Raw genomic sequence first — 56,364 nt, 5'->3', positions numbered from 1 at the left:
GCGGCCGGCGTCTCACTTCTTCTGCCGGCGGCTCCCGCCGTGCCAGTCCTCCTGCTTGCCGGTTTCACCGGCGCTGACGCCGAACGCCGGCAGCTGCGGCCGCTCGCGCAGGCTGCGCTTGAGCTCGGCGAAACCCGGGAACCGCGACAGCGCCACGACGTGGTCCCACAGCTCGACCGCCTCGTCGTCGGAGGGCAGCCGGCTGATCACCGGGCCGAACAGCGCGGTGCCGCGCGGCGGCTCGAAGTGCAGGATCGGCGTGCCGACGTCCTTGCCCGTCAGCGTCAGGGCGACGTCGGTCTCCGCCTGGATCACGGCGTCCCAGGTGTCGTCCTCGAGCGCGTCGGCGTAGTCGTGCGGGAGCCCGCACGCGTCGAGCGCCGTGGTCGCGAGGTCGCGCACGCCGCGGTGCACGGCCGCGGCCGTGCCCCCGGGGACGGCGTCCTGCTCGAACGTCTCCTGCCCCAGCTTCTCGTAGAACGCGCCGATCGGCCCGGGCCCGTGCTCGCGGCGGATCCGCGCGGCCACGCGCAGCAGCTTCAGGCCCGAGGTGTGCGATTCCTCGTACTCCGGCGGGAAATGCGCCTCGTAGTCGATGTGCGAGTTGAGCAGGCGCAACGAGATGAACCGCCATTCGACGTCGTACTGCTTCAGCCGCGCGACGGTGCGTACCCACTTGCTCGTCATCCAGGCGAAGGGGCAGACGGGGTCGAAGTAGAAGTGCAGGTCAGGGTCGCTCATGAAGTGAGCGTACCCAACGACCCTTGTTTATACCGATCGGTACAAGCATAATCCCCTACCAGGAGAAGTGCTCAGACCGATCGGTCCAAGGATCGTGCTCGGCAAAGGAGGTTGGGCGACGATGCTCGACAGGTCAGCCACGCGGACGCCCGGCGAAGACGGGTTGGTGCACCGGCCGGTTTGCGCGCGGGTCACGATCGCGGAGCTCTACGAACGGGCCTACCGCCAGTTCGGCTCGCGCGTCGCCGTGCGCGACGGCGGCACCGCGCTCACCTACCGCGAGCTCGGCGACCGGGTGCACCGCATCGTGGGCGGGCTCGCCGCGCTCGGTCTGCGCCGAGGTGACCGCGGCGTGCTGTTGGTGGGAAACGGACTCGAGTTCTTCGAATCCGAACACGCCCTGTTCGCCGGCGGACTCGTGCGCACCGCGCTCAGCACGCGTCTGCACGTGCGTGAAGTCGTCCACATCCTCAACGACTGCGCGGCGTCCGTGGTGTTCGCCGATGCCGCGTGGGCCGGGCAGCTGGCCGGGATGCGCGCCGAGCTCCCCCACCTCCGGGTCGTCGTCACGGTCGCCGGCGGCCCGGGCGACACGACGCTGGACGAACTGCGCGCGGCCGAACCCGCGCGACCGGTGAAGCCCGACGCCGGCGATCCCGCGGCGATCCTCTACACGAGCGGCACGACCGGCCTGCCCAAGGGCGCCACGCTCAGCCACGCCGCCTGGGCGGCCATGGTGCGCAACGAACTCCTCGAACTGCCCCCGGCGGCCGACGACGACCTCGTGCTGCACGTCGCGCCGCTGAGCCACCTGAGCGGCTACGTGGCGCCCGCGTACTTCGTGCGCGGCGCCACGCACCTCACGTGCGCCAAGTTCGATCCCGCGGTGGTGTTGGACCTGATCGAATCCCACCACGTGACCGTGCTCCCGATGGTGCCGACGATGCTGAACCTGCTCGTCCTCGCCGCCGAGCAGCGGCCCGGCGACTACACCTCGCTGCACTCCGTGGTGTACGCGGGTTCGCCGATCGCCCCGGACCGGCTCGCCCGCGCCCGCGCGGTGTTCGGTGACGTGTTCGTGCAGTTCTACGGCCTGAGTGAGCTGCCGATCCCGATCGCGTGCCTCTCCGCCCGTGACCACGCGTTCGACCCGGCCGGCGGGATCCCGGCGCGGCTGGCGTCGGCGGGCCGGGTCAGCCCGTTCGTGGAGGTCAAGCTCGTCGACGACACCGGCGCCGAGGTGGGCCACGGCGAGATCGGCGAGATCACCGTGCGCGGCGACCAGGCGATGATGGGCTACTGGCACCGGCCCGACGCGACGGCCGCGATGCTCGGCCCGGACGGCTGGGCCGGCACCGGCGACCTCGGCCGCTTCGACGACGAGGGCTACCTGTACCTGGTGGACCGCAAGAAGGACATGGTGGTCACCGGCGGGTTCAACGTCTACCCGACGGAGATCGAGAACGTCGTGTCGACCGTGGCGGGCGTCTCGGAAGTCGCCGTGGTCGGCGTGCCGGACGAGACATGGGGCGAGGCGTTGAAAGCGATCGTGGTGGCTCGCGCCGGGTTCACGGTGACGGCCGACGACGTGATCGCCGCGTGCGCGCAACACCTGGCCGGCTACAAGAAACCTCGTTCGGTCGAGTTCGTCGACGAGCTGCCCAAGACCGGTTCGGGCAAGATCATGCGGCGCCGGCTTCGAGACCGCTACTGGGCGGACAGCGACCGCAAGGTCGGCGGCTGACCACAGTGGACGGAGTGCCGCGGCACACGCCGTCCACAAGGGATCGTCCACAGCGGAAGGCCGGTACCCGCGTCGGGGTACCGGCCTTCCGCGGACGGTGGGCTCAGGCGTTCTGCCAGGCCTTGCGCAGCCCTTCCCGGTCGACGCGAACGCCTTCGAGGTACACGTCGGCGATCCGCCGGGTCGCCGTGATGTCCCGCAGCGGATCCTCGTCCAGGACGACGAAGTCCGCCCGCTTGCCCACCGCGAGCGAACCGCGGTCGGCCAGCCCCAGCAGCTCGGCCGACACCTCCGTGGCCAGCCGCAGCGCCGCCAGCGGCGGCAACCCGGCCGCCACCAGGGCCTCCAGCTCCCGGTGCTCGGCGAAGCCGATGATCTGCGCGAGCAGGCCCGTGTCGGCGGAGAACACCAGCCGCACGCCCGCGTCGGCCAGGGCGACGAGCGTCTTCTCCATGCCGCGGTAGGCCGCTGCGGTGTCGAACAGCGGTTCCGGCGCCTTCTCGCGGATCGTCGCGCGCAGGGCCTCCACCGCGTCGCGCGGGAGGATGTCCGCGAACGCGGGCTCGTCCAGCCAGCCCTCACCCGGCGGGCGCTGGATGGCCATCGAGGTGAACACCGCGACGTTGTGGTCCTTCAGCAGCGCGATGAGCTCGTCGTCGGTCCCCGTGCGCGGCAGGTGCGCGATGATGTCCGCGCCCGCGCGGATGACGGCCTTCGCCTCGTCGAGCGTGTAGATGTGCGCGGCGACCGTGATGCCGTGGGCATGCGCCTCGTCGATCACGGCCTCGTAGATCTCCGGCCCGAGCTTCTCCTTGGTGCCGTGGCGGCTGTCGAGCCAGAACTTCACGGCGTCGACCCGCTTCGCGGCGAGCCCGCGCACGAACGCGCGCACCTCGTCGGGGCCGGTCGCCTCGTGCACGGCGTCGGCGGCGAAGAACGGCCCGCCGTTGGTGTCGCCCGGCGTCGGCGCGACGATCCCGGCGCCCGCGGTGAACAGCTGCGCGACGTCGCGCTCGCCGAGCGTGCCCGCGCGCTGCTCGTCACGGACGGCGAGTTCGGTGTCGTCGCGGTCGGTGCCGAGCGACTGGAACGTGCTGACGCCGTAGTACGCGAGCCGGTGCAGGTGGTCGACGACGTTGGCACGCGAGTAGAAGCCCGCGTCCGACGTGGTGCCGCGCATGTACCCGATGTGGCCGTGCGGGTTCACGATCGCCGGGATCACCGTCTTCCCCCGCAAGGAAACCACGGTGCCCTCAGCGGTGAGGTCGGTGCCGACCTGCCGGATCACCCCGTCGCGAACGACCAGCACCGCGTCGTCGAGCACCTGCTCGCCGGTGATCAGGCGCGCTCCCGTGTAGACAGTCGCGTCGCTCACGCCCGCGTCTCCTGTCCGCTCGCGTACCGTGCACTGCGCTGTTCGTACTCGTCGTAGCCCATGGCGGCTTCGAACGCGTGCTGCTCGGTGACGAGGTGCTTCACCGCGGCGACGTCCTCACCTTCCCGCAGCGCGTCGAGCACCGCCGTGACGTTCTTCGACGCGGCCCCGATCACCGTGTACCACAGCAGAACCACGTCGGCGCCGGCCTCGCCGTACTGCGCGATCGTGCTGGACGGCTCGTCCGAACCCGGCACGTCGAGCAGATCTCCGGGCACCATGACCGGCACCGGAATCCGGTCCCGCACGCGCTCGAGGTCGGTCGCCGGGATCGCCGGCGCGAACACCAGGTCCGCGCCGGCCGCGGCGTAGGCTTCGAGCCGGCGGACGCAGCCTTCGAGGTCGTGCTCGACCCACGCCGCGTCGGAGCGCGCGATCACGAGGAAGTCGGGGTCGGTGCGGGCGTCGACCGCCGCGCGCACCTTGTTCGCCATCTGCTCCACCGAAAGCAGCCCGGCGGGCATCGACGTGTGCTTGCCGCCCAGGTTGTCCTCGATGTGCACGCCGGCCACACCGGCGTCTTCGAAGACTTTCACGGCGCGCCAGACGTTCGGGGCGTCGTAGAAGCCGTTCTCCGCGTCGGCGAGCACGGGGATGCCGACGGCGTCGACGACGCGGCGCGCCTGCTCGGCGATCTCGTTCAGCGTCAGGAGCCCGACGTCCGGCAGCCCGAACGCCGAGGCGGCGGCGGCGAAACTGCCCAGGTAGGTCGCGGGGTACCCGGCCTTTTCGACGAGGCGGGCACTGAACGCGTCGTACGCTCCGGGCAGCACCAGCGGCCCGGTTCCGGTGAGGAGGGCTTTGAACGCCTTCCTGCGCTCGTGCGGTGTGTTCGGCATCGAACTTCCTTCTCCTCAGACGAGGAAATCGCGGTAGCGGCGCAACCGCTTGCGGGCGGTTTTCATGTTGTGGCGCTTGAGCTCTTCGGCCCCGCCGGCGTCACCGCGCACGAGGGCTTCGATGATGGCGCGGTGCTCGGCGAGGCTCTCCTCCATCCGGCCCGGGGTCATCAGGATCCGGCGGCGCAGCAGGTGCGCCTGGTCCTGGATGCCGGCGAGGGTTTCGGCGAGGAAATCCTGGCCCGCCAAGCGGATCACGGTGTCGCGGTAGGAGTCGATGGCCGCGAGGAACGTCTCGAGGTCACCACTGGCGGCGGCGTCGTCGAGCCGGCTCGGTGCGAAGAGCTCCTGAAGCGCCGTCCAGTCCTGCGGTTCGGCGTGCTGCGCCGCGAGCCGGGCGGCGAGACCTTCCAGCACCTCGAGGACGTCGTAGATCTCCTCCAGGCGATCGAAGTCGACCTTCGCCACGACGGTGCCGACGTTGGGGATCCGCTCCACCAGCTTGCGCGACTCGAGCGCCAGCAGGGCCGACCGGACGGCGTTGCGGGTGGTGCCGAGCTCGGCGGCCAGCTTCACCTCCGGCAGCCGGCTGCCCGGTGTGAAATCCCCGCGCAACAGCCGCTCCCGCAGGTGCAGCTCGACCTCTTCGCTCTTCATGGCCGTCCCTTCGTGCTGCCCTCCACTGTACGAACGTGTCGCCTGGATTGTCAACAATGTAAGCGACACTATCGTCGCGTGGCTCTGGTCACGCTCGTTAGGGTGGAGTCGTGACGATCTTGGTGCGCAAGTCCGGACCCGCCGACCGCCCGGCGATCCTCGCGCTGCTCGACGGCGCCCGCGGCCTCGACCTGAGCCCTGAGGAACGCGCCGCGCAGGGCTTCGTGCAGGGCAGCTTCGACGCCGGCAAACTCGTCCCGTTCGAGACCACCAGCGGCGTCTTCCTCGCGGAGGACGTCGGCGAACCGGCCGGCGTCGCGCTGACGTCACCGGCCGAGTCCGCCGGCGGCGGCCCGCCCGGCCGCACGGTCGAGGTCGCGCGCGCCGCAGGCCTGACCGAGGGCGTGTTCCTTTACGGCCCTGTCACGGTCGCGCCGGCCCACCGCGGCCAGGGCGTGGTGCGGCTGCTGCTCGCCTCCGTGGCCGAGCACCTCGCCGGCTACCGCGCGGGCGTGCTGTTCGTGGAGCGCGCCAACGAGAAGTCGCTGGCCGTGCACACGCACCTCGGCATGAAGCACGTCGGCGACTTCACGCACGCGGACCGGGAGTACGCCGTCTTCTCGTTCACTCCGGCGCAGTTTCGCGCCTGACCCGCAGCCACTGCTCGAACCCGGCGGCGACGATGCGCTCGTCGTGCACCCCGGCCGCCTCGGGCGAGGCCAGCCACACGATGGGCGGCGCCATCACCTCCGGCTCGAGGAACCGGTGACCGGCGGGCGCGTCCGGCAGCATGCCCGTGACGGTCGCGCCGCCGGGCAGCAGCAGGTTCACCGTGACGCCGGTGCCGCGCAGGTCCGCCGCCATCACGCGGGACAGCGATTCGCTGCCCGCGCGCGACGGCCCGTAGGGCACGAACCCGGCCCGGCTCATGGTCGCCTCGCTCACCGCGATGTTCACGATCCGCCCGCCACCCGCGGCCAGCATCCGCGGCGTCGCCTCGCGGGCCACCAGGAAGTAGCCCGTCAGGTTCGTCTCCACCACCTCGCGGAAACCCTTGACCGGGACTCGCCAGAACCCGCGCGGCTCGGTCATGAACCGCGGGTTGACCGTGCGCATGCCGAGCCCGGCGTTGTTGACCAGCAGGTCGATCCCGCCGAGCCGCTCCCACACCTCCGCGACGGCTCGCGCCACCGACGCGTCGTCACGCACGTCCAGCTCGACCCCGAACGCCCCCGGCAGCCCGGCGGCGACCTCGCGCGCCCGCTCCCCCGACCGTCCGCTCACCGCGACACCCGCCCCGGCTCCGGCGAGCGCGGTCGCCATCGCCAGCCCGAGGCCGCTGGTCGCACCTGTCACGAGCACCCTCGACTCCATCGCACCGACGCTAGGAGCTGGTGCGCGCTCCAGGTCAAGCGGGCCGGGGTATGGGAAGTCTTCAACGCGACGATTAGTCCGCAAAGGACAGACCTCAGCAGGCGCAGCGAATCGTGAACTCTTTCTCCTGCCCCGCCAGCGACATGACGTGTGCGTTGAGGTTCGCCCGCACACTCCCCCGGATCTCGTTGTCGACGCGGTACAGGTCGGTCACCAGCGTTTCCCAGTCCCGGTTGCCGTCGGCCGCCCAGCGGAACGGCAGCCGGCGCAGCGACCACGGCCCGGCCGGGTCCACGGCCGCACCCGTCTCCAGCGCGGCGCGGACGATGGCGCGTTGCTGCTCGACCTCGCGGGGCCGGCCACCGGGACAACCGAGCGGGAAATCGAGGAACGTCGCGCGCGGGGCTTTGACCGCCGAGGCCGCGCGGTGCAGCGTCGTGAGGCTGGTGGTCGGCAAGCCCCGACGTTCGATCGCGCGCGCCAGGACCCCGCCGGCGACGTGGCACTGCGGACAGAATGGCACGACCAGCACGAGGTCCACCCCCATCGCGGTGAACTCGTCCACGATCCTCGGCGCGGTCTCGGTGGCGAGCTCGTCGTACTGCGAGATCGAGCCGACCATCGACACGGCGCGGTCGGCGTAGCGGCCGATCACGCCCGCGCGCTCGAGGTCGAGCATCGTGTCGCGGGGGTAGGCGACGTTCGCGTCGGCCAGCGCGAACGCCCGGATCGGCGTCATGTGCGCGAACAGCACCTCGGACAGGTCACGCTCGCGCGGCAGCAGGCGGTAGGACAGGTCGCTGCGCTGCTCCAGCCGCTTCTGGTCCGGGTAGTAGGCGCCGCACGTGACGAGCAGCCCGACGGTCGCGTCGCCCAGTGGCTTGCGCAGCGGGGTGAGCTCGGGCGCGTCGAACGCCGGCACGCTCAGCGGCGGGATGCCGAGCACGGGGCCCGCCACGTTCGCGTCGAAGTCGTAGGTCCGGGAGTCAGCCTGGACGGTCATGGGTGATCCGTTCCTTCCTCGTGGTCGGTCAAGATCCAGGCTACGTCAGATATTCGAATATATATCCAATACTCGAATGATGACCCGAACGGACGAGCGCGGCGAAGCCGGCTCCAGGCTCGAACATTCGTAGAATGGACGGGTGCCCGACAAGGAGACCCGCAACGAGCGCGTGTACCTGAGCCTGCGCGAGGAGATCCTCTCCGGCGCGCGCGAACCGGGCTCGCCGCTGCGCACGGCGGAGCTGTGCAAACGCTTCGAGTGCAGCGTCGGCGTCGCGCGCGAGAGCCTGCTGCGCCTGGCCGAGCGCGACCTGGTGCAGGAGCGGCCGATGCAGGGCTTCCGCGTCGCGGCGCTGTCGGAGGCGGACCTGCGCGACCTCACCGAGGCCCGGCTGGAGATCGAGACGCTCGCGTTGAAACATTCGGTGCGCGAGGGCGACGCGGCGTGGGAGGCGCGCGTGGTCGGCGCCCACCACCTGCTGCTCGTCACGCCGCGCACGGACGACCCGCGGTCCTCGGTCGCGGCCGGCAAGGCCCACGGCGCGTTCCACACCGCGCTGCTCGAAGGCTGCCGCAACCAGCGCATCCTCGCGATGGCGTACCGGCTGCGCGACAAGGGTGAGCTCTACCGCCGCTGGTCCGTCGCGGAGCCGGACGGCGAACGTGACGTCGACGCCGAGCACCGCGGCCTGCTCGACGCCGTGCTCGCCCGCGATGCCGACCTGGCGGCCGGCCGCCTCGCCGCCCACCTCGAAGCGACCCACGAAACGCTCGTGAGGGGCCTCTGACGCGCGTCCACTGTGGCCGGTCCACGCACCGTCCACAGCCGACGACGCACCGTCACGGGGCGAACCGAGCAGGAATCGAGAAGCGCTCACGCGGCCGCCCCGGTTAGCGTCGAAGACACGCAGTCGAACCGACAAACACCGGGAGCCACAATGTCCACCACGCAAGGCATCAAGACCGTGCTGCACTCCGTCTCCGACCTGAGCAAGGCCAAGGAGGTCTACACCGCGCTGCTCGGGATCACGCCGCAGGCCGACAGCGAGTACTACGTCGGGTTCGACACCGCCGGCCAGCACATCGGCCTCGTGCCGAACGGCGGCCCGCAGGCCGCGCCCTCGCCCGTGGCCTACTGGCACGTCGACGACATCGAGGCGAAGCTGGCCGAGGTGACCGCGGCGGGCGCCGTGGTGCGGGAGGAGCCGAAGAACGTCGGCGGCGGGCGGCTCGTCGCCACCGTCACCGACCCGGACGGCAACGTGCTGGGCCTGCTCCAGGACCGCTGAACCGCCGCCCGCTCCGGGCGAGCGGGCGGCCGATCGGCCACGAGCATCCCGCCCGAGCTGGTTGAATCGACGCCAGCCGCTCCACCGACCCCGTCGACGCCGCACGCGCGGCCCGCGTCCCAGCAGAGGGAGACCCGATGACCACGGCGAAGGCCAAGCCCTCGTCCGCGCCGCAGGGCGCCGACAGCCACGACGTGATCCGCGTGCACGGCGCGCGCGTGAACAATCTGAAGGACGTCAGCGTCGAGCTGCCGAAACGCCGCCTGACCGTGTTCACCGGTGTGTCCGGCTCGGGCAAGAGCTCGCTGGTCTTCGGCACGATCGCGGCGGAGTCGCAGCGGCTGATCAACGAGACCTACAGCGCGTTCGTTCAGGGCTTCATGCCCACGCTCGCCCGGCCGGACGTCGACGTGCTCGAAGGCCTCACGACGGCGATCATCGTGGACCAGGAGCGCATGGGCGCCGACCCGCGGTCCACTGTGGGCACCGCGACCGACGCCAACGCGATGCTGCGGATCCTCTTCAGCCGGCTCGGCAAGCCGTACATCGGTTCGCCGCAGGCGTTTTCCTTCAACGTCGCGTCGATCAGCGGCGGTGGCGCGGTGACGTTCGAACGCGCCGGGCGGACGGTGAAGGAGCGCCGCACCTTCAGCATCACCGGCGGCATGTGCCCGCGGTGCGAGGGCCGCGGCAAGGTCAACGACATCGACCTCACCGCGCTCTACGACGAGAACAAGTCGCTCAACGAAGGCGCCATCACCATCCCCGGCTACAGCATGGAGGGCTGGTACGGCCGGATCTTCCGCGGCAGCGGCTTCTTCGACGCGGACAAGCCGATCAGGAAGTTCACGAAAAAAGAGCTGAACGACCTGGTGTACAAGGAACCGACGAAGATCAAGGTCGAGGGCATCAACCTCACCTACTCGGGACTCGTGCCCGCGATCCAGAAGTCGTTCCTGTCCAAGGACGTCGACGCGATGCAGCCGCACATCCGCGCGTTCGTGGAGCGGGCGGTCACGTTCACCGTCTGCCCGGAGTGCGAGGGCACGCGCCTGTCGGCGGAGGCGCGTTCGTCGAAGATCGGCAAGCTGTCCATCGCCGATGCGTGCGCGATGCAGATCAACGACCTGGCCGAGTGGGTGAGCGGGCTGAAGGAACCGTCGGTCGCTCCCCTGCTGGCGTCGCTGCGGCACACGCTCGACTCGTTCGTCGAGATCGGGCTCGGTTACCTCTCGCTCGACCGGCCGTCGGGCACGCTCTCGGGCGGCGAGGCGCAGCGCACCAAGATGATCCGTCACCTCGGCTCGTCGCTGACCGACGTGACCTACGTGTTCGACGAGCCGAGCATCGGCCTGCACCCGCACGACATCCAGCGCATGAACGGCCTGCTGCAGCAGCTGCGCGACAAGGGCAACACGGTGCTCGTGGTGGAGCACAAGCCGGAGACGATCGCGATCGGCGACCACGTCGTCGACCTCGGCCCCGACGCGGGCAGCGGCGGCGGCGAGGTCGTGTACGAGGGCAGTGTCGAGGGCCTGCGCAAGTCCGGCACCCGCACCGGCCGCCACCTGGACGACCGCGCGAAGCTGAAGCCGTCGGTGCGCACGCCGTCGGGCGCCCTCGAGGTGCGCGGCGCGAGCACGCACAACCTGCAGGACGTGGACGTCGACATCCCGCTCGGCGTACTCGTGGTCGTCACCGGCGTGGCCGGTTCGGGCAAGAGCTCCCTCATCCACGGCTCGGTGTCCGGCGGCCCCGACGTGGTGACCGTGGACCAGGGTGCGATCCGCGGGTCGCGGCGCAGCAACCCGGCCACCTACACCGGCCTGCTGGAGCCGATCCGCAAGGCCTTCGCGAAGGCCAACGGCGTGAAGCCGGCCCTGTTCAGCGCCAACTCCGAGGGCGCGTGCCCGAACTGCAACGGCGCGGGTGTCGTCTACACCGACCTCGCGATGATGGCCGGCGTCGCCACGCCGTGCGAGGTGTGCGAGGGCAAGCGGTTCCAGGCTTCGGTGCTCGAATACCGGTTCGGCGGCCGCGACATCAGCGAGGTCCTCACGATGCCGGTGGCCGAGGCCGTGGACTTCTTCGCCGACGGCGAGGCCAAGATCCCGGCGGCGCACAAGATCCTGCAGCGCCTGGCCGACGTCGGCCTCGGCTACCTCACGCTGGGCCAGCCCCTCACCACCCTCTCGGGCGGCGAGCGCCAGCGCATCAAGCTCGCCACGAACATGGGCACCGACGGCGGCGTCTACGTCCTCGACGAGCCGACCGCCGGCCTCCACCTGGCCGACGTCGACCAGCTGCTCGGCCTCCTGGACCGCCTCGTCGACGCCGGCAAGTCGGTCATCGTCATCGAACACCACCAAGCCGTGATGGCCCACGCCGACTGGATCATCGACCTCGGCCCGGGCGCCGGCCACGACGGCGGCCGCGTGGTCTTCGAGGGCACGCCGGCCGACCTCGTCGCGAAGCGCGCCACGCTGACTGGGGAGCATTTGGCGGACTACGTCGGTGCGTGAGCCGAGCGGCTCAGGAACCTTTCGGCAGTGCGGGGGTTCCTGAGCCGGTGCACGGTTGCGTGGCGGTGTGCTCGGCGAACGTGGCCTCGATGACGGGCAGCGCGGCCGCGGGGGGAGCCCTGCCAGATGTGCTTGACGGAGTGCTGAACAGCGCCCGTGTAGGTGACACCGCAGACCGCACCGAGCTGATGAACCGCAGGTCAGGGTTGTTGTCCACAAGCAACGCGAGTTGTGGATGATCCGGCCTCTGGCCAGCTCGACCACCCGATTCTGTCGGTGCGGGCCGATACGCTGGAAGCGGGCAGGCCCGACCGGCCTTCCCGGCCGCGTTCCAGCCCCCCGACCCGCACCGAGCGACGGATCGTGAAGGTCCGTGTGCTGCGGCGCTGGGGGCCGGCCCGGATCGCGTTCTTCCTGCGCCCGGTGCCCTCCACCGTGCACCGCGTGCTGGCTCGTTACGGCCTGGCCCGCCTGTACCATCTCGACCGGGCCACAGCCGGTCGATCCGCCGCTACGAGCGCGCCGCAGCAGGCGAACTCGTGCCCGTGGACATCAAAAAACTGGGCAGAATCCCTGACGGGGGCGGGGACCGGGCCGTGGGCCGTCAGGCCGGACACCGGCACCGCACCCGCACACCGGGCAAGACCCTCGACGCCCGCGGCCGTAGCCACGTCGGCTACAGCTACCCACACAACGCCGTGGACGATCACTCGCGGCTGGCCTACAGCGAGATCTTGCCCGACGAGCGCACAGAGACCGCCGCCGCGTTCTGGCAACGCGCGCAACTGTTCTTCACCACCCACGGAATCACAGTGCAGACAGTGCTCGGCGACAACGGCGCCTGCTACACATCACGCCTCTGGCGCGACACGCTCACCAACGCCGGGATCATCCACACACACCCGCCCCTACCGCGCAAACGGGAAAGTAGAACGCTTCAACCGCACCCTGCTCGCCGAATGGGCCTACAACAGCCCTACCCCTCCGAACGCGCCCGCCGCGACGCCCTCCCCGGCTGGCTCCACACCCACAATCACCACCGCGGGCACACCGCACTCGGCGGCCACCCACCGGCCAGCCGCGTTCCCAACCTCCCAGGACAGAACACCTAGGGAGGGCGGGGGCCTGTCCGGCGGAGAGCTGGATGCGCTCGGGCTCGGCCTCCGGCGGCTAGCGGCGCACGAGCCAGAACGACGGGGTGCGCGACCGAGAACAGCGCATCGAGCTCCACCACGGGCACGTCGAGGGTCGTGCCGAGGCGTGCGGCGAACGTCGACTTGCCCGCGCCGCTGCGGCCAAGGAGGGCGATGCGCCGCATTGCAGCGCCTCAGTTCGCGGGCAGGGCGGCGGTGAGCTTGCCGGGGTTGAGCATCCAGAGGATCTTGTCGATGCCGTCTTCCGTGGAGGTGAAGCTGATGACGCCGTACACCGCGCCGTTGCGGCTGAGGACGGCGGCGAGGTCGCCGTTGACGTGGGTGAAGACGATGTCGGCGTCCGTCCAGAAGAACGGCTGGTAGGCGCGGATGACCTTGGCGAGCGTGGCCGGGCCGAAGATCGCCGAGCGGGCGGCGCGGGCGACGCCGCCGCCGTCGGAGTAGCTCACCACGTCGGCGGCGAAGAGCTGTTCCAGCGCCGGCAGGTCGCCGGCCTGGGCGGCGGCGAGGAACGCGGTGAGCAGCTTCTTGCGTTCCTCCTCGCTCACCGGCTTGCGCTTCTCCGCGGCCAGGTGCTTGCGGGCGCGGCTCACGTACTGGCGCGCCGTGACCTCGGTGGTCTGGATGATCTCGGCGATCTGCGAGTACGGGTAGTCGAACGCCTCGCGCAGCACGTACGCGGCGCGCTCGGTCGGCGTGAGCTTCTCGAGCAGCATCAGCACGGCGACCTCCAGCGCGGCGGTGCGCTCGGCGCCGAGCTGCGGGTCGGCTGTCGTGTCGACGGGCTCGGGCAGCCAGGGCCCGACGTAGGTCTCGCGCCGCGCGTACGCGGTGCGCGTGGCGTTGATGGCCAGGCGCGTGGTCGTGGTCGCGAGGTAGGCGGCCGGGTTCTCGACCACCGAGCGGTCGGCCTTCTGCCAGCGCAGCCACACCTCCTGCAGCACGTCCTCCGCGTCGGCCGCGCTGCCGAGCATGCGGTACGCGATGCCGAACAGCCGCGGGCGCACCTGCGCGAAGACCTCGGCCGCGTCGTCGAGAGTGGCGCTTCCGCTCTCTTCCATACCCCCGGCAGCCCTTCCGACGACGTGTGCGACTGACGCGGCCAGCTTACGCCCGCCCCGGAATCCGCCGGTGATCATCCACGGCGACGTCCGCCGCGACGTGGTGCTACAGGTCTGTCCACAGTGGAGCTTTCCACGATCGAGTGACAGAAGGCTCGCGAACTGTCCACACCGGAGGCACGATGATCATCGGACCTGCCCGTGACAGGATCGGAGCCGGAATGCGAACAGTGCCGGGAAACGACCGTGGCGGCCGGTGGCGGCGGTCTTTGCTGATCGTCGTCGGGGTGCTGGTGCCGGGAGGGCTGCTGACGGCGCCCGCCTCGGCCGCGCCGGCAGCCGACTACTCGCTCGCCGGGGACACCTACGCGGGCGCGCAAATCGCGGCACACGAAGGGGTGCACAGGGGCCCTGACCTGGCCCGGGCCGACGTCGACCAGACGCTCGGCCACGACGTGAGCGGGCATACCGGCGCCGTCGACTGGAAGGCCGCGAGCGGGGCGGGCGCGCGGTTCACCTACGTCAAGGCGACCGAGGGCACCGGATTCGTCAACCCGCAGTTCGGCGCGCAGTACGACGGCGCCCACGCCGCCGGCATCATCCGCGGCGCCTACCACTTCGCGCGCCCCGACGTGTCCGGCGGCGCGCAGCAGGCGGAGTACTTCATCGCGAACGGCGGGGCCTGGCGCGGCGACGGCAAAACGCTGCCCGGCGCCCTCGACATCGAGTACAACCCGTACGGCGACGCCTGTTACGGCAAGAGCCCGGCCGACATGACCAACTGGATCGCCGACTTCACCCGCACCTATCTCGCGAAGGAAGGCCGCAGCGCGCTGATCTACACCTCCACCACGTGGTGGAAACGCTGCACCGGCAACACGAACCGCTTCGGCGACACGAATCCGCTGTGGCTCGCCCGCTACGCCCCGCAGATCGGCGAGCTGCCGGCGGGCTGGGACAAGCAGAGCATCTGGCAGTTCTCGCGCACCGGCGGCCTGCCGGGCGACCAGAACTACTACAACGGGCCGTTCAACCGGGTTCAGGCACTGGCGAGCGGGCCGGCCGCCGCAGCGTGACCCCGGCATGAAAAGCGCGGCGCCCGAGCGTCTCGAACGCCTCCGCCAGCTCGGGCGGTCCGACGACCTCCAGGTCCGCGTCGAACCGCCCGAACGCGGCGGCCAGCGAAACCCACGACCACGAGCCCAGCTCCAGCCGGCACCGGTCCGGGCCGGCCTCCTCGACGACGGCGTCCCCGGCGTAGCGCGACACCGCCGCGGCGGGCAGGTCGAGCAGCACCGAGCCGCGGCAGGGCCAGCCGTTGCCGGAGCCCTGGAACCGGCTGGTCACGAAGGCGGCGACGCTGCCGCCGGGCAGCTCGCGCGGGGTGAACCGCGGTCCGGTCGGCGTGCGGGGCGTGAGCCGGTCGGCACGGAAGACGCGCCAGTCGCCGCGGTCGAGGTCCCAGGCCACGAGGTACCAGAGGCCGCCGCGGGCGACGAGGTGGTGCGGTTCGACGCGCCGCGGCGCCGGGCCAGGCGGGTAGTCGAAGCGCAGCACCTCGCTCGCGTGGACGGCGGCGCCCAGCGCGGCGAGCACTTCGCCGCCGACCTGCGGCCCCGGCCGGGCGAGCGCCGTCACGCGGACAGTGTCGATCCGGTGCCGCAGCCGGGCGGGCATGACCTGGCGCACGGTCGTCAACGCCCGCGCGGCCGCCTCCTCGATGCCCGCGCCGGCGGTGGTCGCGAGCTGCAGGGCGACGGCGAGCGCGACGGCCTGCTCGTCATCGAACAGCAACGGCGGCAGCTGCGCGCCGGCGTCGAGGCGGTAGCCGCCGTCGGGTCCCTTGGCCGCGACGATCGGATATCCCAGCTCCCGCAGGCGATCGACGTCGCGCCGGACGGTGCGCGGGCTGACGGCGAGCCGCTCGGCCAGCGCCGCGCCCGGCCAGTCGCGGCGCGCCTGCAGCAGCGAGAGCAACGCCAGCAGGCGGGCGGAAGTCTTCGGCACGGTTTCATCCTGACGGACGAAGCGGCCACATCCTGTCCGCTACCCCTGCCACGATGACGGCATGAGCGAAAAGACCGAACTCCTCACCCAGCTGGCCGAGGCCCGGGAGACGTTGAAGGCGAGCGTCCGCGACCTCACCGACGAGCAGCTCGGCGAGCGCCCCACCGTCAGCGAGCTGTGCCTCGGCGGGCTGGTCAAGCACGTCGCGTCGATGGAAGAGCAGTGGCTGCGTTTCGCCGTCGAAGGCGCGTCGGCGATGAGCTACGAGCTGCCCGAGGGCGTGACCTGGGCCGATTTCGCGGCGGGGACCGCGCGCGAGTACCCGAAGTGGGCGATCGAGCACCAGGCCGAGTTCAGCATGCAGCCCGGCGACACGCTGGCGGCGATCCTGAAGCGCTACGACGAGGTCGCCGCGCGGACCGAGGAGATCGTCACCGCCGTGCCCGATCTGGCGGCGACGCACCCGCTGCCGGAGGCGCCGTGGCACGAGGCCGGGGCCGAGCGCAGTGTGCGCGGGGTCCTGCTGCACGTGATCGTCGAGACCGCGCAGCACGCGGGCCACGCCGATCTGCTGCGCGAGACGCTCGAAGCGTCGTGACCCTGCTGGGCAACCGCGCGCTCAACCGCGCGACGCTCGCCCGCCAGCTGCTGCTGGAGCGCGCCGACCTGCCCGCGCTCGACGCCGTCGCGCACCTGTGCGGGCTGCAGGCGCAGGAGCCGCAGGAACCGTTCACGGGCCTGTGGTCGCGGTTGCGGGGGTTCGACCCGACTGAGCTGTCGGAGCTGCTGGTCGGGCGGCAGGTGGTCCGGACCCATCTCATGCGCCGCACCGTGCACCTCGTCACCGCCGACGACGCCCTCGCCTGGCGCACCCGCCACGACGCGATGCTGCGCCAGCGCGTCCTCGGCGTGTACCGGCGCGAGCTCGACGGCGTCGACCTCACCGAGCTCGCCGCGGCGGGCCGCGCCGTCCTGGCCGACGGCGAACCGCGGTCCATGCCCGAGCTCGCCCGGGCCGTCGCGGACCGCTGGCCCGCGCCCGGGCCGCGCGCGCTGGGCGAGATGCTGGTCGCCGCGCTGGTGCCCGTCGTGCAGCTGCCGCCACGCGGGGTGTGGCGCGAGAAGGCAGGCGTGCGGTACCTGCCGCTGTCCGCCTGGCTGGGCCGCGACGTCCCGGCTCCCCCGGACGACGTCGTGGGCGCCGAGCTGGTCCGCCGCTACCTCGCCGCGTACGGCCCCGCTGCCACCGCCGACCTGCGCGCGTGGTCCGGCCTCGCCGGGCTGCCCGCCGCGGTCGCCTCGGTGCGCGCCGAACTCGTCTCCTTCCGCGACGACCGCGGCCGCGAACTGCTGGACCTCCCCGACGCCCCGCGGCCCGACCCGGACACCCCGGCGCCCGTCCGCTACCTCCCCGCGTTCGACAACGCCCTCCTCGGCTACGCCGACCGCACCCGCATCGTCGACGACGCCCACCGCAACCTCTCCGTCGCGGGCTCCCGCGTCCTCCTCGTGGACGGCCGCGTCACAGCGACGTGGACCGTCGAGGAGGGCACGGTGGTGGTGTCCCCGTTGCGCCGCCTGACGCGGGCGGAGCGCGCGGCCGTCTGCGACGAAGGCGAGGCAGTGGCGTTGTTCTTGTCGGACGGGGAACACCGGGGCGTCCGCGTCGAAAGGTGACGCCGAATGCCGCAGTGGCCTGAGTTTGGGCTTCAACGGCAACGGGGGACTCGGCGACGGCACCGAGACCGACCGCGCCGTCCCCGGGCCGGTGTGCGCTGTGAGCGCAACGGACTGCACGGCCACGCCACTCACCGGGATCACCACGCTCGCCGTCGACGGCCAGGTCACCCTGGCTCGCACTTCCGAAGCCACGATGCTCGCCTGGGGCGCGAACCTCGACGGCATGCTCGGCAACGGGACCACGACCGACAGCCTCGCTCCGGCCACAGTTCTGTCTTCCGACGGGTCCGGCCCGTTGACCGGCGTCGCCGCGATCGCTGTCGGACGCCGGCACCGCCTCGCGATCCGGGCCGGGTCCTGAGGGGCAAGCACCAGCGCGCTGACCCCGCGGTACTAGGACCACCGGACGATGGTGACCGGCCCCGGGGCGGCGTGACGATGAGGACATGACGAACTCACCGCAGAACAGCACGCAGCGGACCCGGCGCCGGGTCATCGGGGTGGCCGCGGGGACGGTGGCGGCCGCCGGGATCGTGACGGCGGTCGTGTGGGGCGGGGTGGCCGCGGGGTCACCGGAGCCCGCGACGAGGCCGGCCGCAGTTGTGTCCTTTGAGGACAATCCGCAGGCCGGGGGCCGGACCACGGCGGCCGTGGTGCCCGGGGATCGGCGCGGGGGCACGGGGGTCGAGCCGGGGGACGATCGGGATGCCCGGGCTCAGGTGACCGATGGCCGGGCACCGCAGTCGACCACGTACGCGCCGCCGACCGCCACCACGCACCCGGAAACGAGCCGCAACCACGTCGAGCCCGGCGATGACCACGGCCGGCACGTCGAGCCGGGAGACGACCACGGCCGGCACCTCGAGCCCGGGGACGACCACGGGCGCCACAACGAGCCCGGTGACGACCACGGCGGCGACAGCGGCCACGGTGGTCCCGGCCGGCACTGAACAACTCCACAAAGGACGGTGCCACCGCCGGAAACCCCGGCAGTGGCACCGACCTCCGTCAGTGGTGCGGCCGCTTCAGGCCGGTCAGGTCGCGCTTGACGACGGTGTTGCGGTCGCCCACGGTGTTGCCGAAGGCGAACTGCGGCCAGTAGCCCATGATCTCCTGGCGGCTGCGCTCGCTCCACTGGCGGGCGAGTGCGCTGCGGGACTTGTAGAAGTTCAGCGCGTAACCGTGGGTGTGCAGGCGAAGGATTGAGAAGCCGCCCGGGTATTCCTTGGCGGCGGCCACTTCCTGCAGCGTCACGCGCGGGGCCGTCGGGCTGATCGTGCGGTGGTTGCGGTGGGTGTGGCCCGCGTGGTGCAGGAACACGCCCGGGGTCTGCGAGTACCAGTCGAGGATCTGCGCGGCCTGGGTGGCGTCGACGGAGCTGCCCGCGGTGATCGGGAACGCCGAGTCCTGCATCACGAGCGGGTGGTGGCCGAACACGAGCGTCGGCTGGTCGCGATGCTTCTTGAGGTCGGTACGGAACCAGTCGAGCTGCTCGGGCGACAGGCCGCCGGCGTCGCCGCCGTTGCCGGGCTTGTCGTAGGTGTCGAGGCCGATCACGTGCAGGCCGGACAGGTCACGCGAAAAGTAGGTGCGCTCGGTGTGCGGGAAGTACGCGTCGTGGAAGCAGTCGTTGCCCTGCCACTGCCCGACGCGGCAGGTCGAGTACGCGTCGCCGATGTGCGCGCGGTCGTGGTTGCCGCGCGTGACGAAGTAATCCTCCTGGTAGCGGCCGAAGCGCGAGAGCAGGTGCCCGGCACGGCTGAGGTCGGTCGGCATGGCCTCGGAGGAGATGTCACCGGCGGCGAGCAGGTAGCGCGGGTCGAAGCGCTTCACGTCCTGCACCAGCGATTCCAGCATCACCTCCGGGTACGGCGGCAGCCCGGGCACCTGAGAGATCCCGATGTACTGCGGCTGCCCGCCGACGAGCCCGGCCTGCGTCTCGCCCATGTGGGTGTCGTTGCACAGCACCACCGAGAACAGGTGGCTGCCCTCCGGCGGCTGCGGCGTCTTGAACTCGAACGGTCCCGTCGTGCCGAGGCCGCGGTCCGTGGTGCCCACGGCGTTGCCGGCGATGAGCGTGAACGCGGTGGGCGCGGCGAGCTTGCCGTTGGAACGGGCCTGGTAGTAGTACGTCTGGCCCGGCTCGAGGTCGGTCAGCTCGACGTAGTGGTACGGGGTGTGACCGGTGATGTCGTGCGCGACCCGGTTGAGGCGGTTGGGGTTGGCGCCGTAGCGGACTTCGCCGTCGGCGTCGGCCGGGACCATGCGGCCGAGCCCGTCGTCGGTGCCGGCGCGGCCGGTGTACCACGTGATCACGGCGCGGTCTTCCGCGAGCGTCACGAGTTCGAGGTTGACGGGCGTCACCGGGCCCGAGCCTTGGGAGTCGGTCGCGGCCAGCGCGCGGGCGGGGTCGAGCAACGTCGTCGAACCCGCCGTGGCGGCGTACGCGGTCCAGCGCAACAGGTCTCGGCGGGTGAAATCGCAAGCAGGCATGCGCTGCAAGCTCAAGCCGCCCATTGAACGGAACACCGCACCAGGGAGAAACGCAAGTGTCGACACTCGGAAGTCGGCCGATTCCCGGGTGCTCGACCGGGCCCGGTTCCGCCCGCCGGAACGTCGGGCGGGCGGAACCGGGCCGGGTCAGGCGACGAGCCGCAGCGGCTGTTCGAGCGCGTCGACCAGCACGCCCAGCCACGAAGCCGCCAGCGCCCCGTCGATCGCGCGGTGGTCGACCGCCAGCGTGAGCGCCAGCTGCGTCGCCACGGTCAGCTCGCCGTCCACCACCACGGCACCGGCTTTCCCGGCGCCCACCGCGAGGATCGACGACTGCGGCGGGTTGATGATGGCCGTGAACTCGTCCACGCCGTACATGCCGAGGTTGCTCACCGCGATCGAGCCGCCTTCGAGGTCGTGCTGCCTGAGCTTGCCCTCGTCGGCCTGGCTCGCGAACCCCTTGACCTGGCCCGAAATCGCGCTCGGCGCCAGCTTCTCGACCCCGCGCACGACCGGCGTGACCAGGCCCCGCCCGGACGCGATGGCGACGCCGACGTCGACCGAGTCGTACTTGCGCAGCGCGTCCTCGGTCCAGATGACGTTGGCGTCGGGCACCTCGGTGTGCGCGACGGCCACGGCCCGGATGATCAGGTCGTTGACCGAGATCCGTGCCGGCGACACCTCGTTGAGCTGCTTGCGCAGAGCCAGCAGCGCGTCGATCCGCGCCGTGCGCCGCACGGAGAAGTGCGGCACCGTCTGCTTGCTCATCGTCAGCCGGCTCGCGATGGCGCGGCGGATCCGGGTGTGCGGGATCTCGGTGAACGACGCGCCTGCCGCGGGTTCACGGCGGACGGGCGCCGGTTCGGCCACGGGCTTTTCGGGCGCCGGAGCCGGTGCCGGCACCGGTGCGGGCTGTGGCACGGCGGGCGCCGGCCGGTCCGCTCGCGCGATCGCGGCCTCCACGTCCTTGCGCACGATCCGCCCGTTCGGCCCGGTCCCGGTCACCGCTTCGAGCCCGATCCCGGCTTCCTTCAGCATCTTGCGCGCCAGGGGGCTCGCGAAGATCCGCTCACGGGACCCGTTCGACGCGGCGGGCACCGGCTCAGATTCGGCCGGTTCAGACTCGGCCGACTCGGACGGGGCCGACTCAGACGGGGCCGAGCCGTTCTGCGAAGCCGAAGCCGATCCACCCAGCTCCGCCAGCAGCCCGCTCACGTCCTCCCCCACGGCACCCAGCACGGCGATCGGCGTGCCGACCTCCACCGTCGTCCCGCGGTCCACCAGCTGCCGCAGCACGGTCGCGCCGGCTTCGGCCTCGACCTCCACGGCCGCCTTGTCCGTCTCCAGCACGGCCAGTGCCGTGCCGGCGTCGAACGCCTCGTTCTCGGGCACCAGCCACTCGCTCAGCACGGCCTCGGTCGACCCCGTGGCGACTTCGGGCACCCGCAACAGCGTTGCCATCGTTGGAACTCCTCGCTGCCAGTCGCAGTTGCGGTCAGTCGGACAGGCGCCGCAGCGCCGCGGTCACTTCCTCGGTCCGCGCGATCGCCGCGCGTTCGAGGACCTTGCTGATGCTGGGCGACGCCTCGCCGCCGGTGACGCGCTCGATCGGCGCGTCGAGCCAGTCGAACAGGCGGCGCTGGATCTCGTCGGCGAGCCGGCCGCCGTAGGAGGTGCCGATGGCGCCCTGCTCGACGATCAGCACCCGGTTGGTCTTGCGGACGCTGCGTTCGATCGTGTCCCAGTCGAGGCTCGCGCGGTCGAGCCAGCGCAGGTCGATCAGGTCGGCGCTCACGCCGGTCTCGTCGAGGGCCTCGAGGCAGTGCCCGACCATGGACAGGTAGCTGATCACGGTGAGGTCGTCGCCCGTGCGCCGCAGCGCGGCCTTGCCGACGGGGATGCGGTAGTCGAAGTCGTCGACCGGCGCGGTGCCCGTGGAGGCGTAGAGGTCCACGTGCTCCAGCACCACGACCGGGTCGTCGCAGGCCAGCGCGGTGTTCAGCAGGCCCACGTAGTCGAACGGGTTCGACGGCGCCACGACCCGCAGCCCGGGTGCCGTGGTGAGGACACCGGCCGGGTCCATCGAGTGCTGCGAGCCGTAGCCGGTGCCCGCGGCGAGCTTGCTGCGCAGCACGAACGGCACGCTGCCGGTCCCGCCGAACATGTGGCGCGCCTTGGCGACCTGGTTGAACAGCTGATCGGCGGCGACCCACATGAAGTCGGCGTACATGAACTCGACGATCGGGCGGGCCCGGCCGTCGATGGCCATGCCGCCCGCGAGGCCCGCGAAGGCGTTCTCGCTGATCGGCGTGCCCAGCACGCGCTCGGGTGCCGTTTCGATGGCCTTCTTGGTGGCGCCATTGGTGCCGCCCTTGAGCCGGTCGACGTCCTCGCCGAGCACGACCACGCGCTCGTCGGTCTCCAGCCGCCGGGCGAGGACATCGCTCACGGTGTCGATGAAGCGCCGTTCCTTGAGCGCGCCGCTGAAGGACTCGGCTTCCTCGTAGCGGCTTCCGTCCAGTTCGGACAGATCACCGCGCACGCCGACGTCGACGAACGCCGGGTCCGGCCAGGCGGAGTCCTTGATGCGGCGCTTGCCGTCCGGGCCGTCTTCGAGGAAGCTGTCGCCGATCTCGTGCAGCGTCCGGGTGATCTCTTCGTCGAACGCCTTGAGCCGGTCGTCGTCGGCGAGGCCGCGGCGCACGACGTGACCGCGCAGCAGGTCGATCGGGTCGCGGTCGCGCCAGGACTTCTCCTCGTCCTTCGTGCGGTAGCCGAAGGCGCTGCCCGGGTACGGGCCGTTCTGGTGGAAGTAGCGGTAGACCTCGGCCTCGACGATGGTCGGCCCGTTGCCCGCGCGCATGTGGGCCACGGCCTCGCTCATCGCCAGGTGCACGGCGAGGGGATCCATTCCGTCCACCTGCCAGCTCGGGATGTTGAACCCGAGGCCGCGTGCGGAGAGCCGGGTTTCGGCCGTGGCCGTGTCGACCGGCGTGGACACCGCGTACTGGTTGTTCTCGATGAAGAAGCAGACGGGCAGTTTCCACGCGGCGGCGAGGTTGAACGTCTCCAGCACCGAGCCGATGTTCACGGCACCGTCGCCGAAGTAGGTGACGGTGACCGCGTCGGTGCCGGTGTGGCGCTGGTTCCAGGCGAAGCCCGCGGCCTGCGGCACTCCCCCGCCGACGATCGCGTTGGTGCCCATCGCGCCGGCCTCGCGCCACTGCAGGTGCATCGACCCGCCGCGCCCGCTGCCGTAGCCCTCGGCCAGGCCGCAGATCTCGGCGAGCGTGCGGCGCAGCACCGTGCGGACCTCGTCGTCGAGCGCCGGCAGGCCGGTGGGCTTCGGGGCGACGTGGCCGAAGGCCTTGGCGAGGAACTGGTGGTGGCCGCGGTGCGAGCCGTTCACGAAGTCGTCGCTGCGCAGCGGGGCGATCGAGCCGACGGCGCCGCCCTCCTGGCCGATGCTCGAGTGGGCCGGGCCGTGCACGAGGCCCTGGCCGGCGAGTTCCAGCACGTACTCCTCGAACGACCGGATCCACTGCGCCCGCCCGAGCAGGCTCAGCAGCAGGTCCGGTGCGGCTTCGTCCCAGTCCTCCGGCGTGGCGCGCAGGCGGATCCAGGGCGCGCCGGCGACCAGTGACTCGTGAGTGGCCATCAGGGCTCCTCATCTTCGAATGGATCCATTGCGAAAGGCTTGACGGAGACTATGCCGTCAAGTAGCCATGAAAAGCAAGTGAATGGATCCATTGGAGGTGTGCTCATGCCGATCCCCGGAGTGACGGGCGTCGACCACTTCGGCCTCACGGTGCCGGACCTCGACCAGGCCCACGAGTTCTTCACCGAGGTACTGGGCTGCGAATACCTGTACCGGCTCGGACCGTACGAGCACGACGACAGCTGGATGAGCGAGCATCTCGGCGTCGACGACAAGGCGGTGATGCGGCGTCTGCACTTCTACCGGCTCGCCGGCTTGGCGATCTTCGAGGTGTTCCAGTACGAGGCGCCGGAGCAGAACCTCGTCCCGCCGCGCAACTCCGACGTCGGCGGGCACCACATCGCGCTGTACGTGGAGGATCTCGACGCCGCCGTCGCCGACCTGCACCGCCGCGGCCTGCGCGTGCTCGGCGAGCCGACCACCAGCAGCGGCGCGAGCGAAGGACAGCGGTGGGTGTACTTCCTGTCACCGTGGGGCCTGCAGTGTGAGCTAGTGTCCTATCCGAACGGAAAGGCCTTCGACCACAACCCGAAGGCGTTCGACTGAGCCTTGTCCGGCTGAGTCCGGGACCACCGCCGCGAGGCGTTCGATCGAGAGGAACGGGCGTGGCCGTACCCGCGGGTGTCGCGAGCCAGCGCGTCGCCGACGAGCTGCGAGCGCGGATCCTCGACGGCCGCCTCGCCCCGGGCACGCGCATCATCCAGGACGAGCTCGCCGAGGAGCTGCACACCAGCCGCCTGCCGGTGCGCGAGGCGCTGCGCATCCTGGAGTCCCGAGGGCTGGTGACCCTGCGCGCCAACTCCGGCGCGTGGGTCACCTCCATGGACGTACGCGAGTGCGAGCTGTCGTACAAGATGCGCGAACGGCTGGAACCCTTGCTGCTGGCCGAATCCGCGCCCCGGCTGTCCGATGGGGACATCGACGAGCTGGAAGCCCTCGAGGACCGCATCGAGAAGACGGACGACGTCGAGGAGTTCCTCGTGCTCGACCGGCAGCTGCACTGGACGGTCTACCGCCACCACGACGCCCACGACCTCGCCGCCATCCTCAACCGGCTGTGGGACACCACGCAGCACTACCGCCGGGCGTTCACGCGCCTGGCCGGCGAACGCCGCAGCTGGATCATCCGCGCGGAGCACCGCCTGCTCATCGAGGCGCTGCGCCAGCGCGACCACGCCTCGGCGGAGCGCATCCTGGAGCTGCACATCCGCCGGACGCGGGTGGAATTGGTGAAGCACCCGGAGGTGTTCGCGGTGCCCGTCCCGTCGGGAAACGGGTTTAACGGTCACTGAACACCCGGCCCGGTGTCCCGCTCGCGCGCAAGGCGGGGGTGTCGGTGAGCCTCGTGAGCCGGATCGAGAACGGCAAGGCCCGGCCCTCGGTCGCGTCGCTGTACGCGCTGGTGCAGCACCTGAACCTGACCGGGGACGAGCTGGTCGACCCCGCCGGCGCACGAGCCGAAGCGCGGAGGGCCACCCCTCGTCAGGCAACGGCCGATCCGTGGCCGGCGAGCTCCCGGCGCCGCAGAAGCTGATCAGCGCGCCCTGGTGCAGCTGGGCGAGACCCGCCGCACGCTCAAGCTCGAAGTCGCGCGGCATCACCTGGGCGAGCCCGCCGTCGGCGTCCGGATGGTGCACGCGCCGTTCAGCTCGCCGGAGTGACGCGGTGTCCCGCGGTATGCTGCGTCGCGACAGTGGTCACTCTCAATGACAGTCAGCACAGGTGACCACCTCGACCGGAAGGGTGCCGTCATGACTCGACTGGCTTTCGGGTTCTCGCTCGTGCCGACGCTCGACGTCGGCGCGCACTGCGAGCTGGCGGTGGCCGCGGAGGAGCACGGGCTGGAGTTCCTCGGCATCCAGGACCACCCGTACGTGCCGGAGTACCTCGACACCTTCGTGCTCGCGGGCGCCCTGCTGGCCGCCACCCGCCGCATCCACGTGCTCCCCGACGTGACGAACCTGCCGCTGCGGCCAGCCGCGATGCTCGCCAAGGCCGCCGCGTCGCTCGACCTGGTGTCCGGTGGGCGGTTCGAGCTCGCCGTCGGCGCGGGCGGCTACTGGGACGCCATCGAGCGCCTCGGCGTCCGGCGGCGCTCGCGGGCCGTGGCCAACGCCGCCCTGGAGGAGGCGTTCGAGGTCATGCGGGCGATCTGGCGCGCCGACCGGCGGCCGCTGCACCACCGCGGCGTTCACTACACAGTGGACGGTCTCGTGCCCGGGCCCGCGCCCGCGCACCCGATCGAGCTGTGGACCGGCGCGCAGGGACCGAAGGCGCTGGCCCTGACCGGCCGGATCGCCGACGGCTGGGCCGCGCCGATCCCCTCGTACCTGCCCTACGAGCAGTGGGGTCCGGCCCACACGATCCTGGACGAGGCCGCCACCGCTGCCGGCCGCCGGCCGTCGGACGTGCGCCGGATCTGCCAGATCGTCGGCACGATCACCGACGCGCCCGGCACTCTGCGGGTCACCACCGGCGCCGAACCCGTGCGCGGCGACGCGGCCCAGTGGGCCGAGTTGCTGACCCGCTCGGCCACCGAACTGCCCTTCACGACGTTCGTCTTCTGGCCGGAGCACCAGACGATCGACCAGGTGCTGCGCTTCGCGCGAGACGTCGTCCCGGCCGTCCGGCGGGCGGTCGAGGGCTAGGCCGGCGGGTCCCCGGGCGAGACCAGGCCGGTTTCGTAGGCCAGCACCACTGCTTGGGCGCGGTCACGCAGGGACAGCTTCGCGAAGATCCGGGCGACGTGGGTTTTGATCGTCGCCTCGCTCAGGGTGAGCTCGGCGGCGAGCTCGGTGTTGGACCGGCCGCGGCCCAGCAGCGCCAGGACTTCGAGCTCGCGCGGGGTCAGCGCGGACAGGTCGCGGTGTGGCAACGGGACGGCCGCGGCCGGAGCCGGAGCGGCGGCCGAGGCGAAGCGTTCCACCAGCCGGCGGGTGATCGAGGGCGCCAGCAGCGCGTCGCCGGTGTCGACGAGCCGGACGGCGGCCACGAGGTGTTCGGGCGTCACGTCCTTCAGCAGGAAGCCGCTCGCGCCGGCGGCGAGGGCTTGGTAGACGTAGCTGTCGAGGTCGAACGTCGTCAGCATCAGCACCTTGCAGCGCGGGTCGTCGGCCAGGACGCGGCGGGCGGCTTCGAGACCGTCCATGGCCGGCATGCGGATGTCCATGAGCACGACGTCGGGGTGCAGCTCCCGCACCAGCTCGACCGCCGCCAGCCCGTCGGCCGCTTCGCCGACCACGTCGATGCCGCCGGCCGTGAGGATCATGCGGAAGCCCGTGCGGACCAGGCCCTGGTCGTCGGCGATGACGACCCGCGGGGCGGTCACGGGCGTTCCAGCGGGATCCGGGCGCGCACGCGGAACCCACCGCCGAGCCGGCGCCGCGCGTCGAGGTCACCGCCGAAGGCCGCGACGCGTTCCCGCAGCCCGAGCAAGCCGCGGCCCTCACCGGGCGAAGACGACGCGGCGGCCGAGCCGCCCGTGAGCACGCTCGGCCCGCTGTTCACCACCTCGACCCGCAGGTAGTGGTCGGTGTAGCGCACCGTCACCTCGGCCTTTCCCCCGTCGCCGTGCTTGAGCGCGTTGGTGAGCGCCTCCTGGATGATCCGGTACGCCGTCAAGTCCACTCCGGACGGCAGCGACCTCGGCTCGCCCGACACGCGCACCTCCACCGGCAGCCCGGCGAACGCGATCCGGTCGACGAGCGGGCTCAGCCGCGCGAGACTGGGCTGCGGCGCGAGGTCGGTCGGCTCCTCGCCGTCGGCCGGCGGCGCGAGCAGGCCGAGCAGGTTCCGCAGCTCCGTCATCGTGTCGCGCCCGGCGGTCTCGACCTCCCGCAACGCCTCGGCCGCCTGCGCGGGCTCGGTCTCGACCACCAGCCGCGCGGCGCCGGCCTGCACGAGCATCACGCTCACGTTGTGGCTCACGATGTCGTGCAGTTCGCGGGCGATCCGCGCGCGTTCGGCGTCGACCGCCTGCTGCGCGGCGCTTTCCCGCTCCCGCTCCAGCAGCCACCCGCGCTCCTCCAGCGCACGCACAGCCGCGCGCCGCGCGCGAACCAGCCGCACGGCCAGCACCACCGCGACCAGGCACGCTACGGCCGCGACCCCGAGTTCCCACACACCCGGAGACTCTCCCAGGCCGCCGCGTCCGCCGCATCAACCCGGCGCCTACATCCCCAGGATGACGGCGGCCGGCGGTTACCTCCCCGGACGGATGCCCCGGCGGCGAAGCTGCTTCAGGATTGCGTGCTGTGACCAGTGACGAGAGCAGCGCGAACGCGGTGGTGCAGCTGACCGCCGTGCGCAAGGAGTACAGCGATTCCGTGGCCCTGGACGGGGTCTCGCTGGGAATCCGCGCCGGTGAGGCGGTCGCGGTGATGGGACCGTCGGGCAGCGGCAAGTCGACGCTGCTGAACATGGTGGCCGGGCTGGACCGCCCGACGTCCGGCTCAGTCGTCGTCAACGGCGAAGACCTCGGCAAGCTCAGCGAGACGGGGCTCGCGCTGTTCCGCCGCCGGCGCATCGGCATGATCTTCCAGTTCTTCAACCTGCTCGACGACCTCCCGGCGCTCGACAACGTCGCCCTCGCCGCGCAGCTGACCGGAACTTCGGCCGCGCAAGCCCGCGCCCGCGCGCTGGAGCTGCTCGACGAGCTCGGGATCGCCGGGCGCCGCAACATCCACCCCGCGCAGCTCAGCGGCGGCGAACGCCAGCGCGTGGCCGTCGCCCGGGCGCTGATGAACCGGCCCGCCCTGCTGCTGGCCGACGAGCCCACCGGCGCGCTGGACAGCCGCTCCGGCGAGCAGGTGATGGACCTGCTGCTCGACCTCAACCAGATCGGGCAGACGCTGCTGCTCGTCACGCACGACGAGCGGCTCGCGAAGCAGTGCGCCACCCGCGTGGTCCACGTCGTCGACGGCCGGATCGCCGCGACCTCGGGTCTGGAGCGCACCTCGTGAGCGCCGTGTGGCGGGTGGCGCGCGCCGCGGTCCGGCGCCGGCGGGTGCAGACGGCCGTCATCGGCGTCGTGGTCGCCGTGTCGACGGGCACGATCGTGCTCGCGCTCGGGCTGCTGGTGTCGGCGTCAGGGCCGTTCCAGCGAGCGCACGCGGAGCAGAACGGCGCGCACCTCGTCGTCGCCTACGACACCACGCGAGTGGCGGGCGAGCGGCTCGCCACCACCTCCGCGCGGCCCGGCGTCGAAGCGGCGGCCGGGCCGTTCGGGCAGGTCACGCTGGACACGGCGAAGAGCGTCGCGGCGCGGGCGGGCAGCCTGACCACGGTCGGGCGCGCGGACCCCGGGGGCGCCGTCGACCGGCTGGACGTGTGGGCGGGCCGGTGGGCGACGGCGCCCGGGGAGATCGTGCTGAACTTCCCGCGCGGCTCCGGCGACCTGGTTCCCGTCGGTTCGCGGATCGAGATCCCGGGCAAGCCCGTGCTCACCGTCGTCGGGTTCGCGTATTCGGTGAGCGCCTCCGCCGACGCGTGGGTGACGCCGGCCCAGCTGACGGCGCTGCGGCCCACCACGGCGCAGATGCTCTACCGCTTCGCCCACGCCGCCACGGCAGCGGAGGTCGACGCGGGCCTGACCTCGGTGACGGCCGGGTTGCCGGCGAAGTCGGTGCTGGGCGAGCAGTCCTACCTGACCGTCGAGGAACGGCTCAACTCCGACGTCGGCCCGTACGTGCCGTTCCTGGTCCCGTTCGGGATCCTCGGGCTCGCGGTGGCCGTGCTGATCGTCGCCAACGTGGTGAGCGGCGCGGTGGTGTCCGGGTTCCGCGACATCGGGGTGCTCAAGTCGCTCGGCTTCACACCGAATCAGGTGATGGGCGTGTACCTGCTGATGGTGCTCGTCCCCGCCGCCCTCGGCTGCGTGGTCGGGACGATCGGCGGCAATCTCGTCGCCAAACCTGTGCTCACGGACGCGTTCAGCGCGTTCGGCGCGGGCGGTGTCGGGATCGACGCGTGGGTCGACGTCGTCGCGCTGGTGGGCTTGCCGCTGGTCGTCGTGCTGGCCGCGCTGGTTTCCGCGCTGCGGGCCCGCCGGCTGCCGGCGACCGCGGCGATCAGCGCGGGCAGCGGACCGCGGTTCGGGCGCGCGTTCACCGTCCAGCGGTGGCTCGCGGGCACCCGGCTGCCGCGGTCGGTCAGCCTCGGTCTCGGTGTGCCGTTCGCCCGCCCGGCGCGCAGCGCGCTGACGCTGGCGGCGATCGTGCTCGGCGTCATGACGGTGACACTGTCGATCGGCGTCACGCTGTCGGTGAACGCGTACAACAACGCGATGCGGCCCGCGCACCCCGACCGCGTCGAGTTCCTCGCCGGCCTGCCCGACGGGCTCACCATTCCGGCCGGGCTGCCCGGTCCGCGTCCGGCGCCGGCGCTCAGCGACTCCGCCGACGAAGCGATGCTGCGTTCGCTCCCCGGTTCCACCCGCGTCGCCGCCTCGGCCGAGCGCACCGTGCACCTGCTCGGCAGCCAGGAGAACCCGTCGGTCATCTTCTCGCGCGGGGACTCGGCGGCGCTGGGGCCGGAGATCCTCGACGGCCGATGGCCGGCGCGCGCCGGGGAGGCCGCCGCGCCGTCCCGGTTCCTCAACCAGCGCGGGCTCGCCCTCGGCGACACGATCACGGTGGAGCTGGGCGGAAATCGCACGCAGCTCACGCTCGTCGGGGTCACGCTGACCAACAACGACCAGGCGATCTACGCCGACTGGTCGACCCTCGACGTCCTCGCGCCGGGCACCCGCGCGGAGACCTACGACGTGCAGCTGGCTCCCGGCGCCGGCCGCGAAACGCTCGTGAGCGCGGTGCAGGCCCTCGACCCCGGGCTGGAGGCCGCTCCCCCGCGTGACGGCACGTCTTCGCAGGCCGTGCTCCTGGTCGGCAGCGCGTCGGTCCTGACGCTGGTGCTCGCGATCGTCTCGGCACTGGGGGTGTTCAACACCGTGGTGCTCAACGCGCACGAACGCCGCCGCGACCTGGGGATGCTCAAGGCGATCGGGATGACCCCGCGCCAGGTGACGGTCATGATGATCACCTCGGTGGGCGTCCTGGGTGTGGCCGGCGGCCTGCTCGGGCTCCCGCTCGGTTTCTTCGTGCACCGGCTGGTCGGGCCGGCCATGCTGCGGGCGGCCCAGTCGGACGTGTTCGGGTTCGTGATCGACGTCTACCGCGCGCCGATGCTCGTCGCGCTGGGGCTGGCCGGGGTCGTGATCGCCGTGCTGGGTGCGCTCATCCCCGCCGGACGCGCGGCTCGGCTGCCGATCGCGGCGGTGCTGCACAACGAATGAAGTGCTGGAGCGGGCCTGTCGTGGCGGGCCCGCTTCAGTCCACTTCGGACTGCTGGGCGCGGCGGTAGTGCCGGCGCGCCTTGAGGCGGTTGCCGCACGTGGCCATCGAGCACCAGCGGGCGGTGTTGGCCTTGCTGTGGTCGATGAGGAACAGGCGGCACTCCGGGTTGGCGCAGGGGCGCAGGCGGCCGGATTCGCGCAGGCCGTCCCAGGTGAGGACCGCGCGTGCGGCCGCGGTGTGGCCCGCGGGGGCGTCGAGGGTCCAGCCGATGCCGTCGGCGCCGAGGGTCGCGAGGTAGCCGACGCCTTCGACGAAACGCCCGACCGACGACGGTTCCGCGTCGCCGCGCACCACGTCCTGCAGGGTCGCGCGCAGGTCGAGCAGCGTGCGCCACTCCGCTTCCGTCGCCGGCTGGCCGTGGGCGGAGAGCCAGCGCAGGGCGTCTGCCGAGTCGGCGAGGTCGTCGTGCGGTGTGCCGTCGACGAGTGCCGTGGTGTTCAGCAGGTCGAGGACCAGTGTCTCGTCTGGCTCCATCGCTCTTCCCTCCATTGACCTAACCCTCAAATTCCCTCTTGACAGGTTAGTTCTACCATGTTTGAGTTCTAACTACCAGCAGCGACTTTAAGGGTTAGAAATGAACGTGACGCCGATGCACCCGAGGACCAGCGAAGCCATGTCGATGTCGGAGATGGGTCAGTCCGAGATGTCCGGGTCCGGGATGCCGATGGGCCGGATGTCGATGTCCGGGCCGTCGTCGAGCCCGCTGCGGACGTTCCTGCGGACCGAGTCCGGCAGCGCCGGGATCCTCGTCGCGGCGATCGTGGTGGCGCTGGCCTGGGCGAACCTGGCGCCGGGCGCGTACGACACCGTGTGGAACTGGGTGCTGAGCGTGCGGGTCGGGCCGCTGAGCGCCGCGCTGCCGGTGCGCGACTGGGTCAACAGCGGCCTGATGACGCTGTTCTTCCTGGTGGTGGGGCTGGAGGCGCGGCGTGAGTTCGACCTCGGCGACCTGCGCGAACGCCGCCGCCTGATCCTGCCCGCCGTCGCCGGGCTGGCCGGCATGGCGGTGCCGGTGCTGATCTACCTGGCGCTCAACGGCGGCGGGCCCGGCTGGGGCGCGGCGATGTCGACCGACACGGCGCTGGCGCTGGGCGTGTTCACCGTGGTCGGGCGGGGTGCGCCCGAGCGGATCCGCACGTTCGTGCTCACCGTGTTCGTGGTGGACGACATCGTGGCGCTGGTGGTCATCGCGCTGGCGTACAGCGGGCACGTGGACCTGATGGCCGTCGGGATCGCCGCCGCCGCGTACGCCGGGGTGCTGGCGAGCCGCCGGCTCGACTACCGCTACCGCAAGCCGGTGTTCACCGCGCTGGCGCTGACGGTGTGGGGCGCGCTGCTGACCAGCGGGATCGACCCGGTCGTGGCCGGCCTGGCAGTGGGGCTCGCGACGTCGGCGTACGTGCCGAAGCGCGACTCGCTGGAGGAAGCGACCCAGCTGGTGCGCCTGTTCCGCGAGCAGCCCACCGCGGAGACGGCCAGCTCGGCGAGCAAGCGGCTGAGCGCCACGCTGTCGGCCAACGCCCGGCTGCGCCACGCCTTCCACCGCGCGACGAGCTACGTCGTCGTCCCGCTGTTCGCGCTGGCCAACGCCGGCATCACCGTGAACACCGAGGTGCTGGGGAGCGCGGTGACCGCGCCGATCACCGTCGGGATCTTCCTCGCCTACGTGCTGGGCAAGCCGGTCGCGGTGTTCGGCTCCTCGTGGCTGCTGACCCGGCTGACCGGCGGGGCGCTGCAGCCGCAGGTCGGCTGGGCCGGGGTGCTGAGCGGCGGCGCGATGGCGGGGGTCGGGTTCACCGTGTCGCTGCTGATCGCCGACCTCGCCTTCACCGGGCGAGAACTGGAAGAGGCGAAGCTCGGCGTCCTCGCAGCCGCGGCGGGCGCGGCGCTGCTGACCTTCCTCGTGCAGAAGGTCACGGCCGCGCTGCCGGAGGAGGTGCGGACCCGCGCGCTGCTCGGCGACGCGCCCGTGCTGACCGACCTCGTCGCTCCGGTGGACCTGAGCCGCGACCACGTGCGCGGGCCGGAGGACGCGGCGGTGACCGTGGTCGAGTACGGCGACTTCGAGTGCCCGTGGACCGGCATGGCGGCACCGACCGCGCGCGAACTGCTGGCCGAGAACAGCGACATTCGCTACGTGTGGCGCCACCTGCCGCTGCACGACATCCACCCCCACGCGCAGCTGGCGGCCGAGGCCGCCGAGGCGGCGGGCGCGCAGGGCGCGTTCTGGCCGATGCACGACCTGTTGCTGGGCAACCAGACCGACCTGCACTTCGACGCCCTCGTCGGCTACGCCGAGCAGCTGGGCCTCGACGTCGATCGCTTCCGCGACGACCTGCTGCGCCGCCGGTTCGCCGGCCACGTCGAGCGCGACGTCGAGTCGGCCGACCTCAGCGGGGTCGCGGGGACGCCGACGTTCTTCGTCAACGACCAGCGCCACGACGGCCCGCAGGACCTCGCGACCCTGACCACCGTGATCACCGGCGCCCGCAGCCGCGTGACCGCCTTCGCCCCCGCGGCGGCCATCGTTCCCGCCGCAGCCTGAGCACCGTCCACAAGAGACCTGTCCACTCGCGACACCCGGAGGAAGTCATGTCCGCTCACACCACCACCACCAACACCACCACCCCCGCCGAGATCGACACCACGGGCGCCCTGAGCCCCGCCGTGGGCCTCGTCCCGGGCATCTACATCACCCGCCACGGCGCCCGGTTACCGATCTGGCCCCGCCGCCGGCACGCGACACCGAAAACGCGATGAGCCGCTTGACGGCAGCGGATTCCCGTCGATTGGCGGGAATCCGCTGCCGTCTGGCACCCAGACCGGCAGTCGGCGCGCTCAGCCCAGCCCTTCGGACTCAGCCCAAGCATCTGCATCACCCGCCAGGGCGCCCGGTTGCCGATCTGGCCTCGGCGCCGGCACCGAAGTCACGCTGAGCCCGACGGACCGCAGCGGAATCCCCTCGGCTGACGGGAATCCGCTGCTGTCTGGCACCCGGCCAGTAGTCGGCGCGCTCAACCCCGCCCTCGGCCTCAGCCCATGCACCTACGTGACCCGCCACGACGCTCGGTTGCCGATCTGGCCCCGCCGCCGGCACGCGACACCGAAGTCGCACTGAGCCCACTGCACAGCAACGGAATCCCGCCGGTTGGCGAGATCCCACTGCTGGCTGGCACCCAGGCCGACAGTGGGCGCACTCAGCCCAGCCCTCGGACTCAGCCCGAGCACCTCCATAACCCGCCACGACGCTCAGTCGTTGTTCTGACCCCGACGCCGACACACGGCACCGAAAACGCGCCGATCCCGTTGCACGGCACCGGAATCCCCTCGGCTGGCAGGAATCCGCTGCCGTCTGGCACCCAGACTGGCAGTGGGCACACACACCCAGCCTTCGGCCTCAGCCTGAGCATCTACGTCACCCGGCGAGGCACTCGGTTGCCGTTCTGCCCCGGCGCCGCACACGGCACCGAAAACGCGCTGAGCCCATCGCACGGCAACGGAATCCGACCGGTTGGCAGCCCGCCGCTGTCTGGCACCCAGGCCGGCAGCGGGCGCACGCAGCCCAGCCCTCGGACTCAGCCCATGCACCTACGCCACCCGCCACGACGCTCGGTTGCCAATTGGCCCCGCCGCAGGCACGCGACACCGAAGTCACACCGGGCTCGTTGCACGGCAGCGGATTCCCGCCGGTTGGCGAGATCCCACTGCTGGCTGGCACCCAGGCCGGCAGCGGGCGCACGCAGCCCAGCCCTCGGACTCAGTCCAAGCATCTCCATAACCCGCCACGGCGCTCGGTTGCCGATGTGCCCCCAGGCATCGGCAACCAAGCGCCGAAGTCACACTGAGCCCGTCGCACGGCAACGGAATCCCGCCGGTTGGCGGGAATCCGCTGCTGTCTGGCACCCAGGCCAGTGGTCGGCGCGCCCCGTGGTTCCTAGCGTGACGGCCATGACCGAAGTGCTGCTGCCGATCGTGATCGGCCTGGTGTACGTGCTGCTCTCGTCCCTGATTCGCGAGCCGCATCGGCGGAGGTTCAACGCGCTCATGGTCGCCGGCGCGGGGGCGGCCTACCTCTCCGGCGGCGGGCTGGGCGTGTGGGAGCTGGCGTTCTGCGCGGTGATGACGCTGGTCGCCTTCCGTGGGCTGGACTCGTGGACGTTCATCGGGATCGGGTGGCTGCTGCACACGGCGTGGGACGTCGTCCACCACCTCAAGGGGGCGCCGATCCTGCCGTTCGCGGCGGACTCGTCGTTCGGGTGCGCGCTGACGGATCCGGTGATCGCGCTGTGGGCGTTCACGGGTGGGCGCAGTCCGTGGGCGTGGCTGCGCCGGAAGGCTCCGGCCGCGGTGGGCGGCTAGTCGCTGCGGCCACGCAGGGTGAGCACGACGCGGAGCACGTGCTCGACGGCCGACGGGAAGATGGCCGCGCGCAGCTCGCCGCGCGTGGCGAGGTTCTGCGACGCGAACTCCAGCATGCGCTCGGGCCCCAGCCGCCGGACGACCAGCGCCGCGATCTCCTCCAGCTCGAGGTCGGGGTTGTCCAGGCGCCGCAGCGCGAACTCGACGACGAGCTCTTCGTCGGTCATGGCCCCTCCTCGTGGATCTCCCTCGTCCAGAATAGGCCACGTCGGACGGCCTGCCGACGTGTTCGTGGTCGCGGCACTCCCCCGACCTCCGACGATCTTGCCGGGAACGTCCTACGGGCGAGTAGCGCCCGCACCTGCAAAAACTCCGCCAGATCACTTTAGTTACGACTATTGACTGTAACTTATCTCCCGTTTACGTTTCCCCGAACCGGTCACACGAACCGGACACCTCCGCCGGAAAGGGAGACGACCATGTCCGCAGGAGTTCCGCCCGCCGCCGCGCGGCTCGAGACGGTCATCGGCGATCGGAGGGTCGGCCGGTTCCACGTGCTGCTGCTCGCGCTGACCGGCTCGGTCATGTTCCTCGACGGTCTCGACACGCAGGCGATCAGCTTCGTCGCCCCCGTCGTGGCGAAGGAGTGGCACCTGCCGGTCGCGGCGCTGGGGCCGCTGTTCTCGGCGTCGATCGTCGGGCTGATGGTGGGGTACCTGCTGCTGGCACCGCTGGCGGCGCGGATCGAGCACCGCCGGCTGATCGCGCTGTCGGTCGCGCTGTTCGGCGTCTTCACGTTGCTGTGCGTGTTCGCGACGAACGAGACGCAGCTGATCGTGTTCCGCTTCTTCACCGGGGTGGGGCTCGGCGGGGCGATCCCGAGTGCGGTCGCGCTCGCCAGCGAGTTCGCCCCCGCCCGCCGGCGTTCGACGTTCGTGATGTTCAGTTACTGCTGGCTGGCGCTGGGTTTCGTCGCGGCGAGCCTGCTCTCCGGCGTCCTCATCCCGGCCTGGGGCTGGCGCTCGATCTTCGTCCTCGGCGGGGTCCTGCCGCTGGCGGTGTCGGTCGTGCTCGCGGTCTGGCTGCCCCGTTCCCCGGTCCACCTGCTCCAGCGCGGTGAGCACGCCGAACTGCACGCGACGCTGCGCCGCCTGGCCCCCGACCTCGACCCGCGCGCCACGTTCGTCCTCGACGAGCCGGCAGCCGGGAAAGCCACCCGGCGCGACGTCCTGGGCCGCAACCGTCTCGCGGCCACCCTGTTGCTGTGGCTCGCGTTCGCGCTAAACCTCGGCGTGTTCTACGCCGTGCTCAGCTGGCTGCCGACGGTGCTGCTCCGCCTCGGCCACCCGACGTCGACGGCGGTCACGGCCACTGCCCTCGTCACCGTCGGCGGCATCGTCGCGGCGCTGGTCATCGGCCCGGCGATGGACAAGCGCGGCGCGTTCGCCACGCTCGGCACCGTGTACCTGATCGGCTCGGCCCTCATCGCCGTGCTGGGTTTCGCGCTCACCGGTTCGAGCGGGCTGCTGCTCGTGGCCGCCTTCCTCGCCGGCACGTGCGTGACCGGTGGGCAGATGAGCGTGATCGCGCTCGCCGCGGTGCTGTACCCGCCGCGGATCCGTTCGACGGGGGTCGGCTGGGCGCTCGGCATCGGGCGGGCCGGCGGCATCGTGGGGCCTCTGCTCGTCGGGGCCGCTCTCGGCGCGGGCGCCGGTGCGCGGGTGGTGTTCCTGGTGATGGCGGCGGTGTTCCTGCTCGCCAGCGGCACGGTCGCAGTGCTGAGCCGCGTGAGCCGGCCCGCGGAGGTCCCGGTTCCGCAAGCCGACCCGCGTCCGGCGACGGCGGGCTAACGCGTCGGGTCCGCCAGCGCCAGCACAGTGCGCGCCCGCTCGACCATCGCCACGTCGAGGAACGTCCCGTCGGCCAGGGCGATCGCCCCGACCCCGGCCGCCGTGGCGTCGGCGACGCGCGCGACGACCTCGCTGGCCCGCGCCACCTCCTCCGCGCTCGGCAGGAACGCGGCGCGGATCGTCGCGAGCTGGGCCGGGTGGATCGCCGTCCGCCCGCGGAACCCGAGCGCCCGCCCGGCCCGGCACGACGCCGCCAGCCCGTCGAGATCGCGCACGTTGGTGTAGGCCGACATCGCCGGCGGCGCCAGCCGCGCAGCCCGCGCCGCCACGATCACGCGGCTGCGCGCCCACGTCAGCCCGGCTTCGTCGTCCACCCCCAGGTCCGACCGCAGATCCGCCTCGCCCAGCCCGATCGACGCCACCTGCGGCGACGCGGTCGCGATCTGCAACGCCCGCTCCACCCCCAGCGCCGACTCGATCAACGGGTGCAATGCGCGCCCCGGCAGCGCCGCGGCGAGCGCCAGCACCTCCTCGGCCGCCTCCACCTTCGGCATCCGCACGCCGACCGCCACCGGCAGCCCCGCCACCGCCTTGACGTCCACCTCGTGCCACGGCGTGCTGGGATGGTTCACGCGCACCTGCACCCGGCGCCCCTCCGGCAGGTCCGCCAGCATCCGCACGACGTTCCCACGCGCCTCCTCCTTGCGCGCCGGCGCCACGGCGTCCTCCAGATCCACCAGCACCACGTCGGCCTCCGACGCGAGCGCCTTCTCCACCCGCTCGGGCCGATCGGCGGGGGCGTAGAGGAAGGTCAACGGCGGGATGGTGCTCATACCGCTTCTCCTTCGCTCACGACCGCGAGCCGCAGCGCCACATTCGCGCGCACCACGGCCCCAGATGCGGGCAGGTCGGCCCGGGCGTCGGGAAAGGCTTCCGTCGGGCTCATGCCGTACCCCCTTGGCTCGGGTCCGCGAGCGGCCGCACTGCGTTCGCCCGTCGCGCCCGCGGGCGTAGGCGCGACGGGTGCCTCGAACTCACCGAACCCAGTGCCGCCGCGCCGAGGTCGGACCGGGCGGCCAATGCGCGGGTCGGGGTTGTGCACATACCGCTCTCCTTGCACTCCGCGCCGGGGCCGGCCGCGCGGTTCGCGCGCCGTGTCGTTGTGCGCCGCAACTGCGGCGTCTTCGACGTCGTCGAAGACGCCGCCTTCTTCACTCGCTCGGGCCGGTCGGGCGGCGCGGCGAGGAACGTCAACGCCGGCGTCGCGGTCATACCGCTCCCCCTTCGCGCAGGGCCGCGAGCCGCAGCGCCACAATCGCCCGCCACAGCCCCGCGCGCGGGCACCTCGGCCCGGGCGTCGGGAAAAGCCTGCGGAAGCATCGCGCTCATACCTCGCCCCCTTCGTGGAGTTCGGCGATGCGTTCCGCCGAGAAGCCCAGTTCCTCCAGGACGGTGTCGGTGTCGGCGCCGTGGGGGCGGCCGGTGAAGCCGATGACGCCGTCGTTGGCGGAGAGGCGGAAGAGGGGGCCCTGCATGAGGAGGGGGCCGAGTTCGGGGTCGTCGATCTCGTGGATGGTGCCGAGGGCCTGGAACTGGGGGTCGGCGACGATGTCGGCGGCGTCGTAGATGGGGGCGACCGCGGCTTGGGCCTCCTCGAAGGCGGCGACGACCTCGGCGCGGCTGCGCTGGGCGATCCAGCCGCCGACGGCTTCGTCGAGTTCGTCGGCGTGCTGGGCGCGGTCGGCGCCGCGGGCGAACCACGGCTGGTCGGCGAGGTCGGGGCGCCCGACGAGCCGCACCACGCGCTCGGCCACCGACTGCGCCGAGGTGGACACGGCGACCCACTGGCCGTCGGCGGTGCGGTAGGTGTTGCGCGGGGCGTTGTTGATGGACCGGTTGCCCGTGCGCGGCTGCACGGTCCGAAGCTGGTCCCACCGCGTGATCTGCGGGCCGAGCATGGCGAGGATCGGCTCGATGATCGCGGTGTCCACGACCTGCCCGCGTCCGCTGGTGGCGCGGGCCGAAAGCGCGACCATGATCGCGTAGGCCGTGGCCAGGGACGCGACGCCGTCGGCGAGGCCGAAGGGCGGGAGCGTCGGCGGGCCGTCCGGCTCGCCCGTCGTGGCGGCGAACCCGCTCATCGCCTCGGCGAGCGTGCCGAAGCCGGGCCGCGAGCGGTACGGGCCGAACTGCCCGAACCCGGTCACGCGCGCGAGCACCAGCCGCGGGTTGCGGGCCGAAAGCTCGTCGTAGCCGAGGTGCCAGCGTTCGAGGGTGCCGGGGCGGAAGTTCTCGATCACCACGTCGGCCTGGGCGGCCAGCGCCAGGAACACCTCCCGCCCGCCTTCACTGCCGAGGTCCGCGGTGACGGTGCGCTTGTTGCGCCCGAGCGTTTTCCACCACAGGTTGACCCCGTCTTTGGCGACGCCGTGCGTGCGCGACGGGTCGGGGCGGCTCGGGTGCTCGACCTTGATCACCTCGGCGCCCATGTCACCCAGGTGCATCGCGGCCATCGGCCCGGCGAACAGCGTGGACGCGTCCACCACCCGCAACCCGGCGAGCGCGCCGCCGGCGGAATCCCGCGACGTCGTCATGCCGTCACCTCCCAAGCGCAGCGGAAGCCGACCGTCGCGGCGCGCGCCAGGCCCAGGCCGGGCAGCAGGAGCTTCGCGCTGACGTCCGGCGCGTGGCGGCCGCCCGCCACGTACCACTCGGATCCCTCGGCCCGGTAGTCGCTGCCGCCCTTGAGCATCACGAAGCGGGTCCGCCCGTCGGAGTGCTCGCTCTCGGTCCAGTTCCACACGGCGGGCTCGCCCCGGCGCAGGCCGCCGGTCTCCCCCGCCAGCTGCCACTCGTCCTCGGTGGGCAGCCGGCCGCCGCGCCACGCGCAGTAGGCGCGGGCGTCGTCGAGGTCCACATAGGTCACGGGCTCGTCCGGATTCCCCGGCACACCGTCGATCCAGTGGGCGAGAAACCGGTGCGCGTAGGCGGGCCGGTAGCCGGTGGCGGTGAGGAACTCGGCGAACTGAGCGTTGGTGACCTCGGTGCTTGCCACCGCGACGGAAGTCGTGAGCGAGCCCTCGCGCTGGAGGGTCCGGGCGTCGTGCAGCCGCGGCGGGAGCGGCTTCCATTCGTCGACGTAGGGTGCGCCCTGGTACATCCCGGTTTCGCGGGCCTGGTAGCGGACGGTCAGCACATACGGGCCGGCCGGCACCGTCACGACATCAACGTCAGGTCGGCCAGTGGTCCTTTGTGGACTCAGCCGTTCGGCGATCCGGTGCGGGAACCGCGAATGGGCATTGTGGGGCGCCGACTTCAGCGCATCGAGCAGCTCCGGCAACCACGCGGGTTCGGGAGTGCCGTCGGCGAGGTGCAGCACCGCGCCGATGCCACGGGCGGGCACCCCACCCAGCAGATCGAGGACCTTGCCGGGCCCGGCGGGCAGAACGTCACCGGTGTAGTCCGTCTCGCCGCGGTTGACGAGTGTCCACAGTGTCACGCCGTCGAGCTCCCAGCCGGACGCGTAGACGCCGGCGCTGTCGGCTTCGGGCGTCAGCTCGGCGAGCGGGGTCCACTCACCGCCCAGCAGCAGGTCGCCGGCCGCGCGCTGCACGGTCACCATGCGCCGCACGGTCGCGGCGTCGCGGGCCGACCAGCCGACCCACACGCCGAACACGACCTCCCACACCATCACGCCGACGCCGTTGAGCCACGCCGACTGCAGCTCCTCGGAGTGGTCGCGGTGCCAGCGGCGCACGTGGTGCTGCATGTGGCGCCGCTCGTACCAGTGGGCGCGCAGCACGCCGGGCACGGGCGAGTCGGCGAAGAACTGGGCCCACGACGCCGTGTGGTCGGCGATGCGCTCGACCGGCAGCTTCGACTCGCCCTCCAGCACGATCCCGGGACGCGCGGCTTCGAGCCGTTCGACGAAGCCCGGTTCGGCTTTCTTGAGCGTGTCGAGGAAAACGCCGTCGGCCTCGAAGTCGGCGACGAGGGCGGCCAGCTCGGTGAGGTCGTCGGCGCCCCGGCGGGTGCCGACGTCCCACGGGTTGTAGTCCACGAACACGTGCAGGCCGGCGTCGTGCAGGGCCTTGACGAGCTCCGCCAGGCCGGGAACGTCGCGGTAGTAGTCCCACTGGTTGCGGTCGTCGAGGCCGATCACGGGATAGGCGTGCCAGAGCACGACGGCGTCGAGGCCGCCGAAGCGTTCGCGGGCGTCGGCGAGGAACACCTCGGGCGTGAACTTGTGCTCGGCGAAGGAGTACAACAGCTCGTCCCACAGCCAGACCTGCGCCACGGTGTGGCAGCGCGCGGCCCACGCGGCGCCGGGGCGTTCGTAGGCCTCGCCGGTGTAGTCGTGGCGACGGCGGGAATCCTCGCGCCAGCGCCGCAGGTTCTCCCGCCACGCCGGCCGGTCGGCCGGGTCCGCGGGCGCGGCGAAGATCTTGGCCTCGTCGAGGGCGACGAGCTGCTCGTCGGTGAGCGGGGTCAGCGGGACCTCCGCCGGCCGGTCGATCGGACGCGGCACGAGGGGGTCGAACGGGGCGGTCATCGCACCTTTTCTCCGGCCGCGAAAGCCGCGACCTCTTCGGCAGTGGGAACGGCGGCCTGCGCGCCGGGCCGCGTGACGGCCAGCGCCCCGGCCACGCACGCGAGCCGCGCGGCTTCGGCCAGCGATCGGCCTTGCGCGAGACCCGCGGCGAGCACCCCGCAGAACGTGTCACCGGCGCCGGTCGTGTCCACAGTGGTCACCCGGATTCCGGGGACGGTAACAGGTTCCCGGCCGCGTTCGGCCACGAGGCAGCCGTCGCCGCCGAGCGTCACCACGACGGCGGGCACGCGGCCGAGCAGAGTTTCGCGGCCGCCGAGGTCGGCGGCTTCGTGCTCGTTGACCACCAGCACGTCGACCGCGGCCCAGACATCGGCCGGCAGCTCCCGCGACGGCGCGGCATTGAGCACGAACAGCGCACCCGGCTTGCGCACGGCCGCGGCGGCGCGCACCACCGCGAGCGGGATCTCCAGCTGCGCCAGCACCACGTCGGCCACCGCGATCCGCGCGGCCTCCACCTCGCCGATCCGCACGCGCTCGTTCGCACCCGGCGCCACGACGATCGCGTTCTCGCCGTCCGGCGACACGGTGATGAACGCCGTGCCCGTGGCCGCTTTCGTCCGCGCGACGAGGTCGGTCCGCACACCGGCGCCACCCAGCGACAGCAGGATCAGGTCCCCGGCCTCGTCCTCGCCGAGCGCGCCCACGAACGTCGTGTGCGCTCCCCCGGCCAGGGCGGCAGCCGCAGCCTGGTTCGCGCCCTTGCCGCCGGGGCTGCGCCGCAGCCGCCCGCCGAGGACCGTCTCCCCCGCCCGCGGCGGCCGCGGCGCGTCGACGACCAGGTCCACGTTCGCCGACCCGACCACCACGACACTCCCGCTCACGACACACGCTCCCTGCCACCGACGGACCCTGATGAGCCGGCGCTGCTCGGCAACGCGACCGGGATTTCCCCGCCCGCGCTTGCAGCAACGCCGACGAGTGGCGCCGCCGGCGCGAACCGGCGCGTCGTCACGACGCGCGCTCCGCGAGGGCGACCAACCGCGCCGCAAAGACGACGCCCCGCGACGCGTGCAGGATTTCCCCTGCCGCCGCGCTGACGAACCGACCCGACCACCACGACACTCCCGGTCACGACACACGCTCCGCCAGTGCGACCGTCCGGGCCGCCAGGTCGGTGATCTTCTGTTCGCCACCCGGCAACGACGTCGCGATGCGGCCGTCCAGGGGCTTGACCCACTGGGCGCCGATGCCGTCCACGCCGCGCAGGGCGCCGACCACGCCGCCGACGGTGGCGGCGGCCGAGTCGGTGTCCCAGCCCGCCGTGACGGCGAGGGAGATGCTCGGGCCGAACTCGCCGGCACCCTGGGCGAGGGCGTAGGCGATGACGGCGGCGTTGCCGAGCACGTGGACCCAGTGCAGGTCGCCGTAGGCGGCGTGGAGGCGGTCGAGGCCGGTGCGGATGTCGCCGGAAGACGCGGCTTCGCGGCCGAGGCGCACGGCCTCCGCCAGCCGGCTACCCGGCGGGATCACCGTGAAGGCGGCGTCAAGCACCTCGTCCACCGACGAGCACACCATCGCCGCCGAGGCCAGGGCCGCGGCCCACATCGCGCCGTAGACGCCATTGCGGGTGTGGCTGAGCCGGGCGTCGGTCCACGCCAGGTGTGCGGCCGCGCGCAGGTCGCCCGGGGAGACCCAGCCGAAGACGTCCGTGCGGATCAGCGCGCCGATCCATTCGCGGAACGGGTTGAGGTGCGTCGCGGTCTCGGGTACCGGGCGGGCGTCGAGGATGTTGCGGTAGGCCGCTCGCTCGGCCGTGAACACGCGCCCGGCCGGGAGGTTGTCGAGCCACAGCTGGGCGACGTCCTCGGTGGTGAAGCCGCGCCCGCGCGTCTCGAGCAGGGTGAGCGCCAGCATCGGGTAGTTGAGGTCGTCGTCCTCGGGCATGCCGTGGATGTTCTCCGCGAGCGACGTCGGCGCCGAGCGCTTGTTCCACGGCCAGCGCGCGGCGACGTCGGCAGGCAGCCCGACGGCGGTGAACCACGTCTCCAGCGGCCACCGGCCCGTGGCGCGCAGGATCTCCTCGATGCCCTCGCGCGGGATCTTCTCCACCGGCTTGCCCAGCAGGCACCCGGCGGCCCGCCCGGTCCACGCGCCGAGGACCCGCCCGTCGCGCAGGCCCCGCGGCAGGGACGGCGCGGCCGGCAACGTGGCGACGATCGCGTCCCAGTCGTCCGGCTCGTCGGGCGCCGAAGCGACCGGCCGGGCGGAGAGCTCGTCGAGCAACGTGCGCGCCAGGGCCCGCAGGGCGGGCGGCGCCGGGTTCGGCCCGGCGCCGCTCACGGCGGGGACGGGGTCGCCGCCCGCCGCCACCCAGCGTTCCCGCACGTCCGCGGTGTCGCGACCCTCCACGGAGGACTGGACGAGCTCGTGCGCGAGCAGGTCCTCGGGCTGGGCCCAGGTCAGCCTCACGCCCGCGCCCCCGCCTCGACGGGAAGGGCACCGTCCAGGCCGTCCAGCGCCTTGACCCGGGCCTGCGCCCGCTCCCGGTCGGCCCGCATGATGTCGGCCGCAGCCGAGGCCAGCACACGGCCGGTCTCGACGATGTCCATGCGGCTGGCCTCGCTGATCGGGTCGAGCCACTCCGCCGGCACGACCTGGGCACCACCGAGGGCCGCGCAGATCGCCCCGGCCATGGCGGCGATCGAGTCCGCGTCACGCCCGTAGTTCACGGCCGCGAGCACGGCACCCCGGAAGTCACCGCGGTGCGCGAGCACGAACGCGAGCGCCGCGGGCAGCTCCTCGATGGACTTGGTCCGCGACGGCCGCCGCGCGTCCAGCGACATCTGCCGGTACTCCGGCCCCACCGAGTCGAACGGCGCCACGACTTCCCGCACCTTGCGGGCCAGCGCGCGCTCCTCCTCGTCGGTGGCCGGCGCCGAGGTGGTCCCGCCGAAGGCATCGATCACCGCGCGCAGCGCCTCCGCCGTGCCGTCGTGCGCGAGCTCCAGCGCCGCCGCGGTCACGTCGCCCAGCGTCGCGCCCGGGGCGGCCGCGGCCGCGACCAGCGCCGCGAGGACGCCGGCCGCTTCCCGGCCGTAGCTCGACTGGTGCGCGCCCGTGAGGTCGATCGCCTCGGCGTAAGCACCGCGGGGATCACCCGCGTTGACCACGCCCACCGGCGCGACGTACATTGCCGCACCGCAGTTGACGACGTTGCCCACGCCCGCTTCGCGCGGGTCCACGTGTCCGTAGTGGAGCCGGGCGACGATCCACTTCTCCGCCAGGAACACGCGCTGCAGCAGCAGCGCCGTGGACTCCAGCTCCGGCACCCACTGCGGTTCGCCGATCATCAGCGGCACGAGGTCCTCGGCCACTGCGAACGCGTCGAGGTGCTCACGGCGCTTCGCGTAGACCTCCACGAGCGCCCGCGTCATGAGGGTGTCATCGGTGATGTGCCCGTCGCCCTTGTGGTACGGCGCGATGGGACGCGCGTCGCGCCAGTTCGGGTACCACGGTCCCACGATGCCGGTCACGCGGCCGCCGTGGCGTTCCTCGATCTGCTCGGGGGTCCACCCTTCGACGGCCCCGCCGAGGGCGTCGCCCACGGCCGCGCCGGTGATCACCGCGACGGCCCGGTCTTCCAGCCAGGTCAAGAGAATCGTCTCCAGTCCCAATTCGTTTTGTGGTCACACTTCAGTTGGTGGTAACGCTCTTCCAGCCGTTCTGCAGCTGGGTCGTCAAGCCACCGGCGTCGATCTTCTGAGCCAGGAACTGCTGGTACGCCGGGGTGGCGATGGTGTCCTTCCACTGCGGGTACTTGCTCGCGAACAGGTACGGCGCCGACGTGATGTACTGGCCCGAGGCGAGGATCTGGTCCCAGCCGGTCTTGCCGGCGAGCTTCGTGGCCAGCGCCTGGCGCGCGGAGTTCGTGGGCGGGATCAGGGCGTCGGCCTCGTTCATCGCGGCCAGGTTGTCGGTGTTGGTGAAGTAGTCGATGAACTCGGCGGCTTCCTTGACGTGCGCGGAGTCCTTGTTCACCGACAACGTCTGCGGGCTGGCGGCCTGCGCGGGACCGGCGGGGCCGGCCAGCGGCGGCAGCGTGACCCAGTCGAAGCCCTTCGGCGCGTCCTTCGCGATGTTGGCCGCCTGGTAGGAACCCTGCACGGTCATCGCGGTCTGGCCCGCGTAGAACGGCGCGAGCGCCTTCGAACCCGACTGCGTCAGCGTGACCGGCAGGATCGAGTGGTCCTGGTAGGCCATCTCGTCGACGAGCTTCGGCAGCGCCGTCTCGCCCTCGCCCACCGTCAGGTTGGCCTGGTCACCGGTGCCCTGGAAGTACTTGCCGCCGAAGCCGGGGGCCAGCGCGACGAACGCCGCCGTCGGGCTCGACAGGCCCCAGCCGAGGCCGTAGGTGGACCCCTTGGTGGTGGCCTTGGAGATCTGGCGCAGCTGGTCCCACGTCATGGTCTTGCCGGTCGGCACCGCGACCCCGGCCTGCTGCAGCAGCTTCTTGTTCGCGAAGACCACATAGGACTGCACCTCGGTCGGGAACGCGACGACCTTGCCGCCGAAGGTCACCGAGTCCAGCACGCCCTTCTGGAAGTCGGCGCGCTTGGCCTGCGAGAGGTACGGCGTGAGGTCGGCGAGGTAGTCGTCCTCGGCGAACGGCTCGATGCCCGCCGCCTCGTAGTGCACGATGTCCGGCGCGGTGCCGGCGTTGAACTGGGTGATCAGCTTGTCGTAGACGCTGTCCCAGCCGGCCTGCACGATCTTCACCTGCACGTCGGGGTGCGCGGTGTTCCAGGCGCCGACGATCTTCTGCGTCTCGGCGATCGCGGCCGGCTGGTCGGACAGGGACTGGAACGTGAGGGTGACGGGGCCACTCGCGTCACCGCTGCCGCTGCCGCACGCGGCGACGAGCAGGGCGGTGACCATCAGGCTGGCGGCGGCCAGCAGGCGTCGTGTCTTCATCGACCGACCTTTCGGGGATTTCTGTTGGGGGATTTCGGGGTTGGCGGTTTCGCGGGGTCCGGGCGGGTGCGGGGTCATCCCTTCACCGCCCCGGCCATGAGCCCACTGGTGAGCTTCCTCCGCAGGATGCTGAAGAAGACGATGCTGGGGATCGCGGCGAGCACGGCCCCGGCGGCGAGCGGTCCGAGGGCGGTCTTGCCCTCACCGCCCACGAACATGTTCAAGGTGATGGGCAGCGTGTAGTTCTCGGGCGACTGCAGCAGCACCAAGGCGAAGAAGAACTCGTTCCACGAGGACACGAAGCTGAACATCGCCGTCGCGACCACGCCGGGGGCCAGCAGCGGGAAGACGATCGTGCGCAGCACGGTGAACCGGCTCGCGCCGTCCATCGCGCCCGCTTCTTCGAGCTCCGTGGGGATCGCGGCCACGTACCCCTGCAGCATCCACAATGCGAACGGCAGCATGTACGTTGTGTGCACGAGCGTGAGCCCGACGAGGTTGTCGGCCAGCCCGAGCGTCCGCAGGATCAGGAACAGCGGCAGGATGATCAGCACCACCGGGAAGACCTGGCTCACCAGGATCCAGCCGACACCGGCGATGCGGACCTTGCCCTTGAGCCGGGCCAGCACGTAGGACGCCGGCACGGAGATGATGATCGACAGCACCGTCGAGGCCAGCGCCACGAGGAGGCTGTTCCACGCCGAGTGCAGAAGTCCTTGGCGCGTCAGGGCTTCGCTGTAGTTCTCCCAGTGCCACTCCTGCGGCAGCAGGTTCACCGTCAGCGAGTTGAGCTCACCCGAGGACTTCACCGAGGCCGACATCAGCCACAGCAGGGGGAACCCGAGGAACAGGATGTACAGCGCCAGGGCCACGTACTGGGCCGGACGAACGAGCAAGCGCATGGCTCAGCGCCCCTTTTCCGCGCGGTCTTCGGTGCGGAACTGCGACCGCAGGTACACGGCGAGGATCAGCACCACCACGATCACGACGACGAGTCCCATCGCCGCGGCGTAGCCGATCTCGCGGTTCTTGAAGGCTTCCAGGTAGATGAACAGCACCGGGACCATCGTCTTGCCGCCCGGCCCACCGGCGGTGAGCACGTAGACCAGCGAGAACGAGTTGAAGTTCCAGATGAAGTTGAGCGAGGTGATCGACGTGACGATCGGGCGCATCGCCGGCCACGTCACGGCCGTGAACTTCCGCCACGCGCCCGCGCCGTCGACCGCCGCGGCCTCCAGCAGCTCGCCGGGGATCTGCTGCAGCCCGGCCAGCAGCGTCACCGTGGTCTGCGGCATCCCGACCCACACGCCGACGACGATCACCGCCGGCAGCGCCGTGGAGAAGTCGCCGAGCCAGTTGATGTCGCTCGGCAGGCCCACCGCGCCGAGGAACGCGTTGAGCGGCCCGCCGTTCGCGGAGTAGATCATCTGCCACATGATCGCCACGACCACGGGCGGCATCGCCCACGGCACGAGCGCGAGCACCCGCGTCAGCCCCTGCAGCTTCAGGCCGGAGTTGAGCAGCAGCGCCAGGCCCATCGCCGCCGCGAGCTGCAGCAGCGTCACGCCGACGGTCCAGATCATGCCGATCCGCAGCGAGTCCCAGAACAACGCGTTGCCGCCGAGGCGGGCGAAGTTGTCGAGGCCGGCGAAGCTGTAGTCGGGGTGGCGCACGAGCCGGGCGTTGGTGAACGCCAGGAACACGCCGACCACGAGCGGCGCCACGCTCAGCACCAGGATCGGGATCAGCGACGGCAGCACCAGCGCGATCGCCTCCCGCCGGCGTGTGCGCGCCATCGGCTTCACGCGTTTTTTGGACCGCGGGGCCGGGGGCTGCGCGGTGGGGCGCTTCGGCTCGGTCAGGGACGGGGTCGTCATCGGTCACCTCGCTCGGTCCCGGGAATCAAAGTGGGTGCAGGGGGCACGGCCGGTTCGGTTCGCTCGGGCGCCGGCCGCGAGGGCCGTTCGCCGGTGGAGCACCCGTCTTCGGCCGGGCGTTTTCGGATGCCCACAAGCCGCACTGTCATCGCGCACCCCGTTCGGTGGCCGTTGTGGTGGATTCGCGCACCACGAGCTCCGCACCCACCGACACCTGCCGGGCCGGCTGGCCGGGGTCGTCGGCGAGCTGCAGCATCAGGCGGGCCGCGGCGCGCCCGCGTTCGCTCGCGCCGAGGGACACGCTGGTGAGGCTGGGCTGGAAGACGCGGCCGATCTCGGTGTCGTCCATGCCGGTCACGGCGACGTCCTCCGGCACGGACAGACCGAGTTCCCGCACGGCGCGGATGGCGCCGATGGCGAGCAGGTCGTTGGCCGCGACGAGCGCGTCCAGCTGCGGCGTGCCCTCGGGCACGCGCGCCAGGATCCGGCGGGCGGCCTCGAGGCCGGCGCCGACGGTGAAGTCCTCGGCGGTCTCCCGCTCGATGCGCTCGGCCGCGAGGTCGCCGGCGTTGACCGCGGCGTCGAAACCGCGCTGGCGCGAGGCACCGGGCGTGGTGTCGAGGGGACCGTTGAGAAAGCCGATGCGGCGGCGGCCGATGGCGTGCAGGTGGCGCACCGCCTCGCCGATCCCGCCCGCGGAATCGGTGGACACGGAACTGATGCCGCGGTCGTCCATCGCGCGCCCGATCACCACGACGGGCACGGGGGCCTGCTGGATCTCGGTGATCAGGCCGTCGTCGGTGCGCAGCGGGCTCACGATCATGCCGTCCACGAAGCCGCTGCCGAGGCTGCGCACCAGCTCGATCGTCGAGTCGGAGGTGTCCCCGGTCGACATGACGACCACGCGGTAGCCGTGCGGCGCCAGCACCTCGTGGATCGCCCGCATCATCTCGACGTAGACCGGGTTGCCGATGTCCGCCACCGCGAACGCGACCTGGAACGTCTTCTTCATCCGCAGCGACCGGCCGATCGCGTCGGCGCTGTACCCGAGCTCCTCGGCGGCAGCCCGGACGCGCTCGACCATCGCCTTGCTCGCACCCACGCCGTGCAGCGCACGGGAGGTGGACGCCAGGGACACCCCAGCGCGCTCGGCCACCTGGATCAGCGTGGCCCGTGTTGACGTCATCGTCGTTCGTACCTCGGAAGTGGTCTCGCGGATCTGGAAACGTTTCCAACTTGCGATCGGGCCGTTGGAAACGTTTCCAACGGGATTAATCACGATAGTGCACCCCGCGGAGCCACCGTGTCAACCAGCGGTACACCACACCGTGACCTCCGCGCCCGGCCGACGCCTGCGACCTGCGGCGCGGCGGTTTTCCGGGCACGGAAAAGGGGGCGGAGACCCGTGGTCCCCGCCCCCTTCGGAGGTCACCGGGAGCCCGAAGGCCCCCGCGTCACGCTCAGACCAGGTCGTAGCGGTCCAGCATCATGACCTTGTCCCACGCGGCGACGAAGTCCTTCACGAACTTCTCCTTCGCGTCGTCCGCGGCGTAGACCTCGGCCACGGCCCGCAGCTCCGAGTTCGACCCGAAGAGCAGGTCGACGCGGCTGCCGGTCCACTTGACCTCGCCGGTGGCGCGGTCGCGGCCCTCGAAGGCCTCGCCGTCCTCCGACACCGTCTTCCACTCCACGCCCATGTCGAGCAGGTTGGTGAAGAAGTCGTTGGTCAGCGCGCCCGGCGTCTCGGTGAACACGCCCTGCTTCGACGCCTGGTAGTTGGCGCCCAGCACGCGCAGGCCACCCACGAGCACGGTCATCTCGGGCGCGCTCAGGTTGAGCAGGTTCGCGCGGTCGATGAGCAGGTACTCGCTCGGCAGGCGGTTGCCCTTGCCGCGGTAGTTGCGGAAGCCGTCGGCCTTCGGCTCGAGCGGCACGAACGACTCGGCGTCGGTCTGCTCCGCCGTCGCGTCGGTGCGGCCCGGGGTGAACGGCACCGTGATGGTGACGCCCGCGTCCTTCGCGGCCTTCTCGACACCCGCGGCGCCGCCCAGCACGATCAGGTCGGCCAGGGAGATCTTCTTGCCGCCCGACTGGGCCGCGTTGAAGGCCTCCTGCACACCTTCGAGCGTGGTCAGGACCTGCGCCAGCTCGTCCGGGTTGTTGACCTCCCAGCCGCGCTGCGGCTCGAGGCGCAGGCGGGCACCGTTGGCGCCACCGCGCTTGTCCCCGATGCGGAACGTCGAGGCCGACGCCCACGCGGTGGACACGAGCTGGGCCGTGGTGAGGCCCGAGTCGAGCAGCTTGGCCTTGAGGTCCGCGACGTCGGCGTCGGTGACCAGCTCGTGGTCGACGGCCGGCACGCGGTCCTGCCAGATGAGGGCCTCGTCCGGGACGAGCGCGCCGAGGTAGCGCTGGACCGGGCCCATGTCGCGGTGCGTCAGCTTGTACCAGGCGCGGGCGAAGGTGTCCGCGAACTCCTGCGGGTTCTCGTAGAAGCGGCGCGAGATCGGCTCGTAGATCGGGTCGAAGCGCAGCGCGAGGTCCGCGGTCAGCATGCCGGGCGCGCGGTTGAGCTCACCGGTCTCGGGGTCCGGCACGGTGTTCGAGGCGGCGCCGTTGGCCGGCTTCCACTGGTTCGCACCACCGGGGCCGGTTTCCAGCTCCCACTCGTACTCGAACAGGTTGTGGAAGAACCAGTTGCTCCACTTGGTCGGGGTCGGGGTCCAGGTGACCTCGATGCCACTGGTGATGGCGTCGCGGCCCTTGCCCGAGCCGAAGCTGTTCTTCCAGCCCAGGCCCTGCTCCTCGAGCGGCGCGCCCTCGGGCTCGGCGCTGACGAACTCGTCGGCGTCGGCGGCACCGTGGGTCTTGCCGAAGGTGTGGCCACCGGCGATCAGGGCGACGGTCTCCTCGTCGTTCATCGCCATGCGGCGGAACGTCTCGCGGATGTCGCGGCCCGAGGCCACCGGGTCCGGGTTCCCGTTCGGGCCCTCGGGGTTGACGTAGATCAGGCCCATCTGCACGGCGGCCAGCGGGGCCTCGAGCTCGCGGTCACCGCTGTAGCGCTCGTCGCCCAGCCAGGTGCGCTCCGGGCCCCAGTACACGTCCTGGTCGGGCTCGTACACGTCGGCGCGGCCACCGGCGAAGCCGAAGGTCTTGAAGCCCATGGTCTCCAGGGCGCGGTTGCCCGTGAAGATCATCAGGTCGGCCCACGAGATCTTCTTGCCGTACTTCTTCTTCACCGGCCACAGCAGACGGCGGGCCTTGTCCAGGTTGCCGTTGTCCGGCCAGCTGTTCAGCGGGGCGAAGCGCTGCATGCCGGCGCCCGCGCCGCCGCGGCCGTCTTCGATGCGGTAGGTGCCGGCGCTGTGCCACGCCATGCGGATCATGAAGCCGCCGTAGTGACCGAAGTCCGCGGGCCACCAGTCCTGCGAGGTGGTCAGGACCGCGTCGACGTCGCGCGCCAGCTCGTCGAGGTCGACGGTCTGGAACTCCTTGGCGTAGTCGAAGTCCTCGTCCATGGGGTTCGCCACGGCCGAGTGCTTCCGGAGGATCGAGAGGTTGAGCTGGTTGGGCCACCAGTCACGGTTGCTGCCGCCCTCGGTGGGGTGCGCGATGCGCCCCGTGTGGACGGGGCACCCGCCCGCGCTCTCCACGTTCATCTCGCCGACTTCGGCGTTGGGGGTGTCAGACACGGGAATCCTTCCGGGAATCAGTGTGGGTAACGGTGTTGCAGTCGGGGCACAGGCCCCAGTAGATGACCTCGGCCTCGTCGATGACGAAACCGTGGTCGTCCGACGCGGTCAGGCAGGGCGCGGCGCCGACCGCGCAGTCGACATCGGCGATCGCACCGCACGACCGGCACACGACGTGGTGGTGGTTGTCCCCCACCCGTGCCTCGTACCGCGCGACCGAGCCCTCGGGCTCGATCCGCCGCACGAGACCCGCGGAGGTCAGGGCGGCCAGGACGTCGTAGACGGCCTGGTGGGACACCTCGCCGAGATCCGCGCGCACGGCACCGATGAGCGACGCGGTGTCGGCGTGGGGATGATCGTGCACCGCGGACAGCACCGCCATCCGAGGACGCGTCACCCGCAGAGCCGCTCCGCGTAGCATGCGCTCGAAGTCCGAAGTCGTTGGCACGCCTGGCAGTGTGCCGCAGCTTCTGGAATCAATCAAGAATGACCCGCCGTCGTGAACCTGCCGGATGACCCGCTCCCACCGTCACACGCTGGGGGGTCGCCGTAAACTTACAGTCACGGAAACTTCGCGCGAACCCGGGTGAGCCCGGAGGTTTCCCGCTGCCGGCGGCCACTCTGGACGTTCAGGCACCGGTGTCCGGGCGGCGCGAGGTCCGTACCGGTTTCGCACTCGCCGGGCTTTTCGCGACCGGGCTTCTCACCCCGGTCGTCTTGGTGGCGGCGTCCTTCACCGCCGGACGCCGCGTGCGCGCGAAGTGGCCCAGACCCGACTCCAGCAGCCGGGCGGCGCGGAGCACGTCGGTGGTCACGGCACCGCGGATCCGGGCCGGGGTGCGGCCCGCGTCCACGTGCTTGGCGAGGCTGCCGAACTGCACGCGCCACAGCCCGGTGAGCGCGATCGCGGCGAGCTGCGGCTCCGGGTCGGCGGTGGCCAGGCCCGCGCGCACGGCCAGCAGCCGCGCGGCGCCGGCGGCGAGCTCGTCGAGCAGCTCGCGCTGGTAGGCGGCCAGCGCCGGCGTGGAGCGGATCAGCTCGCCGTAGCGGCGGAACCCCGCGCCCGCGGCGCGGCGATCACGCTGGTCCTCCAGCCAGCCGGTGACCGCGGCCAGCTCGCCGGCGAGGATGCGCAGCACGGCTTCGACGGGCGTGCGGGCCGGGTCGCCGAGTTCGACGCGCAACGCGGCCAGCGTCGCGTCGGGCCGGTCGAGGATGAGGGACTCCTTGGCGGGGAAGTAGTTGAAGACGGTCTTCTCCGACACGCCGCCGGCCCGCGCGACGTCGGCGACGCGCACGGCGTCGAAGCCGCGCGCCAGGAAGAGCTCCGTGGCGGTGTTGACGAGCAGGCGCCGGGTCTCGCGCTTCTTGCGCTCGCGCAGGCCCTCCGCGGGAGCCTCGTCCCGCGGGGTCCGCAACGCCGCCCAGTCGACCCGCCGTCCGCCCACGGAACCGAGAATAGCTTGAGGACACGGGATTTCCGGCGAGTCAGCGGCGCGGCACGCTGCCCCGCACGGCCCATGCCCGAGCCGTGAGGGTGATCGTGCCGTCCGCGGCGATCGGCAGCCGGGCGCGCAGGAGGTCGCGCAGGGCCCGGCGGTGGTCTTCGGGCAGCTGCACCGCGTACGCGGGCGCCGGACCCTGCCCGCCGAGGAAGGGCAGCCAGTAGTCGTCGAAGCCGGCGAACGCGGTGCGCACGCCGATCGCGCGCACCACCACGCCGGTCAGGCCCGCGTCCGTCCACAGTCGACTCAGCGGATCCGGGTGGCACAGGGGAAAGCGGCGGCCTTCGTCGAGGTCCGCGACGACCGGGTCGAGCTCGGCCGCGACGTCCCAGAACCAGCGCATCAGCTCCATGCCCTCGGCGTAGTCCCACACGTACGCGGTCACCACTCCCCCGGGCTTCACGGCCCGGACCCAGTCGGTGACCGCCCGGTGCGGATGGGGCACGAAGTTGAGCGCCAGCCCGCTCACGGCGGCGTCGAACGCGTCGCCGGGCACGGGCAGGGCTTGCGCGTCGCCGACCACGAAGGCCGCCCGCGGGTCGGCGGCCAGCCGGCGGGCGTGGGCGACGAACGGCACGGCCCGGTCGACGCCGAGGACGCCGCCGGGATCGGCCGTGGCCAGCACCGCCGACGTCAGCGCGCCGGTGCCGCAGCCGACGTCGAGCCAGCGCGCTCCGGGCGGCACGACCGTGCCCTCGAGGAAGGCCGCGGCGACCCGGCGGCTCCACCGGCCGACGTACCGCTCGTACGCCTCGCCCGACGACCAGTCGCTCATCGTCCGAACCTACGCCCGCGGGCAAGGTCCATGGCTTTACATTTCTCTTCGACTTGTCAAGCTAGGTGTACATCACTTACCGTCTTGTCAACCACGTCGGACAGTGTCGTTGACGGAGGAGGACGAGATGAGCGAAGTCGCGGGGACGGTGCCCGCCGGCTCCACCGAGTCGTGGACGGACCGCAAGCGGTACCTGTGGCTGATCGGGCTCGTGGTGCCCTCGCTCGCCTTCCTGGCGATCGGGCTGCACGCGGCCACCGGCTGGGGCGTGTGGTTCTGGATCGGGCCGATCGTGATCCTCGTGATCGTGCCCGTGATCGACCTGGTCGCGGGGCTCGACCGCAGCAATCCGCCCGACGACGTGCTCGAACAGCTGGAGAACGACCGGTACTACCGCTGGATCACCTACCTCTTCCTGCCGATCCAGTACGTCGGGTTCGTGGCGGCGTTCTGGCTGATCGGGCGCGGCGACCTGACCGTGGTGGACAAGATCGGGCTGGCCGCGTCCATCGGGTGCATCGGCGGGATCGGCATCAACACCGCCCACGAACTGGGGCACAAGAAGGAGAGCCACGAGCGCTGGCTGTCGAAGATCGCGCTCGCGCAGAGCTTCTACGGCCACTTCTACATCGAGCACAACCGCGGCCACCACGTCCGCGTGGCCACCCCCGAGGACCCGGCTTCGAGCCGCGTCGGCGAGAGCTTCTACCGCTTCTGGCCGCGTACGGTCGGCGGCTCGCTGAAGTCCGCGTGGCGGCTGGAGCGCAAGCGCTACGCCCGCCGGGACAAGCACCCGTTCCGCATCGGCAACGACGTGCTCAACGCGTGGCTGATGTCGGCCGTGCTGTGGGCGGCGATGCTGGTGTGGCTCGGGGTGGGGATCCTGCCGTACCTGCTGATCCAGGCCGTGGTGGGCTTCTCGCTGCTGGAAGTCGTGAACTACATGGAGCACTACGGGATGCTGCGCCGGCGGGTGGGGGCGCCGGACCGGCGCCGCTACGAGCGGGTGGACCCGAGCCACAGCTGGAACTCCAACAACATCGCCACCAACGTGCTGCTCTACCACCTGCAGCGCCACAGCGACCACCACGCCAACCCCACGCGCCGCTACCAGACGCTGCGGGACTTCGCCGAGTCGCCGGTGCTGCCCACCGGGTACGCGGGGATGATCGTGCTGGCGCTCGTGCCGCCGTTGTGGCGGCGGGTGATGGACCCGCGGGTGCTGGCGCACTTCGACGGCGACATCGGCCGGGCCAACATCCAGCCGCGCAAGCGGGGCAGGGTCCTGGCCCGGTACGGCACCCGCGTGACGGCCGAGGAGCGGATCGCCGCCGACACCCGCGGTGACGCCACCGAGGGCGGCATGTGCCCCGGTTGCGGCTACGTCTACGACGAACACCGCGGTGATCCGCGCGAGGGTTTCCCCGCCGGCACGCCGTGGTCGGCGATCCCGGACTCGTGGTGCTGCCCGGACTGCGGCGTGCGCGAGAAGGTCGACTTCGTGGCTCCCGGAAGGGTGGGTGCGTGATGCGGATCGAGGCGAACCGCGAACTGTGCGCGGGGCTGGGCATGTGCGAGGCGATGGCGCCGGACTTCTTCGAGGTCGGGGACGACGGCACGGTGGTGCTGCTGGAGGAGAGCCCGGCCGAGCAGCACCGCCTGGACGTGACGGCCGCGGCCGACGCGTGCCCGGTGCTGGCGCTGAAGGT

51 protein-coding genes and 1 pseudogene (1 of these 52 cut by a window edge) are annotated in these 56,364 nt (G+C 71.8%); 23 read left to right on the top strand and 29 right to left on the bottom strand.

Annotated features, from left to right (window positions below; all coding sequences use genetic code 11):
• Window positions 1-12 precede the first annotated feature (12 nt).
• On the bottom strand, window positions 13-741 hold the full coding sequence (locus ACFY1H_RS35155) for a hypothetical protein (RefSeq protein WP_386953675.1): 729 nt from the start codon (window positions 739-741) through the stop codon (window positions 13-15).
• Window positions 742-862: 121 nt separating this feature from the next.
• Between ACFY1H_RS35155 and ACFY1H_RS35150 the strand changes: the two genes are divergently transcribed.
• A complete protein-coding gene (locus ACFY1H_RS35150; protein WP_386953673.1) occupies window positions 863-2,485 on the top strand; it encodes a class I adenylate-forming enzyme family protein in 1,623 nt (540 codons plus the stop codon).
• Window positions 2,486-2,588: 103 nt separating this feature from the next.
• On the opposite strand, the gene ACFY1H_RS35145 is transcribed toward ACFY1H_RS35150, so the two are convergent.
• Genes ACFY1H_RS35145 through ACFY1H_RS35135 form a run of 3 tightly spaced genes read right to left on the bottom strand, consistent with a single transcriptional unit; the run spans window position 2,589 to window position 5,416 of the window.
• A complete protein-coding gene (locus tag ACFY1H_RS35145) occupies window positions 2,589-3,860 on the bottom strand; it encodes an amidohydrolase family protein (RefSeq protein ID WP_366578321.1) in 1,272 nt (423 codons plus the stop codon).
• Window positions 3,857-4,759 (bottom strand): oxaloacetate decarboxylase, encoded by a 903-nt coding sequence (locus tag ACFY1H_RS35140; protein WP_386953668.1) that lies wholly within the window; start codon window positions 4,757-4,759, stop codon window positions 3,857-3,859. The genes ACFY1H_RS35145 and ACFY1H_RS35140 overlap by 4 nt, the downstream gene beginning before the upstream one ends.
• Before the next feature lie 15 nt (window positions 4,760-4,774).
• On the bottom strand, window positions 4,775-5,416 hold the full coding sequence (locus ACFY1H_RS35135) for a GntR family transcriptional regulator (RefSeq protein ID WP_386953665.1): 642 nt from the start codon (window positions 5,414-5,416) through the stop codon (window positions 4,775-4,777).
• Window positions 5,417-5,526: 110 nt separating this feature from the next.
• Here ACFY1H_RS35135 and ACFY1H_RS35130 point away from each other — a divergent pair, with 110 nt between their 5' ends.
• Complete coding sequence (locus ACFY1H_RS35130) at window positions 5,527-6,066, top strand: GNAT family N-acetyltransferase (protein ID WP_386953662.1); 540 nt, start codon at window positions 5,527-5,529, stop codon at window positions 6,064-6,066.
• Here ACFY1H_RS35130 and ACFY1H_RS35125 read toward each other — a convergent pair.
• Both ACFY1H_RS35125 and ACFY1H_RS35120 read right to left on the bottom strand, forming a co-directional pair.
• Window positions 6,041-6,790, bottom strand: a complete 750-nt coding sequence (locus ACFY1H_RS35125) for an SDR family NAD(P)-dependent oxidoreductase (RefSeq protein WP_386953659.1) — start codon at window positions 6,788-6,790, stop codon at window positions 6,041-6,043. The two genes, ACFY1H_RS35130 and ACFY1H_RS35125, sit on opposite strands and share 26 nt — an antisense overlap.
• 94 nt (window positions 6,791-6,884) lie before the next feature.
• Window positions 6,885-7,793 (bottom strand): hypothetical protein, encoded by a 909-nt coding sequence (locus ACFY1H_RS35120; protein WP_386953656.1) that lies wholly within the window; start codon window positions 7,791-7,793, stop codon window positions 6,885-6,887.
• A 142-nt stretch (window positions 7,794-7,935) separates the two neighbouring features.
• On the opposite strand from ACFY1H_RS35120, the gene ACFY1H_RS35115 reads away from it, so the two are divergent.
• From ACFY1H_RS35115 to ACFY1H_RS35100, 4 genes and pseudogenes are all read left to right on the top strand, one after another.
• Window positions 7,936-8,583: a GntR family transcriptional regulator gene (locus ACFY1H_RS35115; RefSeq protein WP_366578309.1), complete on the top strand. Its 648-nt coding sequence runs from the start codon at window positions 7,936-7,938 to the stop codon at window positions 8,581-8,583.
• 150 nt (window positions 8,584-8,733) lie between these two features.
• Window positions 8,734-9,084 (top strand): VOC family protein, encoded by a 351-nt coding sequence (locus tag ACFY1H_RS35110; protein ID WP_386953653.1) that lies wholly within the window; start codon window positions 8,734-8,736, stop codon window positions 9,082-9,084.
• A 137-nt stretch (window positions 9,085-9,221) separates the two neighbouring features.
• Window positions 9,222-11,606, top strand: a complete 2,385-nt coding sequence (locus ACFY1H_RS35105; RefSeq protein WP_386953650.1) for an ATP-binding cassette domain-containing protein — start codon at window positions 9,222-9,224, stop codon at window positions 11,604-11,606.
• Window positions 11,607-11,900: 294 nt separating this feature from the next.
• A pseudogene (locus tag ACFY1H_RS35100) lies at window positions 11,901-12,718 on the top strand (IS481 family transposase); the annotation flags it as partial.
• 215 nt (window positions 12,719-12,933) lie between these two features.
• Here ACFY1H_RS35100 and ACFY1H_RS35095 read toward each other — a convergent pair.
• On the bottom strand, window positions 12,934-13,821 hold the full coding sequence (locus tag ACFY1H_RS35095) for an RNA polymerase sigma-70 factor (protein WP_386953647.1): 888 nt from the start codon (window positions 13,819-13,821) through the stop codon (window positions 12,934-12,936).
• Between the two features lie 221 nt (window positions 13,822-14,042).
• On the opposite strand from ACFY1H_RS35095, the gene ACFY1H_RS35090 reads away from it, so the two are divergent.
• Complete coding sequence (locus ACFY1H_RS35090) at window positions 14,043-14,897, top strand: lysozyme (protein WP_386953644.1); 855 nt, start codon at window positions 14,043-14,045, stop codon at window positions 14,895-14,897.
• On the opposite strand, the gene ACFY1H_RS35085 is transcribed toward ACFY1H_RS35090, so the two are convergent.
• Window positions 14,851-15,828, bottom strand: coding sequence for a WYL domain-containing protein (locus ACFY1H_RS35085; RefSeq protein ID WP_366578299.1), 978 nt, complete (start codon window positions 15,826-15,828; stop codon window positions 14,851-14,853). The genes ACFY1H_RS35090 and ACFY1H_RS35085 overlap by 47 nt on opposite strands.
• Window positions 15,829-15,889: 61 nt before the next feature.
• On the opposite strand from ACFY1H_RS35085, the gene ACFY1H_RS35080 reads away from it, so the two are divergent.
• From ACFY1H_RS35080 to ACFY1H_RS35065, 4 genes are all read left to right on the top strand, one after another.
• Window positions 15,890-16,426 (top strand): DinB family protein, encoded by a 537-nt coding sequence (locus tag ACFY1H_RS35080; protein ID WP_386953642.1) that lies wholly within the window; start codon window positions 15,890-15,892, stop codon window positions 16,424-16,426.
• Window positions 16,423-17,505: a winged helix DNA-binding domain-containing protein gene (locus tag ACFY1H_RS35075; RefSeq protein WP_366578295.1), complete on the top strand. Its 1,083-nt coding sequence runs from the start codon at window positions 16,423-16,425 to the stop codon at window positions 17,503-17,505. The genes ACFY1H_RS35080 and ACFY1H_RS35075 overlap by 4 nt, the downstream gene beginning before the upstream one ends.
• A gap of 100 nt (window positions 17,506-17,605) precedes the next feature.
• Window positions 17,606-17,869, top strand: a complete 264-nt coding sequence (locus tag ACFY1H_RS35070; protein ID WP_386953640.1) for a hypothetical protein — start codon at window positions 17,606-17,608, stop codon at window positions 17,867-17,869.
• 85 nt (window positions 17,870-17,954) lie between these two features.
• Entirely contained in the window at window positions 17,955-18,458 is a 504-nt protein-coding gene (locus ACFY1H_RS35065; protein WP_366578291.1) for a hypothetical protein, read from the top strand.
• Between the two features lie 58 nt (window positions 18,459-18,516).
• Here ACFY1H_RS35065 and ACFY1H_RS35060 read toward each other — a convergent pair whose 3' ends face one another.
• The 3 genes from ACFY1H_RS35060 to ACFY1H_RS35050 all read right to left on the bottom strand — a co-directional run bounded on the left by ACFY1H_RS35060 (window position 18,517) and on the right by ACFY1H_RS35050 (window position 23,659).
• The gene (locus ACFY1H_RS35060; RefSeq protein WP_386953637.1) at window positions 18,517-20,001 is read right to left on the bottom strand and encodes a metallophosphoesterase; all 1,485 of its coding nucleotides are present in this window, start codon (window positions 19,999-20,001) and stop codon (window positions 18,517-18,519) included.
• 147 nt (window positions 20,002-20,148) lie between these two features.
• Complete coding sequence (locus tag ACFY1H_RS35055; RefSeq protein ID WP_386953634.1) at window positions 20,149-21,462, bottom strand: dihydrolipoamide acetyltransferase family protein; 1,314 nt, start codon at window positions 21,460-21,462, stop codon at window positions 20,149-20,151.
• Between the two features lie 34 nt (window positions 21,463-21,496).
• On the bottom strand, window positions 21,497-23,659 hold the full coding sequence (locus ACFY1H_RS35050) for a thiamine pyrophosphate-dependent enzyme (protein ID WP_366578286.1): 2,163 nt from the start codon (window positions 23,657-23,659) through the stop codon (window positions 21,497-21,499).
• Window positions 23,660-23,764: 105 nt separating this feature from the next.
• On the opposite strand from ACFY1H_RS35050, the gene ACFY1H_RS35045 reads away from it, so the two are divergent.
• From ACFY1H_RS35045 to ACFY1H_RS35030, 4 genes are all read left to right on the top strand, one after another.
• Window positions 23,765-24,265 carry a VOC family protein gene (locus tag ACFY1H_RS35045; RefSeq protein WP_366578284.1) on the top strand — a complete coding sequence of 167 codons (501 nt, stop codon included), beginning with the start codon at window positions 23,765-23,767 and terminating at the stop codon, window positions 24,263-24,265.
• A gap of 59 nt (window positions 24,266-24,324) precedes the next feature.
• Window positions 24,325-25,011 carry a GntR family transcriptional regulator gene (locus ACFY1H_RS35040; protein ID WP_366578283.1) on the top strand — a complete coding sequence of 229 codons (687 nt, stop codon included), beginning with the start codon at window positions 24,325-24,327 and terminating at the stop codon, window positions 25,009-25,011.
• Complete coding sequence (locus tag ACFY1H_RS35035; RefSeq protein WP_366578712.1) at window positions 25,008-25,253, top strand: helix-turn-helix transcriptional regulator; 246 nt, start codon at window positions 25,008-25,010, stop codon at window positions 25,251-25,253. The genes ACFY1H_RS35040 and ACFY1H_RS35035 overlap by 4 nt, the downstream gene beginning before the upstream one ends.
• 217 nt (window positions 25,254-25,470) lie before the next feature.
• Window positions 25,471-26,367 carry an LLM class flavin-dependent oxidoreductase gene (locus ACFY1H_RS35030; RefSeq protein ID WP_366578282.1) on the top strand — a complete coding sequence of 299 codons (897 nt, stop codon included), beginning with the start codon at window positions 25,471-25,473 and terminating at the stop codon, window positions 26,365-26,367.
• On the opposite strand, the gene ACFY1H_RS35025 is transcribed toward ACFY1H_RS35030, so the two are convergent.
• The gene (locus tag ACFY1H_RS35025; protein ID WP_386953628.1) at window positions 26,364-27,047 is read right to left on the bottom strand and encodes a response regulator; all 684 of its coding nucleotides are present in this window, start codon (window positions 27,045-27,047) and stop codon (window positions 26,364-26,366) included. The two genes, ACFY1H_RS35030 and ACFY1H_RS35025, sit on opposite strands and share 4 nt — an antisense overlap.
• On the bottom strand, window positions 27,044-27,841 hold the full coding sequence (locus tag ACFY1H_RS35020) for a sensor histidine kinase (protein WP_386953625.1): 798 nt from the start codon (window positions 27,839-27,841) through the stop codon (window positions 27,044-27,046). Before ACFY1H_RS35020 ends, ACFY1H_RS35025 begins: the two co-directional genes overlap by 4 nt.
• 131 nt (window positions 27,842-27,972) lie before the next feature.
• Between ACFY1H_RS35020 and ACFY1H_RS35015 the strand changes: the two genes are divergently transcribed.
• Together ACFY1H_RS35015 and ACFY1H_RS35010 are read left to right on the top strand one after the other, a co-directional pair.
• Entirely contained in the window at window positions 27,973-28,680 is a 708-nt protein-coding gene (locus ACFY1H_RS35015; RefSeq protein ID WP_386953622.1) for an ABC transporter ATP-binding protein, read from the top strand.
• Entirely contained in the window at window positions 28,677-31,010 is a 2,334-nt protein-coding gene (locus tag ACFY1H_RS35010) for an FtsX-like permease family protein (protein WP_386953619.1), read from the top strand. Before ACFY1H_RS35015 ends, ACFY1H_RS35010 begins: the two co-directional genes overlap by 4 nt.
• Before the next feature lie 34 nt (window positions 31,011-31,044).
• Here the strand turns inward: ACFY1H_RS35010 and ACFY1H_RS35005 are convergent, their stop codons facing one another.
• Window positions 31,045-31,545, bottom strand: a complete 501-nt coding sequence (locus ACFY1H_RS35005; RefSeq protein ID WP_366578280.1) for a CGNR zinc finger domain-containing protein — start codon at window positions 31,543-31,545, stop codon at window positions 31,045-31,047.
• Between the two features lie 100 nt (window positions 31,546-31,645).
• On the opposite strand from ACFY1H_RS35005, the gene ACFY1H_RS35000 reads away from it, so the two are divergent.
• From ACFY1H_RS35000 to ACFY1H_RS34990, 3 genes are all read left to right on the top strand, one after another.
• Window positions 31,646-33,616, top strand: coding sequence for a Na+/H+ antiporter NhaA (locus ACFY1H_RS35000; protein WP_386953616.1), 1,971 nt, complete (start codon window positions 31,646-31,648; stop codon window positions 33,614-33,616).
• Window positions 33,617-33,663: 47 nt separating this feature from the next.
• Window positions 33,664-33,831, top strand: a complete 168-nt coding sequence (locus ACFY1H_RS34995) for a hypothetical protein (RefSeq protein ID WP_386953613.1) — start codon at window positions 33,664-33,666, stop codon at window positions 33,829-33,831.
• Window positions 33,832-35,019: 1,188 nt separating this feature from the next.
• Window positions 35,020-35,430 carry a DUF6010 family protein gene (locus ACFY1H_RS34990; protein WP_386953610.1) on the top strand — a complete coding sequence of 137 codons (411 nt, stop codon included), beginning with the start codon at window positions 35,020-35,022 and terminating at the stop codon, window positions 35,428-35,430.
• Here ACFY1H_RS34990 and ACFY1H_RS34985 read toward each other — a convergent pair.
• Window positions 35,427-35,657 (bottom strand): hypothetical protein, encoded by a 231-nt coding sequence (locus ACFY1H_RS34985; protein ID WP_220239402.1) that lies wholly within the window; start codon window positions 35,655-35,657, stop codon window positions 35,427-35,429. The genes ACFY1H_RS34990 and ACFY1H_RS34985 overlap by 4 nt on opposite strands.
• Window positions 35,658-35,909: 252 nt before the next feature.
• Between ACFY1H_RS34985 and ACFY1H_RS34980 the strand changes: the two genes are divergently transcribed.
• Window positions 35,910-37,280, top strand: a complete 1,371-nt coding sequence (locus tag ACFY1H_RS34980; RefSeq protein WP_366578274.1) for an MFS transporter — start codon at window positions 35,910-35,912, stop codon at window positions 37,278-37,280.
• On the opposite strand, the gene ACFY1H_RS34975 is transcribed toward ACFY1H_RS34980, so the two are convergent.
• The 14 genes from ACFY1H_RS34975 to ACFY1H_RS34910 form a co-directional block, all read right to left on the bottom strand.
• Complete coding sequence (locus ACFY1H_RS34975; protein WP_386953607.1) at window positions 37,277-38,113, bottom strand: HpcH/HpaI aldolase/citrate lyase family protein; 837 nt, start codon at window positions 38,111-38,113, stop codon at window positions 37,277-37,279. The genes ACFY1H_RS34980 and ACFY1H_RS34975 overlap by 4 nt on opposite strands.
• Window positions 38,114-38,665: 552 nt before the next feature.
• Window positions 38,666-39,874: a CoA transferase gene (locus ACFY1H_RS34970; protein ID WP_366578269.1), complete on the bottom strand. Its 1,209-nt coding sequence runs from the start codon at window positions 39,872-39,874 to the stop codon at window positions 38,666-38,668.
• A complete protein-coding gene (locus tag ACFY1H_RS34965) occupies window positions 39,871-41,832 on the bottom strand; it encodes an SUMF1/EgtB/PvdO family nonheme iron enzyme (protein WP_386953604.1) in 1,962 nt (653 codons plus the stop codon). The genes ACFY1H_RS34970 and ACFY1H_RS34965 overlap by 4 nt, the downstream gene beginning before the upstream one ends.
• On the bottom strand, window positions 41,829-42,713 hold the full coding sequence (locus ACFY1H_RS34960) for a ribokinase (RefSeq protein ID WP_366578265.1): 885 nt from the start codon (window positions 42,711-42,713) through the stop codon (window positions 41,829-41,831). Before ACFY1H_RS34960 ends, ACFY1H_RS34965 begins: the two co-directional genes overlap by 4 nt.
• 247 nt (window positions 42,714-42,960) lie before the next feature.
• Window positions 42,961-44,301 (bottom strand): ADP-ribosylglycohydrolase family protein, encoded by a 1,341-nt coding sequence (locus tag ACFY1H_RS34955; protein ID WP_366578263.1) that lies wholly within the window; start codon window positions 44,299-44,301, stop codon window positions 42,961-42,963.
• Entirely contained in the window at window positions 44,298-45,485 is a 1,188-nt protein-coding gene (locus tag ACFY1H_RS34950) for an ADP-ribosylglycohydrolase family protein (RefSeq protein WP_366578261.1), read from the bottom strand. The genes ACFY1H_RS34955 and ACFY1H_RS34950 overlap by 4 nt, the downstream gene beginning before the upstream one ends.
• A 40-nt stretch (window positions 45,486-45,525) precedes the next feature.
• On the bottom strand, window positions 45,526-46,803 hold the full coding sequence (locus ACFY1H_RS34945; protein WP_366578259.1) for a sugar ABC transporter substrate-binding protein: 1,278 nt from the start codon (window positions 46,801-46,803) through the stop codon (window positions 45,526-45,528).
• A gap of 74 nt (window positions 46,804-46,877) precedes the next feature.
• Window positions 46,878-47,705 (bottom strand): carbohydrate ABC transporter permease, encoded by an 828-nt coding sequence (locus ACFY1H_RS34940; RefSeq protein ID WP_386953598.1) that lies wholly within the window; start codon window positions 47,703-47,705, stop codon window positions 46,878-46,880.
• Between the two features lie 3 nt (window positions 47,706-47,708).
• Window positions 47,709-48,680, bottom strand: coding sequence for a sugar ABC transporter permease (locus tag ACFY1H_RS34935; protein WP_366578257.1), 972 nt, complete (start codon window positions 48,678-48,680; stop codon window positions 47,709-47,711).
• A gap of 145 nt (window positions 48,681-48,825) precedes the next feature.
• Window positions 48,826-49,866 (bottom strand): LacI family DNA-binding transcriptional regulator, encoded by a 1,041-nt coding sequence (locus tag ACFY1H_RS34930; RefSeq protein WP_386953595.1) that lies wholly within the window; start codon window positions 49,864-49,866, stop codon window positions 48,826-48,828.
• A 274-nt stretch (window positions 49,867-50,140) separates the two neighbouring features.
• Window positions 50,141-52,375, bottom strand: a complete 2,235-nt coding sequence (katG, locus tag ACFY1H_RS34925; protein ID WP_386953592.1) for a catalase/peroxidase HPI — start codon at window positions 52,373-52,375, stop codon at window positions 50,141-50,143.
• Window positions 52,368-52,823: a Fur family transcriptional regulator gene (locus ACFY1H_RS34920; protein WP_366578252.1), complete on the bottom strand. Its 456-nt coding sequence runs from the start codon at window positions 52,821-52,823 to the stop codon at window positions 52,368-52,370. The genes katG and ACFY1H_RS34920 overlap by 8 nt, the downstream gene beginning before the upstream one ends.
• Before the next feature lie 181 nt (window positions 52,824-53,004).
• A complete protein-coding gene (locus ACFY1H_RS34915) occupies window positions 53,005-53,823 on the bottom strand; it encodes a TetR family transcriptional regulator (RefSeq protein WP_366578250.1) in 819 nt (272 codons plus the stop codon).
• A gap of 40 nt (window positions 53,824-53,863) precedes the next feature.
• On the bottom strand, window positions 53,864-54,655 hold the full coding sequence (locus ACFY1H_RS34910) for a class I SAM-dependent methyltransferase (protein WP_386953588.1): 792 nt from the start codon (window positions 54,653-54,655) through the stop codon (window positions 53,864-53,866).
• 127 nt (window positions 54,656-54,782) lie between these two features.
• On the opposite strand from ACFY1H_RS34910, the gene ACFY1H_RS34905 reads away from it, so the two are divergent.
• Both ACFY1H_RS34905 and ACFY1H_RS34900 read left to right on the top strand, forming a co-directional pair.
• Window positions 54,783-56,183: a fatty acid desaturase gene (locus ACFY1H_RS34905; protein WP_366578246.1), complete on the top strand. Its 1,401-nt coding sequence runs from the start codon at window positions 54,783-54,785 to the stop codon at window positions 56,181-56,183.
• Window positions 56,183-56,364, top strand: the 5' portion of a protein-coding gene (locus ACFY1H_RS34900; RefSeq protein WP_366578244.1) for a ferredoxin. It continues 10 nt past the right edge of the window; only the first 182 of its 192 coding nucleotides appear in the window; its start codon is at window positions 56,183-56,185; its stop codon lies beyond the right edge, outside the window. Before ACFY1H_RS34905 ends, ACFY1H_RS34900 begins: the two co-directional genes overlap by 1 nt.

Origin of the sequence: Amycolatopsis sp. NPDC001319 (assembly GCF_042896185.1) — a bacterium.
GTDB lineage: Bacteria > Actinomycetota > Actinomycetes > Mycobacteriales > Pseudonocardiaceae > Amycolatopsis.
The sequence above is the reverse complement of the archived record's forward strand: the minus strand, read 5'-3'. Positions and strand labels throughout refer to the sequence as shown.

Coding starts and splice junctions, on each gene's coding strand:
- ACFY1H_RS34965 (WP_386953604.1), bottom strand. CDS start 41,832: ATGACCGCCCCGTTCGACCCCCTCGTGCCGCGTCCGATCGACCGGCCG.
- ACFY1H_RS34910 (WP_386953588.1), bottom strand. CDS start 54,655: ATGAGCGACTGGTCGTCGGGCGAGGCGTACGAGCGGTACGTCGGCCGG.
- ACFY1H_RS34970 (WP_366578269.1), bottom strand. CDS start 39,874: ATGACGACGTCGCGGGATTCCGCCGGCGGCGCGCTCGCCGGGTTGCGG.
- ACFY1H_RS35125 (WP_386953659.1), bottom strand. CDS start 6,790: ATGGAGTCGAGGGTGCTCGTGACAGGTGCGACCAGCGGCCTCGGGCTG.
- ACFY1H_RS35030 (WP_366578282.1), top strand. CDS start 25,471: ATGACTCGACTGGCTTTCGGGTTCTCGCTCGTGCCGACGCTCGACGTC.
- ACFY1H_RS35065 (WP_366578291.1), top strand. CDS start 17,955: ATGACGAACTCACCGCAGAACAGCACGCAGCGGACCCGGCGCCGGGTC.
- ACFY1H_RS34905 (WP_366578246.1), top strand. CDS start 54,783: ATGAGCGAAGTCGCGGGGACGGTGCCCGCCGGCTCCACCGAGTCGTGG.
- ACFY1H_RS35155 (WP_386953675.1), bottom strand. CDS start 741: ATGAGCGACCCTGACCTGCACTTCTACTTCGACCCCGTCTGCCCCTTC.
- ACFY1H_RS34975 (WP_386953607.1), bottom strand. CDS start 38,113: ATGAGCACCATCCCGCCGTTGACCTTCCTCTACGCCCCCGCCGATCGG.
- ACFY1H_RS35055 (WP_386953634.1), bottom strand. CDS start 21,462: ATGGCAACGCTGTTGCGGGTGCCCGAAGTCGCCACGGGGTCGACCGAG.
- ACFY1H_RS35150 (WP_386953673.1), top strand. CDS start 863: ATGCTCGACAGGTCAGCCACGCGGACGCCCGGCGAAGACGGGTTGGTG.
- ACFY1H_RS34990 (WP_386953610.1), top strand. CDS start 35,020: ATGACCGAAGTGCTGCTGCCGATCGTGATCGGCCTGGTGTACGTGCTG.
- ACFY1H_RS34930 (WP_386953595.1), bottom strand. CDS start 49,866: ATGACGTCAACACGGGCCACGCTGATCCAGGTGGCCGAGCGCGCTGGG.
- ACFY1H_RS35135 (WP_386953665.1), bottom strand. CDS start 5,416: ATGAAGAGCGAAGAGGTCGAGCTGCACCTGCGGGAGCGGCTGTTGCGC.
- ACFY1H_RS34985 (WP_220239402.1), bottom strand. CDS start 35,657: ATGACCGACGAAGAGCTCGTCGTCGAGTTCGCGCTGCGGCGCCTGGAC.
- ACFY1H_RS35005 (WP_366578280.1), bottom strand. CDS start 31,545: ATGGAGCCAGACGAGACACTGGTCCTCGACCTGCTGAACACCACGGCA.
- ACFY1H_RS35045 (WP_366578284.1), top strand. CDS start 23,765: ATGCCGATCCCCGGAGTGACGGGCGTCGACCACTTCGGCCTCACGGTG.
- ACFY1H_RS34980 (WP_366578274.1), top strand. CDS start 35,910: ATGTCCGCAGGAGTTCCGCCCGCCGCCGCGCGGCTCGAGACGGTCATC.
- ACFY1H_RS34945 (WP_366578259.1), bottom strand. CDS start 46,803: ATGAAGACACGACGCCTGCTGGCCGCCGCCAGCCTGATGGTCACCGCC.
- ACFY1H_RS35050 (WP_366578286.1), bottom strand. CDS start 23,659: ATGGCCACTCACGAGTCACTGGTCGCCGGCGCGCCCTGGATCCGCCTG.
- ACFY1H_RS34995 (WP_386953613.1), top strand. CDS start 33,664: ATGTCCGCTCACACCACCACCACCAACACCACCACCCCCGCCGAGATC.
- ACFY1H_RS35095 (WP_386953647.1), bottom strand. CDS start 13,821: ATGGAAGAGAGCGGAAGCGCCACTCTCGACGACGCGGCCGAGGTCTTC.
- ACFY1H_RS35120 (WP_386953656.1), bottom strand. CDS start 7,793: ATGACCGTCCAGGCTGACTCCCGGACCTACGACTTCGACGCGAACGTG.
- ACFY1H_RS34935 (WP_366578257.1), bottom strand. CDS start 48,680: ATGACGACCCCGTCCCTGACCGAGCCGAAGCGCCCCACCGCGCAGCCC.
- ACFY1H_RS35140 (WP_386953668.1), bottom strand. CDS start 4,759: ATGCCGAACACACCGCACGAGCGCAGGAAGGCGTTCAAAGCCCTCCTC.
- ACFY1H_RS35110 (WP_386953653.1), top strand. CDS start 8,734: ATGTCCACCACGCAAGGCATCAAGACCGTGCTGCACTCCGTCTCCGAC.
- ACFY1H_RS35060 (WP_386953637.1), bottom strand. CDS start 20,001: ATGCCTGCTTGCGATTTCACCCGCCGAGACCTGTTGCGCTGGACCGCG.
- ACFY1H_RS35000 (WP_386953616.1), top strand. CDS start 31,646: ATGAACGTGACGCCGATGCACCCGAGGACCAGCGAAGCCATGTCGATG.
- ACFY1H_RS35105 (WP_386953650.1), top strand. CDS start 9,222: ATGACCACGGCGAAGGCCAAGCCCTCGTCCGCGCCGCAGGGCGCCGAC.
- ACFY1H_RS35080 (WP_386953642.1), top strand. CDS start 15,890: ATGAGCGAAAAGACCGAACTCCTCACCCAGCTGGCCGAGGCCCGGGAG.
- ACFY1H_RS35090 (WP_386953644.1), top strand. CDS start 14,043: ATGCGAACAGTGCCGGGAAACGACCGTGGCGGCCGGTGGCGGCGGTCT.
- ACFY1H_RS34940 (WP_386953598.1), bottom strand. CDS start 47,705: ATGCGCTTGCTCGTTCGTCCGGCCCAGTACGTGGCCCTGGCGCTGTAC.